Raw genomic sequence first — 57,671 nt, 5'->3', positions numbered from 1 at the left:
TAATGCAGAACAGCTTCCGTTTTACGGAGGCTGTTTTTTGTTGCGCTATTTTCAAATTTAAGACACTATAAGCTTGGCACGATCTTTGAATCATAGATTGTTACGCAAAACGTAAGCTGTGCCCGTTTAAAGGGCGGCAAAGAAGCTTTACACCTTTCACCCTGATCAAGGATATCCAAGACGTTTTTTTCCTCCCGCAATAATGCCGAATGAGGAACCGGCTCTAAAGAGCATAATAAGAAAGGCACTACTCATCACCCCTACATTCACAAGGAGGCGGATATAAAATGGGCCGGAGAAGACGAAGCATGATGTCAGAAGAATTGAAAAATGAACTGGCCAAAGAGCTGGGCTTCTACGATACGGTTCAGAAGGAAGGCTGGGGCGGTATTAAAGCCAGTGATGCCGGTAATATGGTGAAGAAGGCAATTGAGCTTGCGGAAAGGGCTGCCCAAAAGTCAAACCGTTAACGTGGAGAAACAAGGGGCTTCCCAGGTGAGGAGGTCCCTTGTTTTATTTGCCCATAATATGCTATTTATTCTTTGTATTGAAAATGACTTCACTCTGTCTGTTTGTTAAAATAAAGACAATTAGAAGTTTTTCCTAGAATGTGTTAAGTTGTGCTTATGGGAAAATCTAAGGATAGGTGAACGTTTTTGAAAATATACGAAAAAGCGCCTGCGAAGATCAATTTAATGCTGGACGTACTCTATAAAAGACCTGACGGGTTCCACGAGGTGGAGATGGTCATGACCATGATCGATCTGGCAGATCGGCTGGAGCTGTCTGAGCAGCCACGGGATACGATCATCATCACCAGTCAGGCGGGTTATATACCGCTTGACGAGAAGAATCTGGCCTTTCAGGCGGCCAAAGTTATCAAAGAGCGCTATGACGTCCGTAAAGGCGTACATATTCATCTGGATAAGAAAATACCTGTTGCTGCCGGTTTGGCAGGTGGAAGCAGTGATGCTGCAGCTGCGCTTCGCGGCTTGAATCGCCTCTGGAACCTAAACATACCGCAGAAAGAGCTATTGGCTCTTGGTGCAGAGCTCGGCTCTGATGTGCCTTTCTGTGTTATGGGAGGATCAGCACTTGCAACAGGTCGAGGGGAAGTTTTGACCCCTGTCCCGAATCCTCCCCAATGCTGGGTTATCTTGGCGAAGCCGCCGATCAATGTATCGACAGCGGAAGTATACGGCCGTTTGCGTAGCGAAAGTATCCGTCAGCATCCTTCAGCGAAGGATATGCTTTCTGCCCTGGAGTCAGGCCGTTTTCTGGAAGTGTGTCAGTCTCTCGGTAATGTGCTGGAAGAGGTGACACTGAAGATGCATCCGGAAGTGCTGCAACTGAAAGAAACGATGTTAAAGCTTGGTGCAGATGGCGCGCTTATGTCGGGAAGCGGACCAACCGTGTTCGGCCTTGTATCCAAAGAATCTAAGGTTCCAAGAATTTATAATGGGCTGAGAGGCTTTTGTAAGGAAGTATATGCCGTTCGATTGTTAACCTGACAACATCGTGTATGCATGATGCTCATCGAGTACTTCTGACCTTGTGTGAAGGCGTACAAAAATGGTATATTTTCAATATAATATTCGGATTTAGCGAGGAAAGCATGTGAAAAAATTAAAACGAAGCGAACGATTGGTCGATATGACTCAATATTTATTATCTGAACCGCATACTTTGATTCCGCTGACAACGTTTGCTGAACGTTATGGGGCGGCTAAGTCGTCTATAAGTGAGGACTTGGCGATCATCAAAGAAGTGTTTGAGGATGAAGGAATGGGCGAGCTGCAGACACTGGCTGGAGCAGCCGGAGGCGTGAAATATATCCCGAAGCTGCGAAAGGACCGGGCGCTTTCTTTTGCCCAGGAATTGTGTGAGAAACTGCAGCAGACTGACCGGATTTTACCGGGCGGGTACCTTTACATGTCTGATTTATTGGGGGAACCTTCCCTGATGAATGAAGCAGGCAAAATTTTTGCGACCGTCTTTTCAGATCGAGAGATTGATGTCGTTATGACGGTTGAGACCAAAGGAATTCCGCTTGCATATGCAACAGCTGCTCAGCTCAATTTGCCTGTTGTTCTTGTGCGTCGGGATCATCAGGTAACGGAAGGTTCGGCTGTAAGCATTAATTATGTCTCAGGGTCTCATAAGAGCATTCATACCATGTCACTGTCCCGCAGGGCGCTCAAGGAGCGTTCACGCGTGCTGATTGTGGATGATTTCATGAAAGCTGGTGGCACCATTCAAGGAATGGTTGATCTGCTGGCTGAATTCAATGCGGAAGTAGCTGGAGTAGGCGTTCTTTTGGAGTCCGGTGCGGTTGGGTCGGAGGAACGATTACTGCAGGACTACATTTCTTTGGCTCGCCTTACGGATGTCGATTCCAAGAGTAAGATGATCACCGTTAACCCTGGAAATTATTTCGAAAAATAGGCCAAACGGTATTTGTCGATATAATAGCGTTTTCAAGCGAATAGGCACGAAGTCTGTCGAAATTATCACATTCTAAAAAAAATTCCTGAATTTAGGACATTTTATATGATAAAAAAGAAGGAATTCGGTTTGCTATGTGGAATTATACACCAAGTCTCTGATGGAAAAAGGTGGTGAACACATATGCAAATTACGGATGTCAGACTCCGCCGTGTCAACTCTGAGGGGAGAATGAAAGCAATCGCATCCATTACCATCGATAATGAGTTTGTCGTTCACGACATTCGCGTCATCGACGGAAACAATGGAATGTTTGTTGCAATGCCTAGCAAACGTACTCCAGATGGAGAGTTCCGTGACATTGCTCATCCGATTTCTTCCGGTACTCGCGAGAAGATTCAGTCTGCAGTCTTGGCTGAGTATGAGCGTGCTGCTACTGAAGAAGAAGTCATTGAAGAAGGCGCTTAAGTTTACTATTGGGGTTCAAGGAAAAGAGAGCCATTATCTATGGCTCTCTTTTCTTTTTTTCTAGAATGAGATATATTCAGTAGTGAGTTCAAGAGGAGGAGGCAGGGCCCTTGAAAAGAATGGCTATTGTGCTCGCCGCAGGGCAGGGCAAACGAATGAAATCGAAACTATACAAAGTTCTGCACCCCGTTTGCGGGAAACCGATGGTGGGTCACGTATTGCAGACGGTTGAAAAGGTACGCTGCGAACGCAGTGTGGTCGTTGTTGGCCATGGGGCGGAGGCCGTCCGTTCTTATCTGGGAGATGCAGCGGAATATGTACTGCAGGAACAGCAGCTTGGGACAGGACATGCGGTGAAACAGGCGAAGGATCTTCTGGGCCATGAACAAGGCTCAACGCTTGTCATATGCGGAGATACCCCGCTGGTTACAGCGGAGACACTGGAGAGCATGCTTGAGCTGCATGAGACCAGCAAAGCCTCTGCAACCGTGTTGACCGCTCATATGGACAACCCTAAAGGTTATGGACGGGTGATCCGTGGCGAGGCAGGTGACGTGCTGCGAATCGTCGAGCAGAAGGACTGCAGCCCTGAGGAAGACGCTGTACGTGAGATTAACACGGGAACCTATTGTTTTGACAATGCAAAGCTGTTCAGCGCGCTGGAAAAAGTAACGAACCAAAACGCTCAGCAGGAATATTATTTAACTGATGTGATCGGTATCATGAAAGAAGCCGGGGAAAAGGTGTTGGCTTATCAGACGGACGATCATACAGAATCGATTGGAGTTAACGATCGTTTGGCTTTGTCGCAAGCTGAGAGCTTTATGCGGGAACGCATAGCGCGCTATCATATGTTGAACGGGGTAACGATCATTGATCCTGCTTCCACATATGTCGGAGCTGATGTGACGATAGGCGCAGACACGATTCTAAATCCAGGTACAATATTAAAAGGGAACACCGTTATCGGCGAACAGTGCGAGATCGGACCGCAAAGTGAAATTGAAGATTCGGTTATAGGTGATAGGGTTACTGTTAAGCACTCCGTTCTTAACCGAGCAGAAGTTGGCGAAAGCTCGACCGTAGGGCCGTTCGCTTATTTGCGTCCCGGTTCTAAATTGGGTGAGCATGTAAAGGTCGGCGATTTCGTTGAAGTGAAGAACTCGACAATTGATGATGGCTCAAAGGTGTCTCACTTAAGCTATATAGGAGATGCCAAGGTCGGGAAGAACGTCAATGTCGGTTGTGGAGCGATAACGGTGAACTATGATGGTTATAATAAATTCGTTACTGAAATTGAGGACGATGCTTTTGTCGGCAGCAATGTGAACTTGATTGCGCCGGTTAAGGTGGGGAAAGGAGCGTTTGTCGTTGCCGGCTCTACGATCACGCACTCCGTACCTGAGAACGATTTAGCTATAGCTAGGATACGCCAGGAGAACAAGCCCGGCTATGCTGAAAAAATACGGGCACGTGCAAGAGCAAAGAAGAACAGTCAGTCACAATCATAATTGCTGTCCTCCCTTAAGCGAAGAAGCGGTGATCGGGCAGCCTAATTTCAATGAACCAGCACGGAGGGTTTCTATTCTATGACTTATCTTGATTCTAAATTAAAAATTTTCACTTGTAACTCCAACCCGAAGCTAGCCCATCAAATTGCCGATTATATCGGTATCCCAATGGGTGAGTCTCACACAACAAGCTTTAGCGACGGTGAGATCCAAGTAAGGCTTTCCGAGAGCGTTCGGGGCTGCCATGTTTACGTTGTGCAGTCTACCTGCGCACCGGTCAATGATAACCTGATGGAGCTTTTGGTTATGGTTGATGCGTTGAAGCGTGCATCTGCAAAGAGTATTAACGTAGTTATTCCGTACTATGGATATGCTCGACAGGACCGTAAAGCGCGTTCCCGGGATCCGATCACCGCGAAGCTGGTTGCAAATCTGATAGAGAAGGCAGGAGCCCATCGGGTCATTACGATGGATCTGCACGCGATGCAGATACAGGGCTTTTTCGACATTCCGGTAGACCATCTTCTCGGTGTTCCGATCATCGCGCAATATTTTCGTTCGAAGCAAATCGAGAACCCTGTCGTTGTATCGCCGGACCACGGGGGTGTCGTTCGCGCCAGAAAACTGGCTGATTTCCTGAACGCTCCGCTTGCGATCATTGATAAACGACGTCCGGAACCGAACGTTAGTGAGGTCATGAATATCATCGGAAATATCGAAGGCAAAACAGCGATCTTGATCGATGATATTATCGACACGGCCGGAACGATTTGCCTGGGTGCTAACGCATTGATGGAAGGCGGTGCAAATGCCGTATATGCCTGCTGTACACACCCGGTACTTTCCGGGCCAGCGATGGAGAGACTGGAAAACTCCCCGCTTAAGGAAGTTATTGTGACGGACACTATTCCACTTAGACATGATCATCCGAGCAGCAAGCTGACGGTATTGTCAGTTGCTCCGCTTATGGGTGAAGCGATTATTCGAGTTCATGAGGAATTGTCCATCAGCAAGCTGTTCGAGATTGAGTAATAATTCATAGCTCTATGTCCAGCAGGGTTACGTTTCCTCTTAACGGAGATGTAACCCTTGCCTTCTATAGTGTCATTTTGTTTATTGAGCGTAAAATAGTTTAGGGAAAACGTTTACAATTCAGGTAATAGGTCATTAGTAGCCAGGACGTGAGATGAAGGTGAAGCAATTGCGATTATACAAAGTGCCTTCAATTTCTACAAAGTGAGCGTCAACAGCTGTAATCAGGCCAACTTCCATATGAGATTCCCGCTTATACACTTGCACCGGGATTGCGTGCTTCATGTGGTATTGAAAGTGGCTTTGATGCGTTAATTTCTGTTCATTATTTTTCAATGCCAATCCACCTTCTTATGATGAGGGTATCAATACAGTTCTTTAGCTGTTCTTGAATCAATTGTATTCATATTGTACTCAGAAAGCGGTAAAGAAGAAAGTAAAAATACGGAAAGGAAATTATATCTGATGAAATGGATTGTCGGATTGGGTAACCCTGGTCCAGCTTATGAAAAGACGCGCCATAATGTCGGATTTATGACACTGGATGCTTTAGCGGAGCGTCATGGAATGAAATTTAATAACAACAAATGCAAATCGGTCATTGCAGAAGGGTTCATTGGCGGCAAAAAGGTGGTTTTAATCAAGCCTATGACGTTTATGAATCTGTCAGGAGAAGCGGTGCGGGCATTTATGGATTACTATAAAGTCGATTTGGAAGATATGGTTGTCGTATACGATGATCTGGATACAGAAGTGGGCAGAATCCGTTTAAGATATCAAGGAAGTGCTGGGGGACATAACGGAATCAAGTCGATTATACAGCATACAGGAACGCAAACATTCAATCGGATAAGAATGGGAATCTCCCGGCCTGAGCCCGGATTTGCCGTCGTTGATTACGTACTGGGTAAATTTCCGAGAAAAGAACGTGATCTGTTACAAAATATGATAGAGAACACCTGTGACGCTCTCGAATATTGCCTGGATCATACATTTGATCAAACGATGCAAAAATTTAACGGTTAACTTGCAAACGTCAAATCTGCACCCGCCCGCCGACTTCGCCTCAAAACGGCTAATAAGCATCTGCTGAGAAAGGCCGTCTGAAAGGGTCTGAAGCCGGGCATACTGAAGGAATAAAAGACCTTCAGGAGGCATATGATGGCTATAAATTACATTTGCAGACATTGCCGGGCTTTTCAGGGGCGAATTGAATCAAACGAGATTTCGGAGTCTCAGCTTGGCTTCGATTCCTTGACCCCCGAGGAGCGCAAGGATATAATAGCGTATGATTTTAACGGAGACATTATGGTGCGTGTGACCTGTGAACACTGCAGGGATGCACTGGAAAGTCATCCGGAACTTAGCTTGTTGTCTAATCCTCTTCAGTAGGATAGCCTTTGACAATTGATAGCACGGGTGTAACGTGAGAAGGATGTAAGCGTGGTGAACTAACAGCCGCGTCCCCAGCCTTGGCAGTTTGCTGAGGCTTCTTTTCGATTACACGTTTTCCTTAAATTTATATGTTGTATAAGAGAGGTGCCCCCTTTGTTACAAGCATTAATAGACGTCTTTTCGGAAGATTCAGACTTTAAATCTATTGCTGCCGGTACATCAGCCGGTATGAGAGAACAGCTTATTTCAGGACTATCCGGTTCATCCCGGCAGATCTTGATGGCCGCCTTGTACCAGGATCAGCAGCGTCCGCTGCTTGTTATCACGCATAATATGTTCTCGGCGCAAAAGATTGCAGATGATCTGCAGGAGATTTTGTCTGCAGATCAGGTTTTGCTGTATCCGGCCAATGAGCTCGTGGCAGCGGAGTCAGCGGTTTCTAGCCCGGAGACCCTCGCTCAGCGGATTGAAGTACTTCACCACTGTGCACGCGGATTCCGGGGTATTGTTGTTGCGCCGTTTTCCGGTGTACGTCGTCTGCTGCCGGCCCCGGAAGTTATGGCCAACGCTCGGCTTGTGTTAAAAGATGGAGGTACGCTTGAACTGGAATCTTTTTTAAGCCGAATGATCGAGCTTGGATATGAGCGTGTAGAGCGGGTAGAGAGCCGCGGTGAAATGAGCGTCCGGGGCGGAATCATCGACTTTTATCCGATGACTTCAGATTTGGCTTACAGAGTGGAGCTGTTTGATGAGGACATTGACTCTATCCGTACCTTTGACCCGTCAGATCAGCGCTCCATTGATAAAGTCAAAGAAGTCGTGATTACCCCATGTAAAGAAATTATTGCAGATACGGAGCGACTGAGCCATGCAGCAGGTATTATTTCAAGAATGCTGGAGACTCAGCTGGAAAGAATGACCGACAGGCAGGCAAAGCTTCGTTTGCGTGAGGAGATCAACCGCGAACTGGAGATGCTTCGGGAACGTGTGTATTTTCCTGAAATCTATAAATATATCTCTCTTTTGTATCCCGAGAAGGCCCATTTATTTGATTACATGCCTGAAGATACGCTGCTTGTGATGGATGAGCCTACACGTCTACTTGAAACCGCCAGACAGCTGGAGCGGGACGAGGCCGAGTGGAATTTGCATTTGATGCAAAATGGCAAGACATTGCCGGATCTTGATATTTCGCTAGACAGTGATGAGATCATGTACCAGCATCGGTTTCAGACATTGCTTATTTCGATATTTTTACGGCAGATTCCCAAAACTCAGCCGCAAAATATCGTCAATTTTATTACGCGAGGGATGCAGGATTTCCACGGACAGATGAATGTACTTAAAGCCGAGATGGAACGCTGGCATAAATCTGGTGTGAAGGTCATGATGCTGGCCAGCGGTACAGAGCGAATGAATCGAATGAGACGGGTTCTCGATGATTATGGGATCGAAGAACCTGTAATGCTCGAGGGTAGTTTGCAAAACGGTTTTGAAATGCCGTCGGTGCATGTCGCGGTGATTACGGAAGCGGAAATGTTCTCTTCAAAGCAGAGAAAAACGCGGAAGAGCAGCAAAAAAATGGACAACGCCGAGCGCATTAAAAGCTATACCGAGCTGAAGGTCGGCGACTATGTTGTGCACCAAAATCACGGTATCGGGAAATATGTAGGGATCGGAACGCTTGAGATTAACGGCATTCATAAGGATTACATGCATATTCTCTATGCCGGAAGTGACAAATTGTCCGTACCGATCGAGCAGATTGACCTCATTCAGAAATATGTCGGTTCAGAGGATAAAGAGCCGAAGATTTACAAGCTTGGCGGTAATGAATGGAACCGTGTCAAGAACAAGGTTCGTTCTTCCGTTCAGGACATCGCGGATGATCTGATCAAGCTGTATGCTGCCCGTCAATCTGCGCCGGGTTATGCCTTTGAGAAGGATACGCCAGAGCAGAAGGAATTTGAAGATTTATTCCCTTATGAAGAAACCGAGGATCAGCTCCGAGCGATTGAGGAAATCAAGAGGGATATGGAGAAAAACCGTCCGATGGACAGACTGCTCTGTGGTGATGTAGGCTACGGGAAGACTGAGGTTGCAGTCCGCGCTGCTTTTAAAGCGGCTATTGAAGGCAAACAGGTGGCAGTGTTGGTGCCGACAACGATTTTGGCTCAGCAGCACTATGAGACGTTCCGGGAGAGGTTTGCCAATTATCCGATCAATATTCAAGTGTTGAGCCGTTTCCGCAGTCGCAAGGAACAGAATGAGACCATTAAAAAGGTGAAGCAAGGAACGGTTGATATTTTGATCGGTACGCATCGCTTGCTGTCACAGGATCTGGTCTTTAAAGATCTAGGACTGCTTATCGTTGATGAAGAGCAGCGATTTGGCGTATCTCACAAGGAGAAGCTGAAACGCCTGAAGACGAATGTGGACGTGCTGACACTGACAGCAACGCCGATTCCACGTACACTTCATATGTCGATGCTCGGCGTACGGGATTTGTCCGTTATTGAAACCCCGCCGGAAAACCGTTTCCCGGTTCAGACCTATGTTGTTGAGCATAGTCAGACGCTTGTGAGAGAGGCGATTGAGCGGGAGCTGGCCCGTGGAGGACAAGTATATTATCTTTTCAATCGGGTACAAGGCATTCAGGAAATGGCTGCTCAAATCTCCATGCTTGTTCCGGAGGCCAGGGTAGGGGTTGGCCACGGTCAAATGTCGGAAACAGAGCTGGAGAAGACGATTCTGGACTTTCTCGATGGTGAATTCGATGTGCTTGTGAGTACAAGCATTATTGAAACCGGTGTAGATATTCCGAATGTAAACACACTGATTGTACATGATGCGGACAAAATGGGGCTTTCTCAGCTGTATCAGCTGCGCGGCCGGGTTGGTCGATCCAATCGGATTGCGTACGCTTATTTCACATATCAGCGCGACAAAGTACTGGCCGAAGTTGCTGAGAAACGCCTTCAGTCTATTAAGGAATTTACAGAGCTTGGCTCTGGATTCAAAATTGCGATGCGCGATTTGTCTATTCGTGGAGCCGGAAATTTGCTTGGTGCTGAACAGCACGGATTTATTGCCTCCGTCGGTTTTGATCTGTACTCACAAATGCTCGCTGAAGAAATTCAAAAACGCAAAGTATCCATGCTGGGTGAGCAGGAAGTGCTGTCACAGGATTGGAACACATCGATAGATCTTGGAATTGATGCTTATCTGCCATCAGACTATATTTACGACAGTATTCAGAAAATTGAGATCTATAAGAAAGTGGCTGTTGTGTCTTCATTCGATGAGGCAGCCGAACTTGAAGATGAATTGCTCGACCGGTTCGGCGAGTTGCCGCAGGCGGTACAAAACCTGCTTGCTGTTTCACGGTTGAAAGTATTTGGACGGATGTACGGAATCGATTCGATTACTCAACGTGGAGACGACATACTTTTGCAGTTTTATGAAGGACAGGATAAAATAGTTAATACAACAAAGCTCGCGCAAATTGGAAATCTGTTTGAAAGACGTGTACAATTTGAACAAGGCCAAAACATGCTGATTCGTCTTAAAGGCAAGGGCCTTTCAGATCAACAGTTGCTGGAACTGCTGGAGCAGTTTCTTGAGGCCGCTAAAGAGCCATTCAACCGGAAGGGAGATTTACAAAATGCCATCAAGAAATAAAAAGGCATGGAAAACGATTGTCGTATCGCTGGCTGTGGTAATGTCCATGTCGGTTCTCGCAGCATGCGGGGACGACACGAATAGCAAAGAAGCACAGAAGGACGACAGTAAAGTCGTAGTTAAATACAAGGGCGGGGAAATTACCGAAAAGGAATTTGAGCTGGAACAACGGATGATAAAATTCATGTCTCCGCAGATGGCACAGCTTATGGAAATAGACCAATTCAAGGAATATTTGGCTAAGCAGGGTGTTGTCTACGAGTATCTGTATTCCAAAGCAGGCGAAGAGGCGAAGAAAGAGGCCGAGAAGCAAACGAATGATATGCTGAAGCTTTATAATGATAAGTTTGGTGAAGATCAGTTCAAGGAAGCTCTGAAAGCTCAACAGCTGACGGAGCAGGACTTTAAGGACTATATGCTTCGTGTTATTACCGTAATGGAGGACCAGAAGAACAAAGTTACGGAAGAGGATATTAAGAAAGATTTTGAAAGCAATAAGATGGACTACACATTGGCCAGTGTCCGTCATGTCTTGATCGGCTTTACCGATCCTGAAGGTAAGGAGCGCTCGAAAGAAGATGCTTTAAAACTGGCTAATGAGGTTAAATCTAAATTGGACAAGGGTGAGGACTTCACCAAAATTGCCAAGGAATATTCGGAGGACCCTGGCTCCAAGGAGAAGGGCGGCTTGTATGAGAACACAGAAGTCCGTACATGGGTACCTGAGTTTAAAGAACAAGCCTTGACGCTCCCGTTGAACAAGATTAGCGAGCCTGTCGAAACAAGCTACGGTTACCATGTCATGAAGGTTGAAGACCGTAAGGAAGTCACCTTCGATACGTTAAACGAAACCTCGAAAGAAGAAATTCATAATAAATTGGCTGCGGAAAAAATTGACGCTTTCATGAAGGATGAGTTGAACGGTCTGATTGAAAGCATGGACCTTCCAAAGAGTGAAACTCCTGACGAACCGGCTGCTGAAGGTGAGAACAAGGGAGAAGGAAACCAGGACAAAGACGCTGCAGAGACAGATGCTACAAAAGATAAAGAAGCTAAGGACAACAAGCAAACAGAGGATAACAAGCAGACAGAAGACAGCAAGAAAACGGAAGATACCGGAAAATAAAGCGGACCGAATCAATCATTGAAAAGAGGAATTTCCTCATTGGTGTAATAAGGAAGCGAATCTTTCGCAACCAATATAGGGCTGAGCATGTATAAGGATATGGGAAAGGAAGAATACTATGGTCAGACATTACACTTATATACCTGGGGACATCCTCTTCCCGTATCGATCAGTAGTTGAAAAATCTTCTTAAGAAAGTGGGGCAACATGTAAATGAAAGCTACTGGAATCGTCCGCCGTATAGATGACCTCGGGCGCGTGGTCATCCCAAAAGAAATTAGACGCACACTGCGAATCCGTGAAGGAGATCCGCTTGAGATTTTCGTTGACCGGGATGGGGAAGTAATACTAAAAAAATATTCTCCAATCGGTGAATTAGGTGACTTCGCCAAGGAGTACGCCGAATCTTTATACGAAAGCACAAGCCATATTACGATTATTTCCGATCGTGATACCTTTATCGCTGTAGCCGGGGGTTCCAAGAAAGAATATTTGGACAAGCCAATCGGCAATCTGCTTGAAAATTGTATGGAAAACCGTAAGACTGTGTTGGAAGAGAATAAAGGTACGTATGAGATCAGTAAAGATTCGCCTGAGGAATTTTCCAGCTTTGTAGCGGCTCCGATCGTTACAGGGGGAGATCCAATCGGCTGCGTATTGCTTCTTAGCAAAGATGAATCGGTTACGATGGGCCAAATGGAAGTGAAGATGGCAGAGACAGCCGCTGCATTTCTTGGCAAGCAAATGGAGCAATAAAGCTTTGCTCCTTTCCGTATAAAGCTATTTCTTACTCCCGCTGATCTTCGGGCCCTGTGCGTCCGAACATCAACGGGAGTTTTTTTCCGCAAATCCAAGGTTCGCGAAGTCGGAAGAAAAGTGTATTTTTGAGTCCGTGCTCTCATTCCGGTTATAATGGGGTATCAATGTTACCTGTTAAACGGGATAAGGCAAGGAATGGTTACACAATGAAACCTACGGAATCAGGGTCAAGGCTTCTTCAAGGGGCGTTTATTCTTAGTACAGCAACGATCATCTCCAAGCTGGTTGGAACACTGCAAAAAATACCGCTGCAAAATATGGGCGGCGATGCCGTCTTCGGCATTTATAATACGATATATCCGATATACATGATGATCATTACGATCGCCGTAGCCGGTTTTCCGGCTGCTTTATCCAAGTACGTGGCTGAATATGAGGCAGCGGGGCGGCTGGATGAGAGTCGGAGAATGCTTCGAATTTCGACGGCTGCGCTTGTTTTGTTCGGGTTGGTCTTGGGGATCGCCATGTATTTTGGCGCTCCACAGATTGGACGGTGGATCGGAGATGATCATGTTGTACCTGCGCTTCGCAGTGCATCCTTGGCTTTGATGTTTGTGCCGTGGATGGCCCTTCTGCGCGGATATTTTCAGGGTCTCCACAATATGGTGCCGACAGCGGTATCACAAATTGTAGAGCAGAGCGTTCGTGTGGCTGTCATGATCGGTTTATTGCTGTATATGACTGGTGTCGGGGCTGGCATTGAGCAAATAGCAGCTGGTGCGCTGTTTGGATCGGCAGCTGGTGGAGCCGCTGGATTAATTGTAATGGTGCTCTACTTTCGTAAACATGCTTCCTCGGTCAGGATGACAAGAGCGCGTAAAGATTCGGGACATGCCCATGTGAACGGCGGGAGTCTTTCAGAACTGCCTGAAGTCCGGGAAGGATACGGTAAGATGCTCCGGCGTATGGTTTTCTATGCCGTACCAATATGCTTAAGCGCGCTTGCTGTACACTTAATCGGTCTTGTAGATACGTTTACGGTGCCGAGGCTGCTGAAAGACGCCGGTCAGCCATTTGAAACCGTGATGGCTGAATTCGGCATATACAATCGGGGCCTTCCGCTGGTACAGCTTGTGACGATGATGGCTACGTCTTTATCGGTACTGTTCATCCCTGCCTTGGCGGAAGCTAAATTTAAAGGTGAAAGACAGCAAGTGGTGAACCAGTGCCGTTTGGCACTGCGCTGGTTCTGGCTGCTAGGTCTGGCAGCATCTGTAGGGCTTGCTGTGCTGGCTGAACCGATCAATGTTATGCTGTATCAGGACGCTAGAGGCAGCAGCGTGATGCGCTGGATTGCTTTTACGGCAGCCGGGGGCACGGTTAGTATTATCTCGGCAGCGCTTTTGCAAGGCATTGGCATCGTGAGGGCTCCAGCGGTTCACTTGCTGGCGGGAGCTTTGCTCAAGCTGGTGCTTAACCTGCTGCTGGTGCCCCATTGGGGCATTGCCGGCGCAGCTGTTGCCGGCGTGGCCGCGCACTTTACCGCCGCCGCGCTAAACGTGGCCATGCTGCTGCGCACAACCGGCGTCCGGCTTGACGCCGCGAATCTGCTCGCCAAACCCGCGCTCATGCTCGCGGGGATGGCGCTTGCCGCCTGGGGCGCAGCAGGCGCGACCAGCGGCATTCTGACAGCGGCCGGGCTGTCCTCCGGCCGTCTGATCGCCACGGCCGCAAGCCTGGCAGGTGTTGCGGCCGGAGCCGGCGCCTTTCTGGCGGGCGCCGCGCTGACGAAGCTCCTTACAGAGGAGGAGCTTCGCATGCTGCCGAAGGTCGGCGGACCGCTGGCAGCGATGCTCAAGGCGATGCGCGTGATGCGTTGAGCTTATGCTCACGCACCGCGAAGCGTAAGCTGTGCCCGTCTAAGACGGCAAAGCCGTTTACGCTTGCCTGATCAAAAACATAAAAAAGCAGGCTCATACTTGTCTGTGGTATAGTAATATACGACAAAACGCCCTTTGACGGGGCGAAGCGAAGAGTGGAGGAAGCTTTTATGAGCGCAGCCATTACGGTGGTAGGTCTGGGTTCGGGCAACCCGGACAGACTAACTTTAGGCATTATGAATACATTGCAGCGTGCGGCCAAGGTGTATGTACGCACCTTATCGCATCCGGTTGTAGCGACATTACAAGAACTTGGCGTAACGATGGAGTCATTCGACCCGGTCTATGAGCGCTATGACACCTTTCCGGAGGTTTATGATCACATCGCTTCTGCTTTAATTCAGGCCGCTTTGGCGGAACGAGGCGACATTGAAATCGTCTATGCGGTTCCTGGTCATCCTATGGTTGCGGAGGCGACGGTGAAGCTGCTTCGGGAGCGATGCCCGGAGCAGGACATAAAGCTGAATGTACTTGGTGGCGAAAGCTTCCTTGATGAAGCCTTCGTTCGCCTCGGTTTTGATCCGATTGAAGGCTTTCAGTTGCTGGATGCAGCCGATCTTCGCAGCAGCCTTATTCAGCCGCAGCTTCATACCTTGATCGGTCAGGTCTATGATATGTTTACTGCCTCAGAGGTTAAGCTTGCCCTGATGGAAGTATATCCTGATGAGTACGAAGTTATTGTTGGACATGCCCTTGGCGTGGAAGGTGAAGAGTCTATCGTTCGCATCCCTCTTTATGAGTTGGATCGCATTGAAGGTTACGGAAATCTGTCGCTGGTCTATGTACCCCGAAGCGATGATGATCAGCTTCGTCACCGCAGCTTTGCCCGTCTGCATGAGATCGTTGGCATTCTTCGGAGCCCTGAGGGCTGCCCTTGGGACCGGGAGCAGACTCACGAGTCTATTCGCAAGAATCTGATTGAGGAGACATATGAGGTTCTTGAAACGATCGATGAGGATGATCCGGAGCATATGCAAGAAGAGCTTGGCGATTTACTTCTCCAAATTATGCTGCATTCGCAGATGGAAGAGGAGCTTGGTACATTTACCGTCTATGATGTCATTCAGGGATTGAATGATAAGCTCATTTTTCGACATCCCCATGTTTTCGGCAAAAACTCGGCTGAAGATGCGGAGACAGCTTTACAACATTGGGAGCAGATGAAAGCTGAAGAAAAGCGGCGTAAGGGCCTTGATCCTGAAGAAGCATCCGCGCTGGATGGCGTCCCTCGTGATCTGCCTGCTTTGATGAAAGCTTACAAGCTGCAAAAGAAAGCTGCTAAAGTCGGCTTTGATTGGGATGATATCAACGGCGTGTTTGAAAAAATTGAGGAAGAGCTTCGGGAGCTGCGTGAAGCGGTAGCTGAAGGGAAGGCGCTGGATGAACAGGCTCTTGAGCTTGGCGATTTACTGTTTGCCGTAAGCAATGCCGCCCGATTTATCAAGGCCGATCCCGAAGAGGCTTTGTCGAGAACGAACCGGAAGTTTGTGACAAGGTTTCGGTATATCGAAGAGCAGCTGAGAGCACAGGGCAAGACCGTGCATGACAGCTCGCTCGAAGAGATGGAAGCCTTGTGGCAATCCGCCAAACTCTCTTCAAAATCTAGGGAAGAATAAGTTTGGTAGAAGACATGGGAAAAGTTGCAAAAACAACACTTTTTTCACGTGAAAATAAAAAAATCAATGATGGCGGCAGGAATCCAGAATTTAATCCAGAATATCCAAGTTAGGTAAATCACGGCTTATGCTGTAGATCTACTGTTAGTAATATTCGAATATTTATTTTTCTGAACATTGGGAGGATTTAATTTATGAACAAAACAGATTTGATTAACAACATTTCTAGCAAAAGCGGATTGACTAAAAAAGACGTAGAAAACGTTCTGAACGGCTTCCTTGGAGAAATTACAGAAGCTCTTGCTAATGGCGAGAAAGTGCAACTGATTGGCTTTGGTACATTTGAAACCCGTAAACGCGCAGGCCGTACAGGTCGCAACCCGCAAACAGGCAACGTTATCGAGATTCCTGAATCCAACGTTCCTGCATTCAAAGCAGGCAACAAACTTAAAGAAGCTGTAAAATAAATGCGTCTCGATAAATTCCTTAAAGTATCAAGGTTAATTAAGCGGCGTACTGTAGCGAAGGATGTATCGGAGCAAGGACGGGTGTTGATCAACGGCAGAGAGGCCAAGCCAAGCAGCGCCGTAAAGGTAGGCGATGAGCTAACGGTACAATTTGGCCAGAAGCTCGTCACCGTCCGCGTCGAGCGTCTTGCTGAAACGACCCGTAAAGATGAGGCGTCAAGCCTTTATACCTTGGTCAGGGAAGAACCGATCGCTAAAGATAACGGGTTGAATTGGTAGGATCAATCTGCTTGAAATAAAGCATTCTCTCACATTGGTGAGAGGGTGCTTTTTAAGTTTGAATTCAACTTTTTCTAGAAAAGACGGGTCTTTAGTATTTTTATTATGTTTATTGTGTTTATAAAGATATGGATGCGGTTCTAAAGACAGGCTCCCTCCCATAAGCTATTTTTAAAGGGAGGGGTACATGCCATGATCGACCAAGGGAAGGGTAAACATCACGACCTGCGGATGCAGAACCGTAAGCAGCTCGACATTACCGGTGTTCAAAATGTAGAGAGTTTTGACAGTGAAGAATTTTTGCTGCAGACTGAACTCGGGCATCTAACCATCCGGGGGCAAAATTTACATATTAAAAATCTCAGCCTGGAAGAGGGACTGCTGTCTATTGAAGGTTTGGTGCATTCCCTCATTTACCTGAATCCCGGTTCCCAGGCAAAAAATAAAAGCCTCCTCGGCAAGCTTTTTAAATGAGTCCGCATGTTCAATGGATAACGCTGCTCTGGATGCTCTTTTCCGGAGCAGCTATGGGACTGGCCTATGACAGCTACCGGGTGCTGGCGGGCCAGCTTCGTTTTCCCAGATGGTCGCAGCATGTGCTCGACCTTATATACTGGATAGCAGCTGCGCTGTTTATATTTCGGATGCTCTATGTTAACAACTACGGTCAGCTGCGTTTTTATGTGTTTGTGGGCATTATTTTAGGGGTTTGGATCTATTTTTTATTATGGAGTGTTATAACTAGACGTTTTGTGGTAATGTTAATTCAGGTGGCAAAACGCTTGCTGTCGACTTTAATGACAATGTTTCGCATGCTGCTTTGGAATCCGATCAAAGGTATCCTGAACCTGTTGAAAGGTTTGTTTAAGGTTTTATGGAAATTGATCATGTTCCTTTTGCGCATAGTATTGCGATGCTTGTTGCCTTTTTGGAGTCTTCTGAAATGGATGCTAGGACCTGTTACATCTCGTCTTCGGATGCCGGTATGGGTCAAGAGATTCACGGACAAGGTTATTAAGGCGTGGAAACGCTGGTTTTAGGAGGAATGAGTCATGGGAAGATTTGCTGAACAATCGAAGCAGGCTCCCCAAAAGACAGTAAAGAACAAAGGCGCAATTCGGCGTAGAAGAATATATATGACGATGATGACGCTGTTTTTGATCTGGGCAGGTTCATCGCTTTGGACTCAAAATGTTCAAATCCAAAACCAGAGTGCAACGCTGGCAGAGAAACGCTCAGAGCAGAAGGCTGTAGAAGAGGTATGGAACGAGCTAAGTATTGAGGTCGAACGATTGCAGGACCCTGAATATATCGGTCAGATCGCGAGGAAGAAGTTCGGACTTTATCCGCCAAATGAAGTTCCGATTATTCCGCCGCAGCAATCAGGCGAATAATGCTAGCGAAGCCATGACATACGTCTGTTGACCTCTTTTGGGTCATTATCGTATAATCAAATCACCACAGCAAGATTTAAGAAAATCAGCTGTATATTTTTAAGGGAGGATCATTTTATTCTATGGCAATTGAAGTGGGCACCAAGTTAGAGGGCAAGGTGACAGGCATAACGCATTTTGGAGCATTTGTGGATCTGTCAGGAGGTGTCACGGGTCTCGTTCACATCTCGGAGATCGCCGACAACTACGTTAAGGATGTCAACGATCACTTGAAGATCAACGATGTCGTCACCGTGAAGGTGATTAATGTCGACAAGGACGGCAAGATCGGCCTATCGATCAAGCAAGCTGTTGACAAGCCGGCTTCCGAAAGTCGTTCAAGACCGGAGCGTAGTGGAGAACGATTCGGAGGTGGCGGTGGAGGATATAACCGTGATCGCGGCGGACGCCCGTTTAAGCCTGCGGCCAATAAGCCTTCATTTGAGGATAAAATGTTACGCTTCTTGAAAGATAGTGAAGAACGAATTTCTTCGCTTAAGAAGAATACAGAGGGCAAACGCGGCGGACGCGGAGCCAAACGGATGTAATTCGATAAATATAGAAAGTTACCGCAGAGGGAAATTACCTTCTGCGGTTTTTTTGTCGTGCAGGTGCAAGGGACGACAGGTTCCTACGCGATTTACGCTATGAAAACACCAATGAATTCATGTTAGGCGCCCCAATTCGGGAATCACATCGCCTATTTATGCGAATGGCGGCTCCGCATAAAAGGGAATACACCAAGGGCTCAGCCTGCCTCTCCCTAGTTTTCGCGGGGGGCGGGCTTTTTTGTCGGAAATTTCTTTTTGGCATGTCCGGTGTTCTGACAAACTTTCCCGGTTCATGGCTTTATAATAAGGCCAATAAATTCGTGAGAATGGGGTGCCAGGGTGATGGAAAAAAGAAACGTAGTTATGTTTCCGGGGACAGAGTCGGCAAAAGGAGGAGCGGGAGCTATTCGTGCTCGCTTGGCAGAACGGATTGGGCAAATTTCCTTCGTGAAGCGACCCATCGAACTGCTGGCCACGAAAAAATGGTTGATTTTGCTGACGTTTATGGGATTTTTATTAGGAAAAGCTACGATACTGAATGAGTTATCGCCATTCGCAGCTGCTTATTTTGCAGTGATTGCATTTATGCGCAGAGATTATCTGCTTCCAGTGGGTATTGCAGTCGTGGCAGGAAGCTTGTTTTCAACAGGACCTTCTATGTTTATGGTTCCAGCGGAGCTGATCTTGTTTTATTTTATGCTTAGAGGGCTTGAGACGTATGAACGGGCGGAACTGTCTTACGCACCGATGATGGTGTTTGTGTCTACCTTCGTCGTTAACTTGTTTGCTCTGCTGGTTGGTCCGTCAATGACCTGGTACGGGATGATGATGATGACACTGGATTCACTGCTTGGGTTTGTGCTTACTTTGGTATTTATCCAAGCCATACCGGTGCTAACTTTTCGTAAAAAAAATTATGTACTAAAGAACGAGGAGATTCTCTGCCTGATCATATTGCTCGCCTCCGTGATGACAGGAGCTGTAGGCTGGGTCATTCAGGGGTTATCCGTTGAACATATTTTGTCACGTTATTTAATTCTGTTGTTTGCCTTAGTGGGTGGGGCTCCGTTAGGCGCTTCTGTCGGTGTAGTTACCGGATTAATTCTCAGTTTGGCAGACATCTCGGCATTTGCTCAGATGAGTCTGCTGGCATTTGCAGGTATGCTAGCTGGTATGCTTCGGGAAGGCAAGAAAGGCGGTGTATCGCTTGGAATGCTGCTCGGTGCAACGATTCTATCCATCTATTTTAATAAGCCGAATGAGGTGATGATGTCTACTTGGGAAACCTGCGCAGCGATCGCGCTGTTCTTCATTACACCTAAAGGTGTGATGCAGGCTATTGGCAAATATATTCCTGGAACTCAGGACCATACGAAGTCACAGCATGAATATGCGAAACGTGTTCGGGATTTAACAGCAGAACGGGTTACTCAATTTTCTAAAGTTTTCCGTCAGCTTTCACAAAGCTTTGGACAAACGTCCGGAACGATGCAGCCTCCTGGCAAACAAACGGAGGAAATCAATCATTTTATGGATGAGGTTGCCGAAGGAGCATGCTCTTCCTGCTTTAAACGGAATCATTGCTGGGATGCAAAGTTTTATCAGACCTACAAGTATATGACGGATATGATGACATCGATTGAGGAAAATCCGGAAATTGAAGCCAAGGATTTGCCGCCGGCATGGGATAAGATATGTGGAAAGAAAGAAGAGGTACTGAATGTACTGAAGCAGCAATATCACTTATACCAACATGATATGCAGTGGAAGCGACAAATATTCGATAGCCGTTTATTGGTTGCAGAACAGCTGTCGGGTGTTTCGCAGGTTATGGAGGATTTGGCGCGGGAGATCAAACGGGAAAGTCAGACGATGTACATTCAGGAAGAACAAATTCGTGAGGCGCTGCAACATCTTGGACTATCGATTCAAGGTATTGATATTATCAGCCTGGATTCAGGTCATGTAGAAATTGAGATCATCCATGCTTATACCCGGGGATACGATGAATGCCGAAAAATTATAGCCCCGCTACTTTCGGATATTCTCGGCGAACATATAGCCGTTATGGATGAGATGATGACTCATCCGCGTAATGGGCTTATGACTGTGCGATTTGGTTCAGCCAAGTCTTATGAAATTATAACGGGTGTGGCCGCAGCGGCTAAAGGAGGAGATATGCTGTCAGGAGACAGCTTCAGTACGGTTGAGCTCGGAAACGGCACTTTTGCTGTCGCATTAAGTGATGGAATGGGTAATGGAGAGAGAGCGAGAATGGAGAGCAGCTCGGCACTTAATATTTTGGAGCAATTGCTGCAGTCTGGAATGGATGAGAAGCTGGCGATTAAATCGGTCAACTCGATTTTGATGCTGCGTTCGCCAGATGAAATTTATGCAACAGTCGATATGGCATTGATTGATCAATATTCAGCACAAACTACTTTTATGAAAATAGGTTCAACTCCGAGTTTTATTAAGCGGGGGAATGAAGTTATTCCGATAACGGCAAGCAATTTGCCGATCGGTATTATTCAAGATATCGAGATCGACCTAGTATCTTTGCAGCTTCAGGCAGGAGATGTACTTATTATGATGACGGACGGGATTTACGATGCGCCGGGTTATGCTGTAAACAAGGAGCTGTGGATGAAGCGAATGATACAGGAGGTGGAGAGTACGGACCCTCAGGAAATAGCAGATTGTTTACTAGAGAAGGTAATACGTTATCAGCAAAATCAAATTCATGATGATATGACCGTTGTGGTCGGTCGTGTGGATCATTTCCATCCAGAATGGGCCAATGTTCATGTGCCAGGCTTTGATCGAATGGAACGTCCCCTTACAGTTAGCTGATCAGGTGAACTAAAGAGCTGTTTGATCCGTTTATGTATAGCAAGAAAACTTCAAGGCAGCATTGCCCGGGAAATGGAGGGGGAGTTAGAACAAATCGCTTTAAGAGTATGTCTTCTTTCTTTCGTCTATTCTTTTAAAATTATCGTTTGAACTCTATAAAAAAGGGAATGATAGAGAACAAGTACGATAGTTTATAGAAGTGATGCGGGAGGCGAGTAGAAAATGAAACAAATTTTACTTATTACGGACGGTTGTTCGAATGTGGGTCCAAGCCCGATCATGGCAGCAGCACATGCATTGCAGGACGGGATTATCGTGAATGTTGTCGGTGTGCTTGATTACGGAACGATAGGCGAGCTTGGCAACTTGGAAATTCAAGAGATTGCAAAGGCCGGGGGAGGTATTCATCGGATAGTCGGAACCCGGCAGCTTGCCCAGACGATGCAAATGATGACTCGCAAAACGGTAGTTCAAACGATTCAGCAGGCTGTGAACAAAGAGATCCAGCTGATATTAGGAGAAGGCACCATTGAGGATCTGGCGCCGGAGAAGCGATCACAGGTGGTTGAAGTTGTGGATGAGCTCGCCGAGACCTCACCTTTACAGGTAGCGCTTCTGATTGATACAAGCGCAAGCATGAAGCCAAAGCTTGGCGCCGTTGAAGAGGCTATTCGAGATCTGATGCTCAGCTTAAAAGCACGTGCAGGCACAAGCCGGTTGGCGGTATTTCACTTTCCCGGACGCGGGAGCGGGGAGGATGTCGTCAAGGATGTAGATTGGACGACTGATTTGGACGGTGTAAAAGGATTGTTTCACCGCTTGCAGATGAAGGGTGCTACCCCGACAGGTCCAGCATTATTAAAGGTGATTGATTATTACCGATATGGTACACTAGAAGATAATCAATCATGGCAGGATGATGCCGGCCAAGGGGAAGGGATGCTCGGTGACTACGTTGTCTAAACCCGGATATCCGCCGGGAACCGTAATTACTGGGAAATGGCGGAAGAAAAGGTACATCGTGGAGCGGATGTTAGGCAAAGGGGCTAACGGCCGAGTTTATTTAGTACAGCGACCCGGACACAGGGAGCGCTATGCTTTAAAAGTAGGTTACGATACACTTGATCTTCAGTCGGAGATCAATGTGCTTAAAATGTTAAAAAAGCAGATGTCCGATCATTATCTGGTGGAAGCGGATGATCATCAGGATGACAGCGGAGACGTTCCTTTTTATGTTATGCGTTATATCGAGGGAAGCCAGCTTCAGCGTTTCATACGTGCTCGGGGAATAGAATGGTTGGGTCTTGTAGGGCTTAGGCTGTTACAGAAGCTTTCTGTACTGCATCGATCCGGATTTGTTTTTGGTGATCTTAAACCTGAGAATGTTATGGTTTCCAATTATGGCCATGTGGAGCTAATCGATTACGGTGGTGTTAGTGCAGTCGGCCGGAGCGTGAAGCAGTTTACGGAATGGTACGACAGGGGTTACTGGAATGCCGGAAGTCGTACTGGCGATGAAGCTTATGATTTGTTCTCGTTTGCCGTGATGTGTATCCAGCTATTGGATGAAGGGGTCCTAAGAACGGCCTCGGCACAGTTGCCGCAGCTTCGCAGCGTTTCGGATCTTCAGGCAGCACTGCGAAAGAGCCCGCAGCTTAAACCATACGCCGATTGGCTAAAGAGAGCCCTTGCGGGTGAATTCGCGGGTTCACGGGAAGCGGTGAACCATTGGAAAAGTACGATATATGCTCCATCCCGACCGGATCATAAACAGGGGACAACACCGCTATGGCTTAAAAACTCTTTTATCATGTCACTTATTATTTTAGGTTGCGCTGTTTATTTGTTCCTTCGGACTTGAATGGAAGTTTTGCAGAAGTTTGAAAGAGCACAATGCATACAGCTAGTTTACCGGGTATAAAAAAGGGGACAATGAAATTGGAACAGGATTATTTGAAATCAATCATTGAGAATGTAATGGATGTGGCAGCTGAAAAGGATCTCTGGAATGAAGGCGACACTGTTATTGTGGCTGTTTCAGGGGGCCCGGATTCGGTAGCTCTATTACATGTTCTTCATGAGATTTCAAGTCGGCATATACCGCTCAAGCTAATCTGTGCTCATGTGCATCACGGTTTTCGTCAGGAATCCGACGATGAGGCCATTATGGTCCAAGAGCTTGCTGAGAGTCTAGGTATCCTTGTGGAAACCGCTTATATTGATGTTCCTGCCTATATGAAATCCAGCGGAAAAGGAGGTCAGGAGGCAGCGCGTGACAAAAGATACGAATTCTTATTTGAAACAGCAAGAAAGTATGGGGCAAACTCTATTGCTTTGGCCCATCATGCAGATGATCAAGCAGAGACGGTGCTCATGCGTCTGCTTCGCGGAACTGGTCCGTCTGGCCTTGCCGGTATAAAAATTAAGAGGACTCAAGAAAATGTGGAATTGATTCGACCGTTTCTCCGCATTAACAAGGCGGATTTAATAAAATTATGCGATCAACGCGGTTATTCTTATGCGATCGATTACAGCAACATGCTGACGAAGTATCGGCGTAATGCTGTTCGACTGGAGGTATTTCCTTTCCTGGAGCAATATAATGCTCAGTTTTCTTCCTCACTCACCCAGTTGGCTGAGGTGATCGGTGATGAGGATGATTTTATGGAGCGTTCCACTCAGGATGCTTACCGTTCTTTTGTGAGAAAGATCGATGGAAGGCTGTCTTTTGACGCGCCTTCCTTTTTGGGCTTACATGTCGCTTTACAACGACGTTTGATTAAACTAATATTAAATTATCTGTCGGCAGACCAGGAAAATACGGATTTCATCAAGATCGAGACGGTCCGCCGAAAAATTTTGCAAGATCAAAGGAAAAATTGGCGTTTGGATTTAGGAGCAGGTTTGACCTGTTTCCGTGAATACGAAGAAGTAAGCTTTCGTTCCAAGCCGCCAGCAACTGAGGGGAAATACATATATCAACTGCATTCCCCCGATAGTCCAGAACTGGAATTACCGGAAATTGGAAAGGTCTTGAAGCTTTCGATTGTGGAAGGAAAGGAAATGAGGGACGGTTTCAAGCTGGCCTCAGAAGCAGCTTCATTTGATGCACAGCAACTTCGTTTTCCTCTAACCATTCGCTCCAGGCAGCCCGGAGACAAGATGAAGGTCATGGGATTAAACGGCAGCAAAAAGGTGAAAGATATTCTCATTGATGAGAAAGTCCCTCCTTCTGTTCGTTCTCTCATCCCCATGGTGTGCGACAGCTCAGGCAGCATCGTCTGGATTCCGGGGGTAAGACGCTCTGTTCACGCCGCTGTAGGCCGGCATACAACATGTATTCTCCGCATGGAACTGGTGGATGCGGAAGAATAGTGAAAACGGGAATGGCCCGTTCTAAACATTCATAGTATAAACACGTAGGAGGTTCACTCAAGTTGCAAAATGACATTCAAGAAGTGCTCATCAGCGAAGAAGAACTGCAGGCTAAAATTAAAGAATTAGGGGAAAAACTTAGCGCAGAATATGAGGGACGCAATCCTTTAGTGATTTGTGTTCTCAAAGGTGCGTTTATTTTTATGGCAGATTTGGTTAAAAACATTACGGTACCGATTGAATTGGACTTCATGGCTGTATCGAGCTACGGTGCTTCAACGAAATCATCTGGTGTTGTTAAAATTATTAAAGATTTGGATGAATCTGTTGAAGGCAGAGACGTACTCATTGTCGAAGATATTATTGACAGTGGACTGACGCTCAGCTATTTGATTGACTTGCTTGAGAACCGTAAGGCCAAGTCTATTGCCGTAGTAACTCTGTTTGATAAACCGGCACGCCGGACAGTAGACCTGCAGGCAGACTATACCGGCTTTGTTCTTCCGGATGCGTTTGTTGTAGGTTATGGACTTGATTATGCCGAGCATTACCGGAACCTCCCCTACATCGGGATTTTAAAGCCGGAGATCTACAGCAACTAATTGCTGCGCCGATTGCGCTGTCCATCCCGTATTGTTGAGATGGTCAGACAGGCTGTGGTAAAATATCTAATGTGTCTTTGAGAGGAGGTAGGGGATGAATCGGTTCATCCGGAATTCTGGTTTTTATTTGATTCTATTTTTAGTCGTGGTGGGCATCGTACAATTCGTTACAGATGGAAACGAAGCAGCCGAGACCCCTAGGTATGATGAACTGCGGCAGGAAATCAAGGCCAACAACATAGAAGAAATAACGGCTCAATTTGACGGTTATGCATATCTTGTGACCGGTAAATATAAAACTGCCAAGGAGAATAAGTCTGAGAACTTCTCGACATATATCCCTGCTACAGATGCTGCGATGGAAGAACTCGTTACGGCGAGTGAACAGAACGGCATCAGGTTTACCGTTAAGAAAATGGAAGGTCAGAGTGTCTGGTTGACCCTGTTGTCTTCCTTCATACCGCTCATTATCATGTTCGTTCTGTTCTTCTTCCTGTTTAATCAGGCTCAGGGCGGCGGCGGTAAAGTCATGAACTTTGGCAAGAGCAAAGCCCGTCTGTATAATGAAGAGAAGAAAAAGGTTACGTTTGAGGATGTAGCCGGGGCAGATGAGGAGAAGCAAGAGCTTGTCGAAGTCGTTGACTTCCTGAAAGATCCGCGGAAGTTTAACACTGTAGGTGCTCGTATTCCTAAAGGTGTCTTGCTTGTAGGACCTCCGGGTACCGGTAAAACCCTCCTTGCTCGTGCAGTCGCAGGCGAAGCAGGAGTACCGTTCTTCAGTATTTCAGGTTCAGACTTCGTTGAAATGTTTGTTGGTGTCGGTGCATCCCGTGTTCGTGATTTGTTTGAGAATGCGAAGAAAAATGCGCCTTGTATTATCTTTATTGACGAGATTGACGCAGTTGGTCGTCAGCGTGGCGCCGGACTTGGCGGCGGACATGACGAGCGTGAGCAGACGCTCAACCAATTGCTCGTTGAGATGGACGGATTCGGAGCTAATGAAGGTATCATTATCGTAGCTGCGACAAACCGCCCGGATATTCTCGACCCAGCGCTGCTTCGTCCAGGTCGTTTTGACCGTCAGATTACGGTTGACCGTCCGGATGTGAGGGGCCGCGAAGCGGTGTTGAAAGTACACGCGCGTAACAAGCCGTTGACGAAGGATGTTAAATTGGACATCATTGCAAAACGGACGACTGGATTTACCGGTGCGGACTTGGAGAACCTCTTGAACGAAGCGGCATTGCTTGCTGCACGCCGCAACCGTAAAGATATCTCCATGCGCGAGGTGGATGAAGCGATTGACCGCGTTATCGTAGGTACTGAGAAGCGCAGCCGCGTGATCAGTGACCGTGAGAAGCGCATTGTGGCTTACCACGAAGCAGGTCATACGATCGTTGGTTACTTCCTTGAGCATGCTGATATGGTTCATAAAGTAACGATTATTCCGCGTGGCCGTGCGGGTGGATATGTTATTATGATGCCGAAAGAAGACCGTATGCTGGTTACGAAGCAAGAGCTTCTGGACCGTGTTACCGGTTTGCTTGGCGGCCGTGTAGCGGAGGAACTGTTCATTGGGGAAATTGGAACCGGTGCTTACAGTGACTTCCAGCAAGCTACAGGCATTATCCGCAGCATGATTGTGGAATATGGTATGAGTGAGAAGCTCGGACCGATGCAGTTCGGAACGTCGCAAGGTCAAGTGTTCCTGGGCCGCGATATCGGACACGAGCAGAATTATAGTGACCAGATCGCTTATGAAATCGATCAGGAAATGCAGCGTTTCATTAACGAATGTTATGAGAAGTGTAAAGAGTTGCTGACCAAACATTCCAAAGAGGTTCACTTGATTGCGAACACTCTTCTTGAGAAAGAGACGTTGGAACTGGAGCAGATCAAGCAATTGATTGAAACTGGTGAACTGAGCGAAGATTCAGGTGAAAGCGGTCAGGAGCCATCCGAAAACGGCGAACCGGTTATCGATAACATCGGGGATGTTCGTGTACGGATTCAAGGCAAGGAAGATGACGAGCGTCCAACTTCTGAAGGAGATATTCCGAACAATCCATTGGATCGTCAAGACCAAGACACTAATGATCCGGATGGGAAAACACCTCCAGATGGCTCGGACAACAACAACGGCAGATGATTTTGAAAAAATGCTAAAAACATCGCATAGCGAATAAAAATAAAGAACCGGAGAACGATCATTCGTTTTCCGGTTCTTTTTGTGTTTGTTGTCACATTGACAGTCTTTCGAACCTTGTGTACATTAAGTGATAAACAAAAGGTACTTCTTTTCACAAGGGAAACAAGAGCAAAAGCGTCTGGGAAGATCTGTTTTACCAGCGGCCATGGCCGTAATTCATAAGGGGAGAGGATCGTTTGTGGAAGCTTTGGCGCTAGAGCGTAAAGCGGAGCAAAACCGCGAATTGCGCGAGCGATTAATGGAGTTGAAGAAGGAACGCAATGCTATTATTTTGGCTCATTATTATCAGCGGGATGAAATTCAGGAGGTTGCTGATTTTCGGGGAGATTCTTTCTTACTAGCCCAAAAGGCGGCCCAGACCGATGCGGATGTCATCGTGTTTTGCGGGGTCCACTTCATGGGAGAGAGTGCAAAAATTTTAGCACCGAATAAAACAGTGATTATACCTGATGAACGTGCGGGATGCCCTATGGCTGACATGGTTAATGTCGATGGTCTGCGCAAGCTGAAGGCACAGCACCCGAACGCCAAAGTTGTTACATATATTAACTCTTCTGCTGAAGTTAAGGCAGAGACTGATATTTGCTGCACATCTTCCAATGCGGTAAAGGTGATTCAGTCGCTCGATTCTGATGAAATCATTTGGGTTCCTGATAAAAATCTAGGCCATTATGTTCAGCAGCATACGGACAAGAAGCTTATTATTTGGGAAGGTTATTGCAACACGCATGATATGTTGACCGTCAAAGATGTGATGGAGATGAAAGCCAAGTACCCGAATGCCGAATTTGTGGTTCATCCGGAGTGTCGTCCGGAAGTTGTGGCTATGGGTGATTTTGTAGGCAGCACGACCGCTATTCTGGAGTACTGCAAACAGTCATCATGCCAGGAGTTTATTGTAGGCACGGAAGATGGAACCGGATACCAACTTCGTCTGGATAGCCCAGAGAAAACGTTCCATTTTGCTACCAAATTTCTCGTATGTCCTAATATGAAAGTCAATAATTTAAAAAAGCTGGTCAAATGTCTGGAGACGATGAAACCGCAAATTTATGTGCCGCCGGTCGTCGCGGAAAAAGCCAGAATTTCATTAGAGCGCATGTTACAAGTGAAGTAGCATGCGCTACTCTTCGCTAAAAGACAGGTGAGTCACATGATACCGCAATATTTGATCGATTTTGATCTACAGGATTTAAAAGTCGTTGAAACGGATGTCATCGTCGTGGGTTCCGGTATTGCCGGGTTGTATACAGCGATTGAAGGAAGTGCGGACCGCAAAGTTTTGCTGATCACCAAGAAAACCATTTTGGAGAGTAATACACGGTATGCTCAAGGGGGGATTGCCGCAGTAACAGCGGAAAACGATTCCCCTGTTTACCATCGGCAAGATACCTTGCTTGCCGGAGCAGGACTTTGTTCTTCGTCTGCTGTTGATGTGCTCGTTCATGAAGGACCAGCGGGTGTTCAGGAACTGATTCGGCTTGGTACAACGTTTGATGAGGAAAATGGAGCACTCGCTTTAACGAAGGAGGGAGCGCATAGCCATCGGCGTATTTTGCATGCGAATGGGGACGCGACCGGTTATGAGATTGTTCGGGCACTTTCCAAGCAGGTAGAAATTATTCCGAATGTGACGGTCTGGGACGATCATTTTGTCATTGACCTGATTACCCAGGACAACGAGTGTCTGGGTGTTTTGGTACAAATGCCGGACGGCAGTCTTGTATTTGTGCGAGGACAGGCAACAGTGTTATGCTCTGGAGGGGCAGGACAGCTGTATCGTTATACAACCAACCCGGAGGTTGCTACAGCAGACGGAGTGGCTATGGCTTACCGCGCCGGGGCCCAGATCAGAGATATGGAGTTTATACAGTTTCATCCGACGGCGCTCAGCTATCCGGGAGCACCGAGATTTTTGATTTCGGAGGCCGTTCGCGGTGAAGGAGCCTATCTGAGAAATATAAAAGGCGAACGTTTTATGGAGCGATATCACGAGCTACTTGAGCTTGCACCGCGTGACATCGTTGCCCGGGCCATTGTGAGTGAAATGGAAGATACGGGATCGACATTTGTCTATCTCGATATTACACATGAATCGCCGGAGATGGTGAAGCATCGCTTTCCGACTATATATGAAACATGTATGCGTTATGGTCTTGATTTGACTACGGATTGGATTCCCGTGTCGCCTGCTGCACACTATATGATGGGAGGCGTCAAGACGGACCTGAATGGTGAAACGAGTATTTCTCGGTTGTTTGCTTGCGGGGAAGTATCATCAACCGGTGTGCACGGCGCTAATCGGCTGGCGAGCAATTCACTGTCCGAGGCGTTGGTTTATGGAAGAAGAATCGTGAACCAGATCAGACGGCTGCCAAAGGCGTCCGTAGAGCCGTTATCTTTATCGTTTAGCTGGCAGCGTAAGGAAGCGCCTTGTCAGGCGATCGTTGCCCGGCGCCTTAAACTGCAAAAGGTTATGGTTCGGTATGCCGGTCTGCGCCGCAGCAAAGATACTCTGCTTCGGGCCATGGACGACCTCAACCGCCAGTTGCCGCTGTTTCATTCTGTGCTGTCAAAGCGGGAGGAGTATGAGTTTGCGAATATGCTAACGAGCTCGATGCTGGTTATCCAGGGGGCGCTGTGCCGCGAGGAGAGCCGGGGAGCCCATTACCGTGAGGATTTCCCTCAGCAGGATAATGAAGGCTGGCGCAAACATATTGTCCATGTTCGGGGCCAAGGAATGATGGAGGAATTCAGTGATGATGTTTAATGGATATAACGAGGGCTTGGCAGCTAATATTCGGGCTTGGCTTCAAGAGGATGTCGGATCAGGCGACATCACAACGATGACAACGATCCCGGAAGGGCATGAATCGAGAGCGATTATCCATGCTAAAGAGGCAGGGGTTGTGGCCGGTCTGCCGGTTGCGGAGCTTGTTTTTCGCATTGTAGATCAGAACTTGTCCTTTAAAGCTCTTGTACGCGATGGACAATGGGTGAAGAAGGGAGACGTGTTGGCGGAGGTCGAGGGCAGCACGCACCGAATTTTGACAGGTGAGCGGCTTGCGCTTAATTTACTGCAGCGGCTATCGGGGATTGCTACGAAGACAAGGGCTTTTGTAGATGCCCTTGAGGGGCTGCCCACAAGATTGGTGGATACTCGCAAAACAACGCCTGGTCATCGAATGTTGGAGAAATATGCAGTTCGTATAGGCGGTGGCGCTAATCATCGGTTCGGGTTGCATGATGCGGTCATGATCAAGGATAATCATATTAAAGGGGCTGGGGGTATCACTCCGGCAGTTAGCCGTGCGCGAGCCAATATTCCGCACACGATGAAGATTGAAGTAGAAACAGAAAACTTGGAGCAGGTTGAGGAAGCTGTGACAGCCGGAGCTGATATAGTTATGCTGGATAATATGGACCCGGTGATGATGGCTGAAGCAGTTCGGCGGATTAAAGCCCGCGCACCTCATGTAACGACTGAAGCTTCCGGGAATGTAACACTTGACACCGTACGTACGATAGCGGCATCGGGTGTGGATGTTATTTCTGTAGGACGGCTGACGTATTCCTTTAACAGCTTGGATATCAGCTTAGATTTAAACGCCAAGAAGGGAGGCGGAGCATCATGATTTTAGTTGTGGACGTTGGAAATACAAATATTGTACTTGGTATTTATCAAGGAAAAGAGCTCCTTCATCATTTCCGGATTAGTACCTCACGTCAATCAACGGTAGACGAATATGGTGTATTAATTCATAATCTGTTTCAAATGTCTAAAATTTCGGCAAGTGAAATAGAAGGGGTCATCGTTTCTTCAGTTGTTCCCCCGCTGGTGGGTGTCGTTGAAGAAATGTGTTTTAAGTATATTAAAAAAGCTCCTCTCATTGTGGGCCCGGGAATTAAAACGGGGCTTAACCTCCGTTACGAAAACCCGAGGGAGGTCGGAGCGGATCGCATTGTCAACGCGGTGGCCGCTGTAGAGCAGTATGGGGGCCCGCTCATTGTTGTAGACTTCGGGACAGCTACGACGTTTGACTGTATCGACAGCCAGGGTAATTATTTGGGAGGCGCGATTGTACCTGGAATCGGCATAGCGACAGAAGCGCTCGTCCAGCGGGCTTCCAAGCTTCCTCGAGTTGAGCTGGAGAAGCCTAAAAAGGTGATCGGCCGAAATACGGTTCATGCGATGCAGGCAGGCATTATTTTTGGTTATGCCGGCCAGGTGGACGGGCTTGTAAAACGGATCAAAGCGGAGATGGGTTCAGACAAGGTGAAGGTGATTGCAACCGGAGGATTGGCAGAGCTCATCGCCAGTGAATCAAACTCTATTGACCAGGTTGATGCTATGCTCACATTGGAAGGACTCCGAATCATTTACGAACGTAATTGATTTTGCTGTTCATAAATTTTGGGCATATTCAAACAAATAGACAAGGATAAGAGTTATATATAATAAGGGTCTTTACTAAATTTTCTACAACAAGAGAACAAGGAGGCTGTAAGATGGACAAGCATAAAGACCGTATACTCCGGGGAACGGCGATGGGGGGCAGAGTAAGAGCCTTTGCGGTACGCACGACGAACCTGGTAGAGGATTTACGGCGCAGACATGATACATTTCCCGTCGTAACAGCTGCTTTGGGTCGTACGGTTTCGGCTGCTGCCATGATGGGGTATATGCTGAAAGGGGATGAACGACTCAGTATTCAAGTTCGCGGTGATGGTCCGATCGGGTTGATCGCGGCTGAATCGAATGCACGAGGAGAAGTTCGAGGCTATGTAAACAATCCTCATGTAGAAATGACGAACATTAGACCAGGCAAAATGGACGTGGCTGCAGCCGTTGGAACAACCGGGTATATCCATGTCACCAAAGACCTGGGGCTTAAGGAGCCTTATCGCGGAAGTATACCGATCATATCGGGTGAGCTGGCTGAAGACTTTACGTATTATTTTGCTGTATCAGAGCAGACCAATTCCGCTGTCAGCCTTGGAGTTCTCGTGTCTCCTGATTATACTGTAGCTAACGCAGGCGGATTTATCATTCAGCTGCTACCTGGGGTGACTGATGATGAAATTACGGAGCTGGAGAAAGCATTAAGCGAGATTCCACCAGTGACAACACTGCTTGAGGAAGGACTGGAGCTTGAAGATATTTTACGCCGTATTTTACCTGATGTAAGTATTTTGGAGGAAAGCGAAGTGCATTTTCACTGCGACTGCTCTTATGATCGGGTCGAGCGTGCCTTGATCAGCATGGGCCAGGAAGAACTGGAACAGATGATCCAAGAGGACGGGCAGGCAGAGGTGACCTGCCATTTCTGCAATGAAGTGTATAAATTTAATGAAGACGAGCTAAAATCCGTATTAGAGCGGGCCAAATCTTAAGGTATTGGGATGAGCAGCCGAAATGACGAGACAAGAGAAGGGATTATGGGTAACCGTCATTGTCTTGACTGCAGGTTTGATATTTATGGGAAGCTGGTTATTTTTCTCGGGCGTTCTTTTTCAGGAGGGGAATAAAAAAACTGAACAACATTCGCCTGCAGTTGCATTTGTACAAGACAAGGCGATTACTGAGGCAGAGTGGATTGAAGAGCTGAAGGAAAGCTATGGCAGTGAAATGTTGATTACGATGATGAACCGTCAGGTGGTTGCTCTGGAGGCTGAGGCTTCTGGCATTACAGTGACTTCTGAGGAGATCGATCGGGAGCTTGAACGGATCGGTCAGGGATATGGTTCGAAAGAGAGATTCCTGAAGGAAATGAAGCAGCAGCTTGGTCTGTCAGAAGAAATGCTGATGGCAGATACGAAATATCGGCTTACCTTGGAAAAAATAGCGACAGCAGACGTTAAAGTTGATGAAGCGGAAATAGATCAATACCTTGAACAGCATCCGGATCAATTCCGTCCGAAAAGGCAGTTCAATCTATCCATCATTAAAGTAGAGACGGAGAAGGAAGCAAATGACGTACTGGATCGGTTAGAGAACGGTGAATCTTTCGCTGATCTTGCAGCTGAAGTATCGATTGATGAATTTACCCGCGATCATGGCGGCCGACTGGGGTATGTTGAAGAAGACGATCCCTTTCAGCCGGAGGCGTTGATGGAAACCGTGCTAACCTTGGACAAAGGAGATATCGCCGGTCCGATCGATCTGGAAGACAGTTATGGGGTCGTATATGTTGAGGATATTTTGATTCCTGAAACGCCGGATGAGAATTTAATCCGGGAGACGGTACGTAAACAGCTCGCGTTGGAGCAGGCCGTTTCGCTAACCGAGCTTGAGCGCCAGCTGCGGGATAAGTATGGAGCACGTATTGTGGCAGGTGTTCCTGAAGTACAGCATAATAATTGACAAACAGGCCTTTGCAACGAAAGAGATTCCCTTGCTGCAAAGGTCTGTTTTAATATATGTTATCGACTCCGATGCAGGCTTTCCCAAAAGCTGGCTCTCCTTATGATTGACAAGGATTAATAAGGTTTGTTAATATGAATATATAAAAACCTAGCGAATTACTCGGATATTAAGGAAAGATACAACCAGATCACCCGATATATTGAATTAACGCTAATCAAGGGGAGGCTTCTTTATGGCTAAAGTTGTGAACAGTGTAACAGAGTTGATCGGTGAAACACCGCTTGTCCGCCTGAATCGGATCGTTCCGGAGGACAGTGCAGAGATCTATGTGAAGCTCGAGTATCAAAACCCGGGTGCGAGTGTGAAAGATCGGATTTCGATCAGTATTGTAGAAGAAGCTGAGAAAGAAGGACGGTTAAAGCCGGGGGATACAATTATCGAAGCGACCAGCGGCAATACAGGTATTGGTCTGGCTATGGTTGCTGCGGCCAAAGGATATAAGGCTGTGATCGTGATGCCTGAAACGATGAGTATGGAGCGCCGAAATCTACTTCGTGCTTTTGGGGCGGAGTTGGTGCTTACACCGGGAGCCGAAGGTATGAACGGTGCGGTGAAGAAGGCGGAAGAAATTTTGCGGGAAAATTCAGGGTTTTTCATGGCTGAACAGTTCAAAAACCAGGCTAACGTGAAAATCCACCGGGAAACGACAGGACCTGAAATTGTAGAAGCGATCCAATCCATCGGCGGTACATTGGATGCATTTGTATCAGGTATTGGTACAGGCGGGACCATCACAGGTGCTGGTGAAGTGCTGAGGGAAGCTTTTTCAGACATTAAAATTTATGCGGTGGAGCCTGCAGCCTCCCCGATTCTGGCTGGCGGTAAACCAGGCCCTCATAAAATTCAGGGGATCGGCGCCAACTTTGTACCTGAAATTTTGAACCAGGAAATCTATGATGAAATCATTCATATCGAGAACGATGATGCCTTTGAAACAGCGCGCCGAGTAGCGAAAGAAGAAGGTATTCTTGGAGGAATTTCTTCCGGGGCTGCTGTTCACGCTGCACTTAAGGTTGCTAAAGAACTGGGCAAGGGAAAGCGAGTAGTAGCGATCGTCCCTAGCAATGGGGAGCGTTACTTGAGTACCCCGCTATATAACTTTGAGTCTTAATCCGCTCTGCTAAGGAGCAGGTATTGTTGTAACGGCCTTCAATGTAATAAACATTGGAGGCTTTTTTTGAAATATAGGAATAGTTGCTGATAAAGAAACGCTTGTCATCCTTGTTGTAGGATGTTTAAGGCGTTTCTTCTTTTGTTCGTTTTTGCCAAGGTGAACCGTTCTATTAAATTTTTGGGAAAGGGATGGTTTTGGGGTTTTCAAGTGTGACAGGATACAGTATACTGACAGGCAATAGACAGGCTTACGGTTAAAAAGGGGGATATGCGTGGATAAAAATATAGATCTGGCCAAGTGGCTTGAATGGGTGGATGAAGGCTGGACCATGCTGCCTTATATGATTCGATTTCAGGGCTGCAAGGAAGGGCTTCCTTCAAGCTGGCAACAAGCTTGGAAAAAAGCTTCTCCTTATGCCTTTGTGCTGGAAAGTGGAAAAAGCGGCAGATATACTTATTTAGGATTAGACCCGGTATCGGTGTTAACGGGCAAAGGACTTGCCGGTGAGGTCAGAGATTTACGTACAGGCAAAACCCAGCGATGTGAAGGTAAACCACTTCAGCTGTTGCAGAGCTGGATGGGGCATTTTCGTTCACCCCGTGCAGAAGGCTGGCCTGATTTTCGCGGCGGCTGTGCAGGATTTATCGGATATGATGTTGCTCGTTCTCTTGAGAGCTTGCCTTCATTAGCAAAGGATGATGCAGGTTTTCCAGACTATATGTGGATGCGAATGGAAGAAGTCTGGGTTTATGATCATGTCGAGCAGTCCGTCTATTGTGCCGTACATGTACCATGGGGGCAGGCTGAAGGCAGTGCTGCTTCTAAGGAAAAGCTTACGAGATTGTATAAGGAAGCTGAGACCCGAGCCATGCGTATGATCGAGCAGTGGAATGCTTTGCTTGGCAGCACAGCGAGCTATCAGGAGAATTCGATGGAATATGCTCGAATGTCTGATAGAAAGAGTAAGGCTGCAGACCTTGCAAGTCCAGACGTGGAAGGCTGGGACCGATTGGAGAACGATTTTTCACAGGAAGCATTTCAGCAGGCGGTGCTGTCTATTCAGGAGTATATCCGCCAAGGGGATGTGTTTCAGGTAAACCTATCACTGCGGCAGCATTTTAAACTCCACTCTGAGCCCGCCGATGTATATGAATGGCTGCGCCTGTTAAATCCATCTCCATATATGGGGTATATTACATCGCCCCAATTCTCGCTGGTCAGTGCGTCTCCGGAGCTGCTGATCAAGCTGGATGGAAATCGGGTATCCGCAAGACCGATCGCGGGTACACGTCGCCGCGGAGCGGGACCTGAAGAGGATGCCGCAATGGAAGCGGAGTTGACCGGAAGTGAAAAAGAACGGGCTGAGCATATTATGCTCGTTGATCTGGAGCGCAATGATATCGGGCGTATTGCTGCCTTCGGGACAGTGCATGTACCTGAACTGATGACCGTTGAGCGTTATTCGCATGTGATGCATCTCGTTTCACAGGTGGAAGGACAGCTTGCGGAACATAAAAATGCATATGATGTTATGGCAGCAACTTTTCCAGGTGGAACTATTACAGGAGCCCCAAAGATACGAACGATGGAAATTATTGAAGAGTTAGAGCCGGTTACCCGAGGTCCTTACACGGGTTCAATGGGTTGGATTGATTACAATGGCGATATGGAACTGAACATTATTATAAGGACTTTGGTAGTTCAGGACGGCATCGGATATATTCAGGCCGGAGCAGGTATAGTAATCGATTCAGATCCTTACAGGGAATATCGGGAATGCCATAATAAAGCCAAGGCACTGATTGCGGCAGTGATGTGCAGTGAAGAAGAGGCCGGTGCGGCGGTACTATAGGAGGAGTATATTATGATACTCGTGATCGACAATTACGATTCGTTTACGTATAATCTCGTGCAGTATTTAGGGGAACTTGGCGAAGAGGTACAGGTGTTCCGAAATGATGAAATCGATACTGCGGGAATTGAGGCGCTTGCACCGGATCATATTTTGATTTCACCGGGACCCTGTACTCCGAATGAAGCTGGAATCAGTCTGGAGGTTATCGAGCGCTTTAAAGGGAATATCCCGATCCTTGGTGTCTGTCTTGGCCATCAAGCGATCGGACAAGCGTTTGGCGGCAAAGTTGTACATGCCGAGCGTTTGATGCACGGCAAGACATCGCCGATATACCATCGGGGAACCTCTATCTTCAAAGGCCTTCCTGTTCCGTTTACAGCGACCCGATACCACTCTTTGCTCGTTGAAAAAGAAACCTTACCGGACTGCCTTGAAATAACGGCATGGACGGAGGAGGGCGAGATTATGGGACTGCGGCATAAGGAATATCCGGTAGAGGGCGTTCAGTTTCATCCAGAGTCGATTATTACCGATCATGGGCATCTGATGCTGGGTAATTTTCTAAAACGTGCGGAAGGAACCGGAAACAGGGCATGAGATTTATAGGAATAGATGGCCGTGTGGTGAATACGGCCGAGGCCGTAGTATCCGTTATGGATCACGGCCTTTTATATGGCATGGGTTTATTTGAGACATTTCGAACCTATCATGGACAGCCTTTTTTGCTGGAGCGCCACTTGGAGCGTCTTGCTGACAGCTGCAACATGATTGGCATTTCTTATCGTCCGGATTCAAAACGTATAAGGGATTGGATAACTGAGGTTATGGCAGCTAATGGGCTTGAGGATGCTTATATTCGTTACACGGTGACGGCGGGTGAGGGAACTCTTGGCCTTCCAGCAGATGACTATATAAATCCGACGGAACTGCTTTACATGAAGCCATTGCCGGATTTTCCACCCTCCCTTTATAAGAAAGGCAAGGCTCTGCAGTTATTGGATACGCGGCGTAACACCCCGGAGACAAATGTACGGTTAAAGTCTCTGCATTATATGAATAACATGATGGCCAAGCGGGAGCTTCAGAGTTATCTTGAAGCGGTACGACTTCAGGCGGAAGGACTGATGGTAACTGAAAATGGCCATCTAGCTGAAGGGATTGTAAGCAACATATTTTTCATCAAGGATGGAAAATTATATACACCTGAGATTAAGACGGGGATACTTCCCGGTATTACTCGGGCCTTTGTACTCGAATTGGCTCATGATCTTGGCATTTCTTCTGAAGAGGGTCTGTATTCATGGCATGATCTAACGTGTGCTGATGAAATTTTTACAACCGGATCCGTTCAGGAGGTTATGCCGGTGACAAGATTGCTGAAAGCGGGCGAGAAGGCGATTGTGATCAGCAACGGGATGGTAGGGCCGATCACGGAATATTTCATAAAAACATATCGACAGAAAGCAGGGCTATAGATGAAGACGACGATCTATGAACGAACATTTTCATGCGGAGAGACGCAGCTAAAGCTCGGGAATTCCACACTTATTATGGGTATTTTAAATGTGACTCCTGATTCCTTCTCGGATGGCGGTCGATATAATGAGGTAGGACAAGCTGTAAAACATGCTCTTCAGATGTTTGAAGACGGGGCTGATATTATTGATATCGGCGCTGAATCCACAAGACCGGGCCATGAGAAAGTGAGTGCGGATGAAGAGTTGAGTCGTCTGATTCCTGTAGTAGAAGCGATTCATCGGGAGGCACCGCATATTCCTCTTTCGATCGATACGTACAAAGCGGAGGTTGCACGCCAGAGCATTGAAGCGGGTGCTCATATCATTAACGATATTTGGGGATTTAAAGAGGACCCTAATATGGCAAGTGTGGCAGCGGCTTTAGATTGCCCTGTCATCCTCATGCATAATCGAAAAAATCGGGACTACAACCATCTCATAGAGGATGTGAAGTCCGATCTGATGGAAAGTGTGAACATTGCTTTGGAAGCTGGAGTAAAAGGCAGCCGTATTATTTTGGACCCGGGGATCGGTTTTGCGAAGGATTACGATGAGAATATGAAGGTCATGATGGCATTAGATGAATTGGTAGGTCTCGGTTATCCCGTTCTCTTGGCAACTTCACGCAAAAGATTCATTCGCACCGCACTGGATCTGCCGGTGGATGATGTCGTAGAAGGGACAGCGGCCACGGTTGCTTATGGAATTGCACAAGGTTGTCAGATCGTGCGAGTTCATGATGTGAAGAGAATCAAGCGTACGACCCGCATGTGTGATGCTATGCTGTATGCTTCGAATGATCTGAATCGGGTATAAAAGGAAAAAATAACGTCAATCTATGGAAGGGCGGAATAAAAATGGATAAAATGATTTTGCGCGGGATGGAGTACTATGGATACCACGGTGTATTTGAGGAAGAACGCAAGCTGGGTCAGCGATTTTATATAGATCTTGAATTGGAGCTTGATTTGAGCAAGGCTGGAGCTGCAGATGACCTGACACAAACGGTAAATTATGCCGAGGTGCATGAGCTACTTCAAGGAATTATGCGGGATCAGTCTTTTAAGCTTATTGAAGCTTTAGCGGAGCATATTGCATCCAAGGTACTGGACACTTATACTAGTATCGATGCTTTAACGGTTAAGGTAACCAAGCCACATCCGCCGTTTGATATTCATTTTGAAGGTGTCACCGTAGAGCTGCACCGGAGTAGAAAGTGAGACATAGTATGAGTTCACGTGCTACCTCTGAGATTTCAGAGGCTTATATTGCTTTGGGGGCCAATTTGGGAGACCGAGAAGCGACGCTAATGGAAGCTCTCGAAATGCTGGATTTACATCCTAATATAACCGTGGTTCGCTGTTCTAGTATATATGAGACAGAGCCTTTCGGTTATTTGGAGCAGCCCATGTTTCTGAACATGACGGCTGTTGTGGAGACACCCCTTGATCCGCATTCGCTGCTGAGAGTCATGCAACAGATTGAACAGCGTCTAGGACGGGTGCGCCATATTCATTGGGGACCTCGTACAGTAGATCTAGATCTTTTGTGGATGGAAGGGATACAGCTTGATACACCGGACTTGATCCTTCCGCACCCTCGCATGCAAGAGAGGTTATTTGTACTAGTGCCGCTTGCTGATATCATTCCCAAAGACGAGCCTTCCGGTTTATATACTACGGTTAAGACAGCGATTGAGAAACTGGATGGAAAGGAAGGCATACAGCTTTGGAGAACATGCAATTGGCGCAGCGTATCCGCGCTTTCCGAAAATTGAAGGGACTTACTCAACAGGAGCTGGCAGTACGAACTGGCATCTCATTAGCTGTACTGGGGGCGATCGAGCGTGGAAACCGCCGTGCAGAGGAACAAATTTTAATTAAAATTTCAGAGGCTCTAAACATTACCTTACAAGAACTGAAGAAAAATAATTGAGTTGAATATATAAATGTGAAACAAAGGAGTGACAAGGAAGCTTGTTGAAAATTGGAGATATTGAGATGAAAAATCAGGTTGTGCTTGCCCCGATGGCAGGCGTATGCAACCCGGCTTTTCGTCTGATCGCTAAAGAGTTCGGCACAGGGCTAGTCTGTGCTGAAATGGTCAGCGGCAAAGCGATCGTTCATGGGAACAAGCGGACGCAGGAAATGCTGTTCGTAGATGAACGGGAGAAGCCGCTGAGTCTGCAGATTTTTGGCGGGGATCGTGAATCGCTGGTGGAAGCTGCTAAAGTGGTCGATCGGCAGACAAATGCCGACATTATTGATATCAATATGGGCTGTCCGGCCCCCAAGGTAACAAAGGTTGATGCAGGAGCACGTTGGCTGCTTGATCCGAACAAAATTTATGAGATGGTAGCGGCTGTGGTGGATGTTGTCGATAAACCAGTGACGGTAAAAATGCGTACGGGCTGGGACAGCGATCATATTTATGCGGTTGAAAACGCCAAAGCGGTTGAGCGTGCTGGCGGCAAAGCGGTAAGTGTTCATGGACGTACACGGGAACAATTGTATACCGGACATGCAGACTGGGATATTATAAGACAGGTCAAGGAAGCTGTATCCATTCCTGTCATCGGTAACGGAGATGTCGTGACACCGGAAGATGCCAAGCGTATGCTGAGCGAAACAGGTTGCGACGGCGTGATGATTGGACGTGGAGCCCTCGGCAACCCATGGATGCTTTATCGTACAGTGGAATATTTGAAAACAGGTGAGCTTTTGCCTGATCCATCACCGCAGGAAAAAATCCGAATTGCTATTTTGCATATGGACCGTCTGATTGCTCTTCGAGGAGAGGGTGTCGCAGTTCGGGAGATGAGAAAGCACATGTCCTGGTATTTAAAGGGGCTTAAAGGCTCTGCTAGCCTGAAGAACGTAATTATGGAAGAAACGAAGCGGGATGAGATGGTGACCTTGCTGACTGATTTTGTCGATCAGTTGGAGTCTGCTAATAGTGGAGAAAACAGTGCTTATCCGCAAGTTGCAACAGCCATGTAATCAACTGAACGCCTTACCGCATCTTGGGCTAACGATAGCGTTTACATTCGTGCGAGGGCGTTCATTGACTTTTTGAAATGGTTACCATATAATTTTTCAGTATAAATTCGCCTTATAAGACAGCAAGCAACAGGGGAGTTCTGTTCCCCGAAGATTCGCATATAGTATGGTGGTATGGTGATTTAAATTATTTACATGACAGGAGAATCGGTTAAGATGAGCGATAAAGAAGTCATTCTTACACAGGATGGTCTGAAGAAGCTGGAGGATGAACTCGAGAATCTGAAGTCCGTTAAAAGGCGTGAAGTCGCCGAACGTATTAAAGTCGCTATTGGTTATGGCGATATTAGTGAGAACTCTGAATATGAAGATGCCAAGAATGAGCAAGCCTTTATTGAAGGTCGTATCATTACGCTGGAGAAAATGCTCCGCAATGCGCGTATCATTAATAATGACGATATCAACACTGACGTTGTGAACGTGGGCAACACGGTTATTGTTAAGGATTTGGAGTTTGGTGATACAATGGAATATACGATTGTTGGTACGGCCGAATCCGATCCGTTTAACAACAAAATTTCCAACGAGAGCCCTGTAGGTAAAGCGATCATCGGCAAGCAAAAAGGGTCAGTGGTCGATGTGAACGTACCTGCTGGCGTTATTCAATATAAAATCTTAGAGATTAAGAAGTAAGTTGAATGAGCGTAGAAGCTTCCTGCGGGGGGCTTTTTTCGCTATTTCTATATGATACTGTTCAACGGATCACGGGTGTGGGCTTTTAGTTGTTAGGTATTTGCGGGTACGAAAACCCGAGCAAGAATGAAGGAGATGAATCAACCATGACGGAAGAGATGAACCATCAGGAACAAGAACAGGAGTTAAGCGAGTTGCTTCAGATTCGCCGCAACAAATTGGACGAGCTGCGCAAGCTTGGAATTGATCCATTCGGTGGCAAATATGAAAGAACAGATTATGCCGGTGATCTTTTGAAGCAGTATGATGCTTTTACTAAAGAGGAGCTGGAAGAGAAGCAGGTAGAGGTTAACCTAGCTGGTCGAATTATGGCTAAACGCGGTATGGGTAAGGCTTCCTTTGCTCACATTCAGGATTTGAGCGGACGGATTCAGATCTATGTCCGGCAGGATTCTGTAGATCAAGAAAAGTACCAGGCTTTCAGCATTCTGGATTTGGGAGATATCATTGGTGTTAGCGGAACGCTATTCAAGACCAAAACAGGAGAAACGACCGTCAAGGTTAAAAACCTGGAGGTTCTTTCGAAGTCGCTGTACCCTCTTCCTGAGAAATTTCACGGTTTAAAGGATGTAGAGCTTCGTTACCGTCAGCGTTATGTCGATCTCATTATTAATCCGGAAGTTCAAAGTACGTTTATTACCCGTTCTAAAATCATTCAATCGATGCGTCGTTATCTGGATTCGCTTGGATATTTGGAAGTAGAAACACCTACTCTTCATGCTATTCCAGGTGGCGCTGCCGCACGTCCGTTCATTACGCATCATAATGCGCTGGATATGGAACTTTATATGCGTATAGCCATCGAGCTTCATCTGAAGCGCCTGATTGTAGGCGGACTGGAGAAGGTTTATGAAATCGGGCGCGTATATCGGAATGAAGGGATATCAACACGCCATAACCCCGAATTTACGATGATCGAACTGTATGAAGCTTATGCAGACTATCAAGATATTATGGCATTGACTGAAAACATGATTTCACATATTGCTCAAGAAGTATTAGGGACGCAAGTGATCACTTACCAGGGACAGGAGATTGACCTGACACCGAAGTGGCGCCGCGTTTCGATGGTTGATGCTGTTAAAGAGGTAACAGGTGTTGATTTTGGTGTGCAGATGACTGATGAAGAAGCTCATCGTTTGGCAAAAGAGCATAAAGTTTCGGTTGAACCGCATATGACATTCGGACATATTCTGAATGAATTCTTTGAGCAGTTTGTGGAAGAGACCCTGATTCAACCGACATTTGTAACAGGCCATCCGGTAGAAATATCTCCATTGGCGAAAAAGAATGAGGAGGACCCTCGTTTTACGGATCGTTTCGAGCTGTTTATCGTAGCGCGTGAACATGCGAATGCATTCTCTGAGTTGAATGACCCGATCGATCAGCGCAAGCGGTTTGAAGCGCAGCTTCAAGAGCGCGAGCAAGGTAACGATGAGGCTCATGAAATGGATGAAGATTTCCTTCAAGCGTTGGAATATGGTATGCCGCCTACAGGAGGGCTCGGAATCGGCATGGACCGTCTAATCATGCTGCTCACCGATTCCCCGTCCATTCGCGATGTACTGCTGTTCCCTCATATGCGGAACCGTACACAAGACTAAAGAGAATATTGTATATAAAGAAGAAACAACCCGTTAGCCAAAATGGTTAACGGGTTGTTTTTTTTAAAATTCTAAGAAAGTATAAGCTTGGCACCGCTAATGACGACATATGGATCGTAGATGATGGTCCAGGACGGATATTATTTTTTCCTTAGTAAGTACTTCAGGTCTAAGTATCGCGTGGACGGCCAAGCCATCAACCAAGGCATAGAACCGCTCAACTTCAGTATTGCAGTCCAGATCAGCCAAGGCTAGTTCGTGATCGATCAACGCTTGAACGATCGTAACGAACATTCGGCGCATTTCATCATCGACTTGTTTATACAGTTCTGCCAATGAGGGATCAGACATTGATTCGGCAACAAAAGCGAACCACACCTCCATTTCAGAAATCCTTTCCTCATCTATAGGCAGTATCTGCTGAACAATGATCGGAATGTCTTTCAGAGGCTCTCCTGTAAAAGCGATGTTTTGAATGCGTATGGTTACTCTTTCCGATACGAGTTTCATGGAATACGCATAAAGCTCTGATTGAGATGAAAAATAGTGGCGCATGGCTCCAACGGAAAGACCAGCTTCTTCAGCAATATTGCGAACGGAGGCTTGCTTCATGCCGTTCTTCCGAATGACTCTCCAAGCAGCTTCGGCCACCTTTTCTCTTTGAAGTTCATGGTCAACTATTTTAGGCATGTTTTTATTATAACATGCTTGATTTTTTTAATACAGTTGTGCTACATTGTTTTCAGCACAGTTGTTCTAAATAAAAACCTTTAAGTATAGGGAGGGGTTGGACGATGATTGGAGCTTTGATTGTTGTGTGCGAAATTGCTTTTTGGATTTTTGTTCTTGCGGGACTGAGTGCAAGGTATATTTTAGGCTGGAAGAAAGCTGGCGGTATATTGCTTTTATGTACTCCTATCATTGATCTGATTCTTATTGCCGTGACAGTCATTGATTTGAAAAATGGCGCGAGTGCTGGGTTGATGCATGGGCTAGCAGCCATTTATATCGGAGTAACGATTGCATTTGGTCATCGAATGATTAAGTGGGCCGATCAGAGGTTTGCATACCGATATGCGGGTGGTCCTAAGCCTGAGTCTAAACCGAAGTATGGTAAGTCCCGTGCACGGTTTGAGAGACAGGGCTGGTATCGACATTTTATGGCGTGGGTATTAGGAGCTCTTTTATTATTAGGAATGGTATTGATCGTAGGAGATGTTTCGCGTACAAAAGCACTTGAACGTGTCGCTCTAGGTTGGGCTGTTGTTGTCGCTATCGATTTTATTATTAGCTTCAGTTATACGTTATGGCCTAAAAAGCCAACTGTATAATATTACCTAGTATATTTTTTTAGATTTAGGGTTGATTCTCAATTAGAGTTCATGTTATATTAGATTTCCGGCCGAGAGATACGGCTGGTACACGATTTGGAAACAAGCAAGTTGAAATGAATTAAAAAAATAAATTCAAAAAAAGGCTTGAATGTTTCGAAAAAGTGTGGTACATTATAAGAGTTGCTGTTGCGAATGATTTTCGCCGGTAACATTAAAGAAGTTGATCTTTGAAAACTGAACAACGAGTGAGTTAAACCGATCTTGCTTTAAGCAAGATCATAGAGAAGTAAAATTCTCGTCAGTTTTTCTATAATGAGCTAATCGCTCTTTCAATTTATTGGAGAGTTTGATCCTGGCTCAGGACGAACGCTGGCGGCGTGCCTAATACATGCAAGTCGAGCGGAGTTTTTAAGGTGCTTGCACTTTAAAAATTTAGCGGCGGACGGGTGAGTAATACGTAGGCAACCTGCCCTGAAGACTGGGATAACTACCGGAAACGGTGGCTAATACCGGATAATTTATTTCGCTGCATGGCGGAATAATAAAAGGCGGAGCAATCTGCCACTTGAGGATGGGCCTACGGCGNCATGAAGTCGGAATTGCTAGTAATCGCGGATCAGCATGCCGCGGTGAATACGTTCCCGGGTCTTGTACACACCGCCCGTCACACCACGAGAGTTTACAACACCCGAAGTCGGTGGGGTAACCCTTTAGGGAGCCAGCCGCCGAAGGTGGGGTAGATGATTGGGGTGAAGTCGTAACAAGGTAGCCGTATCGGAAGGTGCGGCTGGATCACCTCCTTTCTATGGAGAATCGTTCTCTGCAACGAGAACATTCAAATACAGGCTGACCGCAAGGTCGCCGATCAACTCACTCGTTGGTCAGTTTTGAGAGGTCAATCCTTTCATATAATGCGTTTGGTGGTGATGGCGGAAGGGTTCCACTCGTTCCCATCCCGAACACGACCGTTAAGCCTTCCAGCGCCGATGGTACTTGGACCGAAGGGTCCCGGGAGAGTAGGACGCCGCCAAGCGCAGCATATGGGCCCTTAGCTCAGCTGGTTAGAGCGCACCCCTGATAAGGGTGAGGTCGGTGGTTCGAGTCCACTAGGGCCCACCATATAAATACTAACTTCATAAGGTAAGTAACGTGGTCTCCGGAAAGTAATCGGAATAAACCTCGAAGCCATACTTCACTTTTTGGGGTGAAATTATGGGGCTATAGCTCAGCTGGGAGAGCGCCTGCCTTGCACGCAGGAGGTCAGGGGTTCGATCCCCCTTGGCTCCACCATTGTTGTTTCCAGATTATACAGGTTGACCTGTAGTTGAGGATCTGGTATGATAACAATCCGATCGAAAGATCGGAATATTGATCTTTGAAAACTAGATAACGAAACGAATTTGCGAATTAGAAATATCCTTTTAGCTGACTTGTGTCATATATATGACCAAGTAAGAAAAAAGTAGCAGCGAAGGTTTTGAGGCTGGGGATCCTTTGGAAGCTCATTTCAACCATTGTTTATTCAATAAAGGAAATGAGCGGACAACAGAGCACCAGACGCAAAACCGGAGCGAGAATGGTTAAGCTACTAAGAGCACACGGAGGATGCCTAGGCGCTAGGAGCCGAAGAAGGACGTGGCGAACAACGATACTGCCTCGGGGAGCTGTAAGCAAGCTTCGATCCGGGGATGTCCGAATGGGGAAACCCGGCTGATATCATAGTCAGTCACTACTGCCTGAATACATAGGGCAGTCAGAGGCATACCCAGGGAACTGAAACATCTAAGTACCTGGAGGAAGAGAAAACAAGAGTGATTCCGTNGGGAGCCAGCCGCCGAAGGTGGGGTAGATGATTGGGGTGAAGTCGTAACAAGGTAGCCGTATCGGAAGGTGCGGCTGGATCACCTCCTTTCTATGGAGAATCGTTCTCTGCAACGAGAACATTCAAATAAAGGCTGACCTCAAGGTCGCCAATCAACTCACTCGTTGGTCAGTTTTGAGAGTTCAACTCTCAAAAAGAATGTGTTTTGATCTNCCTGTCCAGGGTGAAGGTGCGGTAACACGCACTGGAGGCCCGAACCCACGTATGTTGAAAAATGCGGGGATGAGGTGGGGGTAGCGGAGAAATTCCAATCGAACTCGGAGATAGCTGGTTCTCCCCGAAATAGCTTTAGGGCTAGCCTCGGAGTAAAGAGTCGTGGAGGTAGAGCACTGATTGGGTGCGGGGCCCGCAAGGGTTACCAAGCTCAGTCAAACTCCGAATGCCATAGACTTATATCCGGGAGTCAGACAGTGAGTGCTAAGATCCATTGTCAAGAGGGAAACAGCCCAGACCATCAGCTAAGGTCCCCAAGTGTGTGTTAAGTGGGAAAGGATGTGGAGTTGCACAGACAACCAGGATGTTGGCTTAGAAGCAGCCACCATTTAAAGAGTGCGTAATAGCTCACTGGTCGAGTGACTCTGCGCCGAAAATGTAACGGGGCTAAACACACCACCGAAGCTATGGCTTGATGCATTGCATCAGGGGTAGGGGAGCGTTGTATACAGCGTTGAAGGTGTACCGTAAGGAGCGCTGGAGCGTATACAAGTGAGAATGCCGGTATGAGTAACGAAAAGATCAGTGAGAATCTGATCCGCCGAAAGCCCAAGGTTTCCTGAGGAAGGTTCGTCCGCTCAGGGTAAGTCGGGACCTAAGGTGAGGCCGAAAGGCGTAATCGAAGGACAACAGGTTGAAATTCCTGTACCACCGTAAACCGTTATGAACGATGGGGTGACGCAGGAGGGTAGTGACGCGGACTGATGGATGTCCGTCCAAGCAGTGAGGCTGATGTGTAGGCAAATCCGCACATCGATAAGGCCAGGCTGTGATGGGGAGTGAAAATTGTAGTAGCGAAGGTCATGATCTCACACTGCCAAGAAAAGCCTCTAGTCAGGTGAAGGTGCCCGTACCGCAAACCGACACAGGTAGGCGAGAAGAGAATTCTAAGGCGCGCGGAAGAACTCTCGTTAAGGAACTCGGCAAAATGACCCCGTAACTTCGGGAGAAGGGGTGCCCCGGTAGTGTGAATAGCACGAGGGGGCCGCAGTGAATAGGCCCAAGCGACTGTTTAACAAAAACACAGGTCTGTGCGAAGCCGTAAGGCGAAGTATACGGGCTGACGCCTGCCCGGTGCTGGAAGGTTAAGGGGAGTGGTTAGGAGGCAACTCCGAAGCTATGAACCGAAGCCCCAGTAAACGGCGGCCGTAACTATAACGGTCCTAAGGTAGCGAAATTCCTTGTCAGGTAAATTCTGACCCGCACGAATGGCGTAACGATTTGGGCGCTGTCTCAACGAGAGATCCGGTGAAATTTTAATACCTGTGAAGATGCAGGTTACCCGCGACAAGACGGAAAGACCCCATGGAGCTTTACTGCAGCTTGATATTGGATTTGGGTACGATCTGTACAGGATAGGTGGGAGCCTAGGAAACAGGAGCGCAAGCTTCTGTGGAGGCGCCGTTGGGATACCACCCTGATCGTATCTAGGTTCTAACCTAGTGCCGTGATCCGGTACGGGGACAGTGTCTGGTAGGCAGTTTGACTGGGGCGGTCGCCTCCTAAAGAGTAACGGAGGCGCCCCAAGGTTCCCTCAGAATGGTTGGAAATCATTCGAAGAGTGCAAAGGCAGAAGGGAGCTTGACTGCGAGACCTACAAGTCGAGCAGGGACGAAAGTCGGGCTTAGTGATCCGGTGGTACCGCATGGAAGGGCCATCGCTCAACGGATAAAAGCTACCCTGGGGATAACAGGCTTATCTCCCCCAAGAGTCCACATCGACGGGGAGGTTTGGCACCTCGATGTCGGCTCATCGCATCCTGGGGCTGAAGTAGGTCCCAAGGGTTGGGCTGTTCGCCCATTAAAGCGGTACGCGAGCTGGGTTCAGAACGTCGTGAGACAGTTCGGTCCCTATCTGTCGTGGGCGTAGGAAATTTGAGAGGAGCTGTCCTTAGTACGAGAGGACCGGGATGGACGTACCGCTGGTGTACCAGTTGTTCCGCCAGGAGCACAGCTGGGTAGCTACGTACGGACGGGATAAGCGCTGAAAGCATCTAAGCGTGAAGCCCCCCTCAAGATGAGATTTCCCAATTTAGTAAGACCCCTTGAAGACGACGAGGTAGATAGGTTGGAGGTGGAAGTGCAGCAATGCATGGAGCTGACCAATACTAATCGGTCGAGGGCTTATCCAATAAACACCCACCAAAGTGAAGAGAAGCTTTGAAGCTGATTCCGAATACTTTGACGGGGCCCGGAAAGATCTTACGATCTGAAGGGAAAGCTACGGATTCTAACAACGCAAATAGTTTCGTATCTAGTTTTCAAGTGATCAAACACTTGAATCGTTTGGTGACGATGGCGGAAGGGTTCCACGCGTTCCCATCCCGAACACGACCGTTAAGCCTTCCAGCGCCGATGGTACTTGGACCGAAGGGTCCCGGAAGAGTAGGACGTTGCCAAGCGAACAACCGAAGAAATCACTATCGATAATTCGATAGTGATTTCTTTTGTTATTGTCGAAAGCGCTTTAGTGTAGATATGCTCTTTTTAATGGCGACTAAAGTGTTTCTTCTTGGGAAAAATAAAAGCAAAATGTCCGTTCACAGTAGACATATTCTCTTGGATGAGGGCCATTTAGAGAAACCATTTTAAGTACTTAAACTTTCCTTGACAGCCTATAGGCCCTTTGTTAATATGGCAATAATATATTTTTGAAAATAATTATGAAAATGCCGTTCGGTCCAGCTCTGACAGTATTCTGAAGTCCGCCGGAAGACGACAAAAGGAGGAGTTACCCAGGTGTGGGAAGATAAGTTTAGTAAAGAAGGCTTTACTTTTGACGATGTATTGTTGGTTCCAAGAAAATCGATGGTACTTCCTAAGGAAGTGGATGTATCAACGAAATTGAGTGAGCGGGTGAAACTGAATATTCCATTGATGAGTGCGGGAATGGATACAGTTACCGAAGCTCCATTGGCAATAGCTATTGCTCGAGAAGGTGGAATCGGCATTATCCATAAAAATATGAGCGTAGAACAACAAGCGGAAGAAGTGGATCGGGTTAAGCGCTCTGAAAGTGGCGTAATTACGAATCCGTTCTCCCTGAGAGCGGATCATCTGGTATCCGATGCAGAGAACTTAATGGCTAAGTACCGTATTTCAGGGGTTCCTATTGTTGACGAGAATAATAAACTGATCGGTATTTTGACAAATCGTGATTTGCGTTTTGTACATGATTACAGTATCGAAATCCGAGAAGTAATGACCAGTGAGAATTTGGTAACAGCGCCTGTGGGAACGACACTTGCAGATGCCGAGACAATTTTGCAGAAGCATAAAATTGAGAAGCTTCCGCTTGTGGACGAGAACAACGTTCTTAAAGGACTTATTACCATTAAAGATATTGAAAAAGCAATTCAATTCCCGAATGCAGCGAAAGACGATCAAGGGCGTCTGCTTGTTGGGGCAGCTGTGGGGATCTCCAAAGACACATTTGAACGTGCGGAGGCGTTGGTTAACGCTGGTGTAGACGTGATTACCGTTGACTCAGCGCATGGACACCACATCAATATTATTGAAGCTGTACGTAAACTGCGTGAGCTGTATCCGCAGCTAACCATTGTAGCTGGCAATGTAGCAACAGGTGAAGCTACAAAAGAGTTGATTGAAGCAGGCGCATCTGTTGTAAAAGTAGGGATCGGCCCGGGATCGATCTGTACAACCCGTGTTATTGCCGGTATTGGTGTTCCGCAAATTACAGCGATTTACGATTGTGCATCGGTTGCAAGACAGTATAATATTCCGATCATCGCAGATGGCGGTATTAAATATTCCGGGGAGATCACCAAGGCTCTTGCAGCTGGTGCTAACGCCGTTATGCTAGGCAGTATGTTTGCAGGAACAGAAGAGAGCCCTGGAGAATCTGAAGTGTATCAAGGACGTCGCTTCAAGGCGTACAGAGGTATGGGTTCCCTTGCTGCGATGAAACAAGGCAGTAAAGACCGTTACTTCCAGGATGATGACAAGAAGCTTGTTCCTGAGGGAATTGAAGGCCGTGTTCCTTACAAAGGACCATTGGCTGACACCATTCATCAGTTGATAGGTGGATTGCGCTCTGGCATGGGCTATTGCGGAACATCGACTTTGGAGGAACTGGCAAATGACACCCAATTCATCCGAATTACAGGCGCTGGCCTTCGCGAAAGTCACCCGCATGATATTCAAATTACGAAAGAAGCACCAAACTATTCATTATAATGGTTTTCAGTGAAATGATAGGGTTCAAGCCTGTAAGTAACTGATCCTAATAAAGACAAGCCTGGTATAAATGTAACCGGCTTGTCTTTTTTTGATAATCTCCCTGTGATAGAATAGAACAAGCAGACGATTTATCAAGTAAGAGGGGAGTAATATTATTTTGAAATTCAAGACTGTGGGGAAAAAGAAACGTCCTAATGTAAAAAGAGTTATTGCATCCGTGATGCTTATGAATATACTATGTCTTTCTGCCATACCTGCGTTGGCTTTTGCGGAGCCGGTTATAGTTGCCTCTGCCGAGAAGAAGGAGACGACAACCACAACAGCTAAAGTTGAACCGAAAAAAGACAAAGTTCCTTCACCGGATACACTTGGGCTGGAAGTAAAATCTGCCGTGCTGATGGAGCCAACAACGGGGCAAGTATTATTATCGTTAAATGCGGATGAGGCGTTGCCTCCTGCAAGCATGACTAAAATGATGACGGAATATATTGTTCTAAGCGAAATAAAAGAAGGTAATTTGACCTGGGATACCCTAGTAACCACACGAGAAAATGCATCTCTAGTCGGCGGTTCCCGTATTTTCTTGGCTGAGGGTGATCAGCATACCGTAGAAGAGTTATACATAGCCATGGCTGTAGGCTCTGCAAATGATGCAACCATTGCGCTGGCTGAATACATTGCCGGATCTGAGCAGGAATTCGTTAAAATCATGAATGAAAATGCCCAGCGTATGGGGATGAAAACAGCTCATTTTATTAATTCAACGGGTTTAAGCCGTGCTGACATGCCTGAGAAGTACCGTCCTGAAGAGGAAGGGGAAACGGTAATGTCCGCCATGGATACCGCTATATTAGTCAGAAATATTGTTGAGGAACATCCTGAATTTTCAAAATATACAACGATCCAATCGTATAAGTTCCGTGAACGTGATAAAGATCCCATTATCAACTTAAACTGGATGCTTGAAGCGAATAAAGATGTACCGAACTTCCGTTCTTTTGCCTATGAGGGGCTCGATGGTATGAAAACAGGCTTCACTGAAGAAGCAAAGAATACTTTTGCAGGAACCGCTGTTCGGGACGACATGCGTTTGATCAGTGTGGTAATGGGGGCGGAGACGAAAGCTTCCCGTTTTACCGAGACGCGCAAAATACTTGACTATGGGTTTAATAACTTTGAAATCAAGCAGATTGTAGATGAGAATACTATTGTTGAAGGTTTCGAAACAGCTCATGTAGACAAAGGGAAGGAAACTGAGGTCAAGCTGGTTACTAGCAAGCCACTCAGTTTTATGGTACCAAAAGGCTCTGACGGAAGCAGTGTTACGATTGAAGGTAAGATCGATGATAATTTGACGGCCCCGATCAAAAAGGGGACTAAAGTCGGAACGGTGACATATACTTACGAAATTGAAGGCATGAAAAATCCTCAGACGGGAACCGTAGATTTGATAACGTATGATGAAACTGAAAAAGCAGGATGGTTTAAGCTCTTTATGCGGGCCATTCAGGAATTCTTTGTGGATCTGTTTGAATCGATAAAAAATCTTTTCTAAGGTTGATTTAAATTCCGAGTAAACGGGTTGCCTATTAAGTATCCGTGGGGTAGAATTACAAATTAGATTTGGGTTTAAACAACGGTAAGTTATTAATTTTTTCGGGGGGCTAGGGCATGAAAACGGGAACAGCTACTGTTAAAAGAGGTATGGCAGAAATGCAAAAAGGTGGCGTCATTATGGACGTCATGAATGCCGAACAGGCAAAAATTGCTGAAGCGGCTGGAGCTACAGCAGTTATGGCATTGGAACGTGTGCCTTCTGATATTCGCGCGGCCGGGGGAGTCGCTCGTATGGCCGATCCGACAATCGTTGAAGAAGTCATGAAGGTTGTATCTATACCGGTTATGGCCAAAGCCCGTATCGGTCATTATGTAGAAGCTAAAGTTTTGGAATCACTGGGTGTAGACTACCTTGATGAGAGTGAAGTTTTAACACCAGCGGATGAAGTGTTTCATATTGATAAGTGGGATTTCACGGTACCTTTCGTCTGCGGTGCTAAAGATCTGGGAGAAGCGCTCCGCCGTATAGGTGAAGGAGCATCCATGCTCCGTACGAAAGGTGAGCCAGGCACAGGCAACATCGTTGAAGCTGTTCGTCATATGCGTTTGATCAACAGCCAAATTCGCAAGGTGCAGAATATGTCCAAGGACGAATTGTATGCAGAGGCTAAAAATCTGGGTGTATCTTACGAGCTGCTGAAAGATGTTCAGGAGAATGGGAAACTTCCAGTTGTTAACTTTGCTGCAGGTGGTGTAGCTACTCCAGCTGACGCTGCGCTGATGATGCACTTGGGAGCAGACGGTGTATTTGTAGGTTCTGGTATATTCAAATCCGATAATCCTGAAAAATTCGCTCGCGCGATCGTAGAAGCTACAACACATTATGATGACTATAAATTGATTGCGGAGGTTTCCAAGAACCTGGGAACACCAATGAAAGGAATTGAAATTTCGAAGCTGTCTCCATCCGAACGTATGTCGGACCGCGGCTGGTAAGAAAGAGGATCGGCATGAGAATTGGAGTTCTTGCATTACAAGGTGCGGTTGCTGAGCATATTCGCAGCTTGACTAAAGCCGGTGCGGAAGGCGTTCCGATCAAACGAGTGGAGCAGCTGGAGACGATTGATGGTCTGATCATACCAGGTGGCGAAAGCACGACGATCGGCAAGCTTATGCGTAAATACGGATTCATTGACGCGATACGTCAGTTCTCAGCCAACGGCAAGCCTTTATTCGGGACATGTGCCGGGCTCATTGTGCTAGCTAAAGAGATTGACGGTGACGAGGAGCCGCATTTGGGTGTTATGGATATCAAAGTTACCCGAAACGCATTTGGACGCCAACGTGAGAGCTTCGAGACCGACCTGACGGTAGAGGGAATCGAAGAACCGATTCGTGCCGTGTTTATCCGTGCCCCACTTATTACAGATGTAGGGGAAGGCGTAGATGTGCTTTCCACCTATAATGATGAGATTGTAACGGCACGTCAGGGTTCCTTGCTTGTGGCTTCCTATCATCCGGAGTTGACGGATGATTATCGACTTCATCAGTTTTTTGTGGATATGGTTAAGGAAACTGATACAGCGGTTAAATCGTGAATTCCGGTTGGGAAAAAGCATCTTGACTCTTTTTAAGGGTCAAGTTTGTTTTTTTCCTGACGATTCAATACAATATATAGAATGAAGTAATATGAATTACATTACACTGATTCATACACCGATTGATGTTTTACTTAGGAGGGTTACCTGTGTTAGACGTGAAAATATTGCGCAGTGAGTACAGTCGTGTGGAAGAAGCGCTGAAAAACCGCGGTAAATCACTTGATTTGATTGCGGACTTCCCCAAGCTTGACGCACGCCGTCGCGAACTGCTGCAGGAGAGCGAAAGTCTGAAGAACCGACGCAACACTGTGTCGGCGGAAGTAGCTAAGCTGAAAAAAAATCGTGAGAATGCCGATGACCTCATCCTGGAGATGCGTGAAGTTTCAGATCGGATCAAGGCTATGGATGAAGAAGTGCGTGAGCTGGAAGCCCAAATTTCCGAGCTCAGTTTAGCGATTCCGAATATTCCACATGAGAGCGTACCTGTAGGTGCATCAGAGGAAGAGAATGTGGAGCTGCGTCGCTGGTCAGAGCCTAGGAAATTTGATTTTGAGCCAAAGGCACATTGGGATATTGCACAATCATGCGACATTCTTGATTTTGAGGCTGCTGCTAAAGTTACGGGATCACGCTTTACGTTCTATAAAGGCTTGGGAGCTCGTTTAGAGCGTGCGCTGATCAACTTTATGATGGATCTTCACAGTGATCACGGTTATGAAGAGATGCTGCCTCCTTATATCGTCAACCGGGACAGCCTGTATGGTACAGGCCAGCTTCCTAAGTTCGAAGAGGATCTGTTCAAGATAGATGACTTCGGATACTATCTGATTCCAACCGCAGAGGTCCCTGTGACAAACTATCATCGCGAAGAGATTTTAAATGCAGAAGATCTTCCGAAGAATTATGTGGCTTACAGCTCTTGCTTCCGCTCAGAGGCTGGAGCAGCGGGACGCGATACACGCGGCCTTATCCGTCAACATCAGTTCAACAAAGTGGAGATGGTGAAGCTTGTTCATCCGGATTCTTCCTTTGAGGAATTGGAGAAAATGACGGCCGATGCGGAGCGTGTTCTGCAGCTGTTGAACCTCCCGTATCGTGTAGTTGTGTTATGCACCGGAGATTTAGGCTTTGGCTCCATGAAAACGTATGACCTGGAAGTATGGCTTCCGGAGAGCGGTGTATACCGTGAAATTTCCTCTTGCTCCAATATAGGTGACTTCCAGGCTCGCCGGGCTAATATTCGTTTTCGCCGTGAACCTAAATCGAAGCCAGAGTTTGTTCACACGCTGAATGGTTCCGGACTGGCTGTAGGCAGAACGGTAGCTGCAATTTTGGAGAATTATCAACAAGCTGATGGGAGTGTAGTTATCCCAGAAGTGCTTCGCCCATACATGAGAAATGTAAGTGTCATTGAACCAAAGAAATAAGAAATAGCTTGCAATAAGCATAGCTTTTGTGGTAAAATAATTAATGCACGTGATTAATAAATTTACCACATGGAGAGGTACCGAAGCGGTCATAACGGGGCGGTCTTGAAAACCGTTAGGGTGCAAGCCCACATGGGTTCGAATCCCATCCTCTCCGCCATACATATAACCAATAACCGTTTCCTTTATAGGAGGCGGTTTTTTATTTGCAAAGTATAAAAAGAAACACATCTCCGCAATTTAAAGACAAGGGGAGGTGTAATACATGAATTCAGAACTGAATATCGATCAGAATTCGCTCGTAGCTGCGTGGCAAGAAAGTCTGCCTACCGTGCTTAAGCCTGGCGATCATGCAGAGGTTAATGCTGATTTGGCGAATCCTCATGCGCTTCGGATTCACATTAATTCGGCTGGAAGACAGGAATATTCCTTCGACTTCGAATGCCGCTATGTGGATTCTAGGGAAGTTGAAGTGAATCTGATTGACGTGGAACGGGACGGAGTTGTCATTGATGAGCGAAATGAGAACATTCAAGGCATGACGGGAGATTATATTCGTCACATTCACGAATGTGCCCAGGCACTTCAACAATTAACGAACCCTTAGGCCATTGATGGCTGTCGCTTTAAGTAACTTCTTCAGCAAAGGATTAAGAGCTGTAGATTAGTGAGTTCCGAAAGGGGAATAGAAGGAGGAGAAGTGATGAGTAAACCAAAGTCCATACCGGTGCCAGAGGCTCAACAACCGCAAAGAAGACGTAAAGACAATGGTGAAGGTGGAGTGCAAGAGCCGATGACCGGATCGCACCGCGCCAAGATTCATAAGCAATCAGGTAAATTTAACCCGGAAGGGTAAAGTATTTTACAATGTAAGAAAGTACGTATGAACCTTAAATTATCCCTCAAAATGTTATGTTAGCGTTAACCTTGCGAGCTCTAATGAAAGAAGTCTTGTACCCTGAATGAAACGCTTTTCATCCTGTTTACAGGATTTAAAGGCGTTTCTTTTGTTGTGCAAATTTTCGTAAGATCCTGAAACCAATTCCTGAAATTGCCGTATATAGAACATATAAGTTTCATTTTTTGGGCCCCAGTTGTAATCAATAACTTGATGGTAAACAACAGTGAAAAAGTTTTATTTTTATGATGAATTACCTTCAATTAGGAAAGGAAATGGAAAAATATTTAGAAAAAATTCCATTATGTGTTTCTCATTTGTTTAAAATAGTATATGATAAAGAGGTCTTGTTATTTTTATGGCTATGAGGGGAGAGTTAGTAATATGAAAAGAAAGTTTGGAGCCTTGATGCTGTCTATGCTGTTAATGCTGACAGTTGTGTTGTCGGGCTGCGCACAGAAACAAGAATCTAAAGAGGCCATGGCGTCTGCTGTAACGAATGCGATGCAAATGACGTCATATGAGATGAAGAGCAGCTTCGTTATCGAA

The 57,671-nt window shown here is 46.7% G+C and carries 53 protein-coding genes, 3 tRNA genes, 3 rRNA genes and 1 other annotated feature (1 of these 60 cut by a window edge); of the genes, 57 read left to right on the top strand and 2 right to left on the bottom strand.

Features of this window, described 5'->3' with window-relative positions:
* Positions 1–287: 287 nt before the first annotated feature.
* From C8268_RS21340 to C8268_RS21315, 6 genes are all read left to right on the top strand, one after another.
* Positions 288–470: a small, acid-soluble spore protein, alpha/beta type gene (locus C8268_RS21340; RefSeq protein ID WP_106769554.1), complete on the top strand. Its 183-nt coding sequence runs from the start codon at positions 288–290 to the stop codon at positions 468–470.
* Between the two features lie 186 nt (positions 471–656).
* Positions 657–1,511, top strand: a complete 855-nt coding sequence (gene ispE, locus C8268_RS21335) for a 4-(cytidine 5'-diphospho)-2-C-methyl-D-erythritol kinase (protein ID WP_106769553.1) — start codon at positions 657–659, stop codon at positions 1,509–1,511.
* A 106-nt stretch (positions 1,512–1,617) separates the two neighbouring features.
* A complete protein-coding gene (purR, locus tag C8268_RS21330) occupies positions 1,618–2,445 on the top strand; it encodes a pur operon repressor (RefSeq protein ID WP_106769552.1) in 828 nt (275 codons plus the stop codon).
* A 183-nt stretch (positions 2,446–2,628) separates the two neighbouring features.
* Complete coding sequence (gene spoVG / locus C8268_RS21325; protein WP_006207419.1) at positions 2,629–2,913, top strand: septation regulator SpoVG; 285 nt, start codon at positions 2,629–2,631, stop codon at positions 2,911–2,913.
* Positions 2,914–3,032: 119 nt separating this feature from the next.
* Positions 3,033–4,424: a bifunctional UDP-N-acetylglucosamine diphosphorylase/glucosamine-1-phosphate N-acetyltransferase GlmU gene (gene glmU / locus C8268_RS21320; protein WP_199795004.1), complete on the top strand. Its 1,392-nt coding sequence runs from the start codon at positions 3,033–3,035 to the stop codon at positions 4,422–4,424.
* Positions 4,425–4,502: 78 nt separating this feature from the next.
* Positions 4,503–5,456 (top strand): ribose-phosphate diphosphokinase, encoded by a 954-nt coding sequence (locus C8268_RS21315; RefSeq protein WP_106769550.1) that lies wholly within the window; start codon positions 4,503–4,505, stop codon positions 5,454–5,456.
* Between the two features lie 135 nt (positions 5,457–5,591).
* Here C8268_RS21315 and C8268_RS21310 read toward each other — a convergent pair whose 3' ends face one another.
* Positions 5,592–5,792 carry a hypothetical protein gene (locus tag C8268_RS21310; RefSeq protein WP_106769549.1) on the bottom strand — a complete coding sequence of 67 codons (201 nt, stop codon included), beginning with the start codon at positions 5,790–5,792 and terminating at the stop codon, positions 5,592–5,594.
* 129 nt (positions 5,793–5,921) lie between these two features.
* Here C8268_RS21310 and pth point away from each other — a divergent pair, with 129 nt between their 5' ends.
* The 36 genes from pth (at position 5,922) to lysS (ending at position 44,011) form a co-directional block, all read left to right on the top strand.
* Positions 5,922–6,482 (top strand): aminoacyl-tRNA hydrolase, encoded by a 561-nt coding sequence (gene pth / locus C8268_RS21305; RefSeq protein ID WP_106769548.1) that lies wholly within the window; start codon positions 5,922–5,924, stop codon positions 6,480–6,482.
* A 135-nt stretch (positions 6,483–6,617) separates the two neighbouring features.
* Positions 6,618–6,848, top strand: a complete 231-nt coding sequence (locus tag C8268_RS21300) for an anti-sigma-F factor Fin (RefSeq protein WP_106769547.1) — start codon at positions 6,618–6,620, stop codon at positions 6,846–6,848.
* Between the two features lie 156 nt (positions 6,849–7,004).
* Positions 7,005–10,532, top strand: a complete 3,528-nt coding sequence (gene mfd, locus C8268_RS21295) for a transcription-repair coupling factor (RefSeq protein WP_106769546.1) — start codon at positions 7,005–7,007, stop codon at positions 10,530–10,532.
* A complete protein-coding gene (locus C8268_RS21290) occupies positions 10,516–11,658 on the top strand; it encodes a peptidylprolyl isomerase (RefSeq protein ID WP_106769545.1) in 1,143 nt (380 codons plus the stop codon). Before mfd ends, C8268_RS21290 begins: the two co-directional genes overlap by 17 nt.
* Before the next feature lie 213 nt (positions 11,659–11,871).
* Entirely contained in the window at positions 11,872–12,414 is a 543-nt protein-coding gene (spoVT, locus tag C8268_RS21285; RefSeq protein WP_106769544.1) for a stage V sporulation protein T, read from the top strand.
* 209 nt (positions 12,415–12,623) lie between these two features.
* Complete coding sequence (locus tag C8268_RS21280; protein WP_106769543.1) at positions 12,624–14,297, top strand: putative polysaccharide biosynthesis protein; 1,674 nt, start codon at positions 12,624–12,626, stop codon at positions 14,295–14,297.
* 170 nt (positions 14,298–14,467) lie between these two features.
* Entirely contained in the window at positions 14,468–15,973 is a 1,506-nt protein-coding gene (gene yabN, locus C8268_RS21275) for a bifunctional methyltransferase/pyrophosphohydrolase YabN (protein ID WP_106769542.1), read from the top strand.
* Positions 15,974–16,167: 194 nt separating this feature from the next.
* Positions 16,168–16,440 carry an HU family DNA-binding protein gene (locus C8268_RS21270; protein WP_106769541.1) on the top strand — a complete coding sequence of 91 codons (273 nt, stop codon included), beginning with the start codon at positions 16,168–16,170 and terminating at the stop codon, positions 16,438–16,440.
* Complete coding sequence (locus C8268_RS21265; RefSeq protein WP_106769540.1) at positions 16,441–16,719, top strand: RNA-binding S4 domain-containing protein; 279 nt, start codon at positions 16,441–16,443, stop codon at positions 16,717–16,719.
* A 192-nt stretch (positions 16,720–16,911) separates the two neighbouring features.
* On the top strand, positions 16,912–17,193 hold the full coding sequence (gene yabP, locus C8268_RS21260) for a sporulation protein YabP (RefSeq protein ID WP_106769539.1): 282 nt from the start codon (positions 16,912–16,914) through the stop codon (positions 17,191–17,193).
* On the top strand, positions 17,190–17,759 hold the full coding sequence (gene yabQ, locus C8268_RS21255; RefSeq protein WP_106769538.1) for a spore cortex biosynthesis protein YabQ: 570 nt from the start codon (positions 17,190–17,192) through the stop codon (positions 17,757–17,759). Before yabP ends, yabQ begins: the two co-directional genes overlap by 4 nt.
* A 12-nt stretch (positions 17,760–17,771) precedes the next feature.
* Positions 17,772–18,113 carry an FtsB family cell division protein gene (locus C8268_RS21250; protein ID WP_106769537.1) on the top strand — a complete coding sequence of 114 codons (342 nt, stop codon included), beginning with the start codon at positions 17,772–17,774 and terminating at the stop codon, positions 18,111–18,113.
* 122 nt (positions 18,114–18,235) lie between these two features.
* Complete coding sequence (locus C8268_RS21245) at positions 18,236–18,700, top strand: S1 domain-containing RNA-binding protein (protein WP_106769536.1); 465 nt, start codon at positions 18,236–18,238, stop codon at positions 18,698–18,700.
* A gap of 345 nt (positions 18,701–19,045) precedes the next feature.
* Positions 19,046–21,556, top strand: a complete 2,511-nt coding sequence (gene spoIIE / locus C8268_RS21240; RefSeq protein WP_106769535.1) for a stage II sporulation protein E — start codon at positions 19,046–19,048, stop codon at positions 21,554–21,556.
* A 222-nt stretch (positions 21,557–21,778) separates the two neighbouring features.
* Positions 21,779–22,519: a vWA domain-containing protein gene (locus tag C8268_RS21235; protein ID WP_106769534.1), complete on the top strand. Its 741-nt coding sequence runs from the start codon at positions 21,779–21,781 to the stop codon at positions 22,517–22,519.
* A complete protein-coding gene (locus tag C8268_RS21230) occupies positions 22,503–23,417 on the top strand; it encodes a serine/threonine protein kinase (protein WP_106769533.1) in 915 nt (304 codons plus the stop codon). The genes C8268_RS21235 and C8268_RS21230 overlap by 17 nt, the downstream gene beginning before the upstream one ends.
* A 77-nt stretch (positions 23,418–23,494) precedes the next feature.
* Positions 23,495–24,931: a tRNA lysidine(34) synthetase TilS gene (gene tilS, locus C8268_RS21225; protein ID WP_106769532.1), complete on the top strand. Its 1,437-nt coding sequence runs from the start codon at positions 23,495–23,497 to the stop codon at positions 24,929–24,931.
* A gap of 62 nt (positions 24,932–24,993) precedes the next feature.
* On the top strand, positions 24,994–25,533 hold the full coding sequence (gene hpt / locus C8268_RS21220; protein ID WP_106769531.1) for a hypoxanthine phosphoribosyltransferase: 540 nt from the start codon (positions 24,994–24,996) through the stop codon (positions 25,531–25,533).
* 94 nt (positions 25,534–25,627) lie between these two features.
* The gene (gene ftsH / locus C8268_RS21215; RefSeq protein WP_106769530.1) at positions 25,628–27,682 is read left to right on the top strand and encodes an ATP-dependent zinc metalloprotease FtsH; all 2,055 of its coding nucleotides are present in this window, start codon (positions 25,628–25,630) and stop codon (positions 27,680–27,682) included.
* 238 nt (positions 27,683–27,920) lie between these two features.
* On the top strand, positions 27,921–28,859 hold the full coding sequence (gene nadA / locus C8268_RS21210) for a quinolinate synthase NadA (protein WP_106769529.1): 939 nt from the start codon (positions 27,921–27,923) through the stop codon (positions 28,857–28,859).
* 36 nt (positions 28,860–28,895) lie between these two features.
* Positions 28,896–30,512, top strand: a complete 1,617-nt coding sequence (gene nadB / locus C8268_RS21205; RefSeq protein ID WP_106769528.1) for an L-aspartate oxidase — start codon at positions 28,896–28,898, stop codon at positions 30,510–30,512.
* A complete protein-coding gene (nadC, locus tag C8268_RS21200) occupies positions 30,502–31,377 on the top strand; it encodes a carboxylating nicotinate-nucleotide diphosphorylase (RefSeq protein WP_106769527.1) in 876 nt (291 codons plus the stop codon). Before nadB ends, nadC begins: the two co-directional genes overlap by 11 nt.
* The gene (locus C8268_RS21195) at positions 31,374–32,138 is read left to right on the top strand and encodes a type III pantothenate kinase (protein WP_106769526.1); all 765 of its coding nucleotides are present in this window, start codon (positions 31,374–31,376) and stop codon (positions 32,136–32,138) included. The genes nadC and C8268_RS21195 overlap by 4 nt, the downstream gene beginning before the upstream one ends.
* A gap of 113 nt (positions 32,139–32,251) precedes the next feature.
* Positions 32,252–33,136: an Hsp33 family molecular chaperone HslO gene (gene hslO, locus C8268_RS21190; protein WP_106769525.1), complete on the top strand. Its 885-nt coding sequence runs from the start codon at positions 32,252–32,254 to the stop codon at positions 33,134–33,136.
* Between the two features lie 22 nt (positions 33,137–33,158).
* Positions 33,159–34,106: a peptidyl-prolyl cis-trans isomerase gene (locus C8268_RS21185; RefSeq protein WP_106769524.1), complete on the top strand. Its 948-nt coding sequence runs from the start codon at positions 33,159–33,161 to the stop codon at positions 34,104–34,106.
* Positions 34,107–34,341: 235 nt separating this feature from the next.
* Positions 34,342–35,280 carry a cysteine synthase A gene (gene cysK, locus C8268_RS21180; RefSeq protein WP_106769523.1) on the top strand — a complete coding sequence of 313 codons (939 nt, stop codon included), beginning with the start codon at positions 34,342–34,344 and terminating at the stop codon, positions 35,278–35,280.
* 274 nt (positions 35,281–35,554) lie between these two features.
* Positions 35,555–37,135, top strand: a complete 1,581-nt coding sequence (locus C8268_RS21175; protein ID WP_234032927.1) for an anthranilate synthase component I family protein — start codon at positions 35,555–35,557, stop codon at positions 37,133–37,135.
* A gap of 12 nt (positions 37,136–37,147) precedes the next feature.
* Positions 37,148–37,735 (top strand): aminodeoxychorismate/anthranilate synthase component II, encoded by a 588-nt coding sequence (gene pabA / locus C8268_RS21170; RefSeq protein ID WP_106769522.1) that lies wholly within the window; start codon positions 37,148–37,150, stop codon positions 37,733–37,735.
* Positions 37,732–38,613 carry an aminotransferase class IV gene (locus C8268_RS21165; protein ID WP_106769521.1) on the top strand — a complete coding sequence of 294 codons (882 nt, stop codon included), beginning with the start codon at positions 37,732–37,734 and terminating at the stop codon, positions 38,611–38,613. The genes pabA and C8268_RS21165 overlap by 4 nt, the downstream gene beginning before the upstream one ends.
* The gene (folP, locus tag C8268_RS21160; protein ID WP_106769520.1) at positions 38,614–39,471 is read left to right on the top strand and encodes a dihydropteroate synthase; all 858 of its coding nucleotides are present in this window, start codon (positions 38,614–38,616) and stop codon (positions 39,469–39,471) included.
* A gap of 41 nt (positions 39,472–39,512) precedes the next feature.
* A complete protein-coding gene (gene folB / locus C8268_RS21155; protein ID WP_106769519.1) occupies positions 39,513–39,875 on the top strand; it encodes a dihydroneopterin aldolase in 363 nt (120 codons plus the stop codon).
* A gap of 8 nt (positions 39,876–39,883) precedes the next feature.
* On the top strand, positions 39,884–40,432 hold the full coding sequence (gene folK / locus C8268_RS21150; protein WP_106769518.1) for a 2-amino-4-hydroxy-6-hydroxymethyldihydropteridine diphosphokinase: 549 nt from the start codon (positions 39,884–39,886) through the stop codon (positions 40,430–40,432).
* Positions 40,384–40,590: a helix-turn-helix domain-containing protein gene (locus tag C8268_RS21145; protein WP_106769517.1), complete on the top strand. Its 207-nt coding sequence runs from the start codon at positions 40,384–40,386 to the stop codon at positions 40,588–40,590. The genes folK and C8268_RS21145 overlap by 49 nt, the downstream gene beginning before the upstream one ends.
* Positions 40,591–40,631: 41 nt before the next feature.
* Positions 40,632–41,654 carry a tRNA dihydrouridine synthase DusB gene (gene dusB / locus C8268_RS21140; protein WP_106769516.1) on the top strand — a complete coding sequence of 341 codons (1,023 nt, stop codon included), beginning with the start codon at positions 40,632–40,634 and terminating at the stop codon, positions 41,652–41,654.
* Positions 41,655–41,870: 216 nt separating this feature from the next.
* Positions 41,871–42,347, top strand: a complete 477-nt coding sequence (gene greA / locus C8268_RS21135; RefSeq protein ID WP_106769515.1) for a transcription elongation factor GreA — start codon at positions 41,871–41,873, stop codon at positions 42,345–42,347.
* Between the two features lie 146 nt (positions 42,348–42,493).
* Complete coding sequence (lysS, locus tag C8268_RS21130) at positions 42,494–44,011, top strand: lysine--tRNA ligase (protein ID WP_106769514.1); 1,518 nt, start codon at positions 42,494–42,496, stop codon at positions 44,009–44,011.
* Between the two features lie 96 nt (positions 44,012–44,107).
* Here the strand turns inward: lysS and C8268_RS21125 are convergent, their stop codons facing one another.
* Positions 44,108–44,701, bottom strand: coding sequence for a TetR/AcrR family transcriptional regulator (locus tag C8268_RS21125; protein WP_106769513.1), 594 nt, complete (start codon positions 44,699–44,701; stop codon positions 44,108–44,110).
* Between the two features lie 104 nt (positions 44,702–44,805).
* Here C8268_RS21125 and C8268_RS21120 point away from each other — a divergent pair, with 104 nt between their 5' ends.
* The 15 genes from C8268_RS21120 to C8268_RS21050 all read left to right on the top strand — a co-directional run.
* On the top strand, positions 44,806–45,342 hold the full coding sequence (locus C8268_RS21120; RefSeq protein ID WP_106769512.1) for a hypothetical protein: 537 nt from the start codon (positions 44,806–44,808) through the stop codon (positions 45,340–45,342).
* A gap of 337 nt (positions 45,343–45,679) precedes the next feature.
* Positions 45,680–46,148: a sequence feature (16S ribosomal RNA rRNA prediction is too short), on the top strand.
* 113 nt (positions 46,149–46,261) lie between these two features.
* Positions 46,262–46,378 (top strand): 5S ribosomal RNA (gene rrf, locus C8268_RS21115).
* 9 nt (positions 46,379–46,387) lie between these two features.
* Positions 46,388–46,464, top strand: a tRNA-Ile gene (locus tag C8268_RS21110).
* Positions 46,465–46,559: 95 nt separating this feature from the next.
* Positions 46,560–46,635 (top strand) — tRNA-Ala (locus C8268_RS21105).
* 288 nt (positions 46,636–46,923) lie between these two features.
* Positions 46,924–49,571: ribosomal RNA gene (locus C8268_RS21100) — 23S ribosomal RNA — on the top strand.
* A gap of 153 nt (positions 49,572–49,724) precedes the next feature.
* Positions 49,725–49,841, top strand: a 5S ribosomal RNA gene (gene rrf, locus C8268_RS21095).
* Positions 49,842–50,178: 337 nt separating this feature from the next.
* Positions 50,179–51,636, top strand: coding sequence for an IMP dehydrogenase (gene guaB / locus C8268_RS21090; protein ID WP_106769511.1), 1,458 nt, complete (start codon positions 50,179–50,181; stop codon positions 51,634–51,636).
* A gap of 223 nt (positions 51,637–51,859) precedes the next feature.
* Positions 51,860–53,194: a D-alanyl-D-alanine carboxypeptidase family protein gene (locus C8268_RS21085; RefSeq protein ID WP_199795002.1), complete on the top strand. Its 1,335-nt coding sequence runs from the start codon at positions 51,860–51,862 to the stop codon at positions 53,192–53,194.
* Positions 53,195–53,310: 116 nt separating this feature from the next.
* Positions 53,311–54,192, top strand: coding sequence for a pyridoxal 5'-phosphate synthase lyase subunit PdxS (gene pdxS, locus C8268_RS21080; protein ID WP_106769509.1), 882 nt, complete (start codon positions 53,311–53,313; stop codon positions 54,190–54,192).
* Between the two features lie 14 nt (positions 54,193–54,206).
* A complete protein-coding gene (gene pdxT, locus C8268_RS21075; protein ID WP_106769508.1) occupies positions 54,207–54,794 on the top strand; it encodes a pyridoxal 5'-phosphate synthase glutaminase subunit PdxT in 588 nt (195 codons plus the stop codon).
* Positions 54,795–54,943: 149 nt separating this feature from the next.
* On the top strand, positions 54,944–56,224 hold the full coding sequence (gene serS / locus C8268_RS21070) for a serine--tRNA ligase (RefSeq protein ID WP_106769507.1): 1,281 nt from the start codon (positions 54,944–54,946) through the stop codon (positions 56,222–56,224).
* A gap of 71 nt (positions 56,225–56,295) precedes the next feature.
* A tRNA-Ser gene (locus C8268_RS21065) sits at positions 56,296–56,384 on the top strand.
* Positions 56,385–56,489: 105 nt separating this feature from the next.
* Positions 56,490–56,831: a hypothetical protein gene (locus C8268_RS21060; protein ID WP_106769506.1), complete on the top strand. Its 342-nt coding sequence runs from the start codon at positions 56,490–56,492 to the stop codon at positions 56,829–56,831.
* Between the two features lie 96 nt (positions 56,832–56,927).
* Complete coding sequence (locus C8268_RS21055; RefSeq protein WP_106769505.1) at positions 56,928–57,080, top strand: small acid-soluble spore protein P; 153 nt, start codon at positions 56,928–56,930, stop codon at positions 57,078–57,080.
* Between the two features lie 426 nt (positions 57,081–57,506).
* Positions 57,507–57,671, top strand: the start of a protein-coding gene (locus tag C8268_RS21050) for a hypothetical protein (protein ID WP_106769504.1). The gene runs 921 nt beyond the window's last position; only the first 165 of its 1,086 coding nucleotides appear in the window; it begins with the start codon at positions 57,507–57,509; the stop codon falls past the right edge of the window.

The organism is Paenibacillus faecalis, from assembly GCF_900289175.1.
In the GTDB taxonomy this organism is placed as follows: Bacteria; Bacillota; Bacilli; order Paenibacillales; family Paenibacillaceae; genus Paenibacillus_AQ; species Paenibacillus_AQ faecalis.
This window is presented reverse-complemented; position numbering and strand designations above follow the sequence as displayed.

What these genes read in the sequence shown, in the direction of transcription:
- C8268_RS21055 (WP_106769505.1), top strand. Translation starts at nt 56,928, where the DNA reads ATGAGTAAACCAAAGTCCATACCGGTGCCAGAGGCTCAACAACCGCAA.
- C8268_RS21280 (WP_106769543.1), top strand. Translation starts at nt 12,624, where the DNA reads ATGAAACCTACGGAATCAGGGTCAAGGCTTCTTCAAGGGGCGTTTATT.
- C8268_RS21245 (WP_106769536.1), top strand. Translation starts at nt 18,236, where the DNA reads ATGGCAATTGAAGTGGGCACCAAGTTAGAGGGCAAGGTGACAGGCATA.
- pdxT (WP_106769508.1), top strand. Translation starts at nt 54,207, where the DNA reads ATGAGAATTGGAGTTCTTGCATTACAAGGTGCGGTTGCTGAGCATATT.
- C8268_RS21085 (WP_199795002.1), top strand. Translation starts at nt 51,860, where the DNA reads ATGCTTATGAATATACTATGTCTTTCTGCCATACCTGCGTTGGCTTTT.
- spoVT (WP_106769544.1), top strand. Translation starts at nt 11,872, where the DNA reads ATGAAAGCTACTGGAATCGTCCGCCGTATAGATGACCTCGGGCGCGTG.
- C8268_RS21265 (WP_106769540.1), top strand. Translation starts at nt 16,441, where the DNA reads ATGCGTCTCGATAAATTCCTTAAAGTATCAAGGTTAATTAAGCGGCGT.
- nadC (WP_106769527.1), top strand. Translation starts at nt 30,502, where the DNA reads ATGATGTTTAATGGATATAACGAGGGCTTGGCAGCTAATATTCGGGCT.
- C8268_RS21270 (WP_106769541.1), top strand. Translation starts at nt 16,168, where the DNA reads ATGAACAAAACAGATTTGATTAACAACATTTCTAGCAAAAGCGGATTG.
- C8268_RS21315 (WP_106769550.1), top strand. Translation starts at nt 4,503, where the DNA reads ATGACTTATCTTGATTCTAAATTAAAAATTTTCACTTGTAACTCCAAC.
- ftsH (WP_106769530.1), top strand. Translation starts at nt 25,628, where the DNA reads ATGAATCGGTTCATCCGGAATTCTGGTTTTTATTTGATTCTATTTTTA.
- C8268_RS21290 (WP_106769545.1), top strand. Translation starts at nt 10,516, where the DNA reads ATGCCATCAAGAAATAAAAAGGCATGGAAAACGATTGTCGTATCGCTG.
- spoVG (WP_006207419.1), top strand. Translation starts at nt 2,629, where the DNA reads ATGCAAATTACGGATGTCAGACTCCGCCGTGTCAACTCTGAGGGGAGA.
- yabP (WP_106769539.1), top strand. Translation starts at nt 16,912, where the DNA reads ATGATCGACCAAGGGAAGGGTAAACATCACGACCTGCGGATGCAGAAC.
- folP (WP_106769520.1), top strand. Translation starts at nt 38,614, where the DNA reads ATGAAGACGACGATCTATGAACGAACATTTTCATGCGGAGAGACGCAG.
- pth (WP_106769548.1), top strand. Translation starts at nt 5,922, where the DNA reads ATGAAATGGATTGTCGGATTGGGTAACCCTGGTCCAGCTTATGAAAAG.
- C8268_RS21250 (WP_106769537.1), top strand. Translation starts at nt 17,772, where the DNA reads ATGGGAAGATTTGCTGAACAATCGAAGCAGGCTCCCCAAAAGACAGTA.
- C8268_RS21300 (WP_106769547.1), top strand. Translation starts at nt 6,618, where the DNA reads ATGGCTATAAATTACATTTGCAGACATTGCCGGGCTTTTCAGGGGCGA.
- yabN (WP_106769542.1), top strand. Translation starts at nt 14,468, where the DNA reads ATGAGCGCAGCCATTACGGTGGTAGGTCTGGGTTCGGGCAACCCGGAC.
- folB (WP_106769519.1), top strand. Translation starts at nt 39,513, where the DNA reads ATGGATAAAATGATTTTGCGCGGGATGGAGTACTATGGATACCACGGT.
- yabQ (WP_106769538.1), top strand. Translation starts at nt 17,190, where the DNA reads ATGAGTCCGCATGTTCAATGGATAACGCTGCTCTGGATGCTCTTTTCC.
- hslO (WP_106769525.1), top strand. Translation starts at nt 32,252, where the DNA reads ATGGACAAGCATAAAGACCGTATACTCCGGGGAACGGCGATGGGGGGC.
- pabA (WP_106769522.1), top strand. Translation starts at nt 37,148, where the DNA reads ATGATACTCGTGATCGACAATTACGATTCGTTTACGTATAATCTCGTG.
- lysS (WP_106769514.1), top strand. Translation starts at nt 42,494, where the DNA reads ATGACGGAAGAGATGAACCATCAGGAACAAGAACAGGAGTTAAGCGAG.
- C8268_RS21125 (WP_106769513.1), bottom strand. Translation starts at nt 44,701, where the DNA reads ATGCCTAAAATAGTTGACCATGAACTTCAAAGAGAAAAGGTGGCCGAA.
- spoIIE (WP_106769535.1), top strand. Translation starts at nt 19,046, where the DNA reads ATGGAAAAAAGAAACGTAGTTATGTTTCCGGGGACAGAGTCGGCAAAA.
- nadB (WP_106769528.1), top strand. Translation starts at nt 28,896, where the DNA reads ATGATACCGCAATATTTGATCGATTTTGATCTACAGGATTTAAAAGTC.
- C8268_RS21165 (WP_106769521.1), top strand. Translation starts at nt 37,732, where the DNA reads ATGAGATTTATAGGAATAGATGGCCGTGTGGTGAATACGGCCGAGGCC.
- pdxS (WP_106769509.1), top strand. Translation starts at nt 53,311, where the DNA reads ATGAAAACGGGAACAGCTACTGTTAAAAGAGGTATGGCAGAAATGCAA.
- C8268_RS21340 (WP_106769554.1), top strand. Translation starts at nt 288, where the DNA reads ATGGGCCGGAGAAGACGAAGCATGATGTCAGAAGAATTGAAAAATGAA.
- C8268_RS21060 (WP_106769506.1), top strand. Translation starts at nt 56,490, where the DNA reads ATGAATTCAGAACTGAATATCGATCAGAATTCGCTCGTAGCTGCGTGG.
- C8268_RS21235 (WP_106769534.1), top strand. Translation starts at nt 21,779, where the DNA reads ATGAAACAAATTTTACTTATTACGGACGGTTGTTCGAATGTGGGTCCA.
- C8268_RS21120 (WP_106769512.1), top strand. Translation starts at nt 44,806, where the DNA reads ATGATTGGAGCTTTGATTGTTGTGTGCGAAATTGCTTTTTGGATTTTT.
- glmU (WP_199795004.1), top strand. Translation starts at nt 3,033, where the DNA reads ATGGCTATTGTGCTCGCCGCAGGGCAGGGCAAACGAATGAAATCGAAA.
- C8268_RS21185 (WP_106769524.1), top strand. Translation starts at nt 33,159, where the DNA reads ATGACGAGACAAGAGAAGGGATTATGGGTAACCGTCATTGTCTTGACT.
- C8268_RS21195 (WP_106769526.1), top strand. Translation starts at nt 31,374, where the DNA reads ATGATTTTAGTTGTGGACGTTGGAAATACAAATATTGTACTTGGTATT.
- greA (WP_106769515.1), top strand. Translation starts at nt 41,871, where the DNA reads ATGAGCGATAAAGAAGTCATTCTTACACAGGATGGTCTGAAGAAGCTG.
- folK (WP_106769518.1), top strand. Translation starts at nt 39,884, where the DNA reads ATGAGTTCACGTGCTACCTCTGAGATTTCAGAGGCTTATATTGCTTTG.
- cysK (WP_106769523.1), top strand. Translation starts at nt 34,342, where the DNA reads ATGGCTAAAGTTGTGAACAGTGTAACAGAGTTGATCGGTGAAACACCG.